Source organism: Fimbriimonadia bacterium, assembly GCA_039961735.1.
Taxonomy (GTDB): Bacteria; Armatimonadota; Fimbriimonadia; order Fimbriimonadales; family JABRVX01; genus JABRVX01.
Map to the genome: position 1 here is coordinate 1 of JABRVX010000036.1, position 46,687 is coordinate 46,687.

Below are 46,687 nucleotides of genomic sequence, written 5' to 3' on the forward strand. Positions count from 1 at the left end.
GTGCCTGGCCTCACGTCAGAGTTCGCGGCACGAGGCACGGGCGCGCCCTTCGTGAGGGAGCAATCCGGCAGGTACTGGCCGTCATGCCGGATTGGCTCGTGTGCGCGGCCGGTGCAACCAGTACGAGTTCCGGGCTAACGTCTCACCGGCGCCAATGGCACGGCGAATGTGAGGCCATGCAGCGACACGATAGCTCGGCCCTCGGCACCCACCCGGTCGCGCACGGTGAGCAGTAGCGTGCCGTCGGGCGTCGCCCAGCTCGCCGGCTTACGACAACTAGTGTCGGGTACCCCGGATTGGCGCTCCATTGCCATTCCAAACGCTGAAGCAGAGTAGTCTGACGTAGAATGGGTATAGAAATGCACGAGATGATTACTGTCTCCGGGGGGCTTCTGGCGGGGCTGGGTATCGCCGTGTTTTTCTGGGGCGGTCGGCGTGCGGAGGAGCACGCGCGACCGGCGCAGGCCGAGGCCGTCCTGGACGTCGCCATCGAGGGGATGACGTGTGCCGCCTGCGTGGCCAGGGTGGAGAAGGCGCTCAGGCGTGTTCCGGGCGTCGCATCTGCCGAGGTGAGCCTGCCCACCGAACGGGGCCGCGTATGGTTCGATCCGGCAACGGCAGTCGTAGCGGATATCCTCGCGGCGGTGCGCAAGATCGGCTATGGGGCCGAGGACGCGAGCCGCGTCAGCCGAGCCGAATCGGAACTGCGCAGGCATCGTGAGATGCTGGCGGAGCGCAACCGGTTCCTCGTCAGCCTGCTGTGTTTCCTGCCGCTGATGGGCGCCATGGTTCCCGGCATGCCCCGGGCACACTGGGGAGTGGAGGCCGGATTGGCCGCCGTCGCAACCTTCGGCGCGGGGGCTTCGTTCCTCGGAAGAGCGTGGAAGGCACTGAAGGCTCGCTCCGCCGACATGAGTGTGCTAATCAGCATCGGAGCGGTCTCGGCGTTCGCGTACAGTCTCTATCTGTGCCTAATCGGGCACTCGCGCCACACATTCTTCGAGACCGCCGCCGGACTCATCGCACTCGTGACCCTCGGGAGATACCTGGAGACGCGAGCGAGGGCGAAGGCGGGTGATGCGATGAAGGCCTTGATGGGTCTTCGCCCGAAGACCGCATCGCTGCTGACCGAGGAGGGCGAGCGCGAAGTCCTTGCCGAGGACCTAAAAGTGGGAGACCGGGTGCTGGTCCGTCCGGGAGAGAAGGTACCCGCCGACGGCGTGATTCTGGTGGGAACTTCGGAAGCCGACGAGTCGCTGCTGACCGGCGAGAGCGCACCGGTGCCGAAGAGCGCCGGCGACAAGGTGTTCGCGGGTTCACTGAACGGTCACGGCGCGATCGAGGTGCGGGTGGACACCGGGCCGGGAGACAGCACGCTGATGCGTATCCTGAGGCTGGTGGACGCAGCGCAGGCTTCGCGCCCGCCCGTGCAGCGGCTGGCGGACCAGATCAGCGGCGTCTTCGTACCTGTCATTCTTTTGATCGCCATCGGGACATTCGTGTTGTGGTACGGGTTCTTGCCCTCGTTCGGGCTGGAGCGTGCGGTGATGAACGCGGTGACGGTGCTGATCATCGCGTGCCCATGCGCGCTGGGTCTCGCCACGCCTGCCAGCATCGTCGTCGGCATCGGTCGCGGGGCTTCGATGGGGGTGCTATTCCGGGATGCCGAGGCGTTGGAGAAGCTGGGTAGCGTGCGCGCCATGTGCTTGGACAAAACGGGCACTCTGACGGAAGGCAAGCCCAAGGTAGTTGCGCTGTGCCCGGTGAACGGGGCGTCGCAGGACGAGTTGCTGGCGGTAGCGGCCGCCATCGAGGCAGGTTCGGAGCACCCGTTGGCACGCGCGGTGACGGCCGAAGCCGCGGAGCGCGGGCTCGCTTTCGAGCGACCGGACCGAACGACTGCGGTTGCCGGGCTCGGGGTGCGCGCGGAGTGGCCGGACGGCAAGATTGGCGTGGTCGGGAGGCAGGCGTTGTTGGAGCAATCGGGGACGAAGGTGGACGGCCACGAAATGGTGGACGAGGGGCACACGGTCGCGCTCGTCGGACTGGACCGGCGGTTCTTGGGCTCCGTGGCTCTGGGCGACCCGCTGCGACCCGAAGCCCCCGAAGCGCTGAGACGGCTGCGTGCTCTCGGAGTGAAGCTGCATATGCTGACCGGCGACAACGCCGCCACGGCCCAAGCGATTGCGCAGAAGCTGGGTCTTGAAGAGGTTCATGCCGAAGTAATGCCGGACGAGAAGGCTGCTTTGGTGCGTTCGATTCGGCAGGCTCGCGGGGCGACCGCGATGGTGGGCGACGGGGTGAACGATGCGCCGGCGTTAGCGGCAGCCGACGTCGGGATCGCCATGGGTTCGGGCTCGGAAGCCGCGATGGAGACTGCGGACGTGACCATCGTGAACACGGGCCTTCAGGCGCTGCCGGATGCCGTCGAGCTGTCCCGCGCCACGCTGCGGAACATCCGCCAGAACCTGCTCTTCGCCTTCTTGTACAACTCGCTGTGCATCCCGTTGGCTGCGGGCGCGCTGTATCCTCTGACCGGGCACTTTCTGCCGCCGCTTGCGGCGGCTGCGGCGATGGCACTCTCCTCCGTGTCGGTCGTGACCAACTCGCTGCGCCTTCGTCGCTGGCTCCCTAGGCGACCCACGTGATCGCCTGGGAGTGATCAATTCCCTTGCGAATCGGCGGAATCTGTGGAATCATGCACAAGCAGGTTTCCGTTATTCAATTCCTCCGGCAGAAACCCGACCTGGGGGGCAATGCGCCCACCCCGTGCCGCGGGGCGTCGCGCTCCATCTAAAGGAGGAACAAACAGCATGAGCGCCTCGAGGCTCTCGGCGCTGTTGATCGTTAGCGTATGCTTGCCGCTTGCAGCAAGCGCGCAATCCTCTTATCTTCCGCTCGTGCCCGACGTGTGCATGCCGCCCGCCGCTGCCGGTGGCTGGCCGGTCGTCGCGACACCCAACTGGTGCACCCCCACCGCCGGCGCCAATATCATCCTGTATTGGGATGCAGGAGGCTACGCAGGGGTAGCGGGCAACCCCGCCATCCCCGGCAAGGCAGTGGCCTATGAGTTGGGCTGGTTCATGGACACGAACGATTGGGCTGTTGCCGACGACGGACACGCCGGCACGTTCCTTTCCGACCCAAACGCGAGCGGCTTCGACGCGGTCAATGGCATTCGCAACTTTGCCCGCTGGGATGCCAACAACACCAAGTTCGGCGTAGGCCAGCTGGCCCCGCCAGGCCCCCGGCCCGCGGGCAAGGTGGGCTACGGCTGGGGCGTCAGCCTCATCCTCGCCAATGGATACGCCAACGCCGTCGCTGAGATCAACGCGGGCAGACCGCTTCTCACGAGTTTCCAACATTGGGGCATCGTGAATACGGGCCAGTTCGCCAACATCGGCGGCATCAACTATCCGGTTTACGACTTCGGAGCCAACCCGGGGCAAATCGGTGGGATTGACGAGTACGGCAATCCGTGGAACCAGGATTTCGGTCTGGGCCACACGGTTACCACCGTCGGTTACTTCTCCAACTTCATCCTGCAGGGCCAGAACGTCAATCTGCTCATCGTGCATGACGGCGTCCCGGCAATGGGTCAGGGTGTCGTGACCCCCGTGGACCTGGCAATCGTCTTCCGCGGCAACCTGTGGAACGGGAATATCAACATTGATCCCGTGCCGGAGCCTAACACGCTCGGAGTGATCCTGGTGGGAGGCATCGCGCTGGCTGCCGCACTGCGCAGGCGATAGTTCATCTCGGATAGGCACGCGCCGGCGGCCCAGCGGCCGCCGGCGCGGTACCATTGCGGCACCTAACAAGGAGTGTCCCTGAGATGATCCAGTTCCTGCTCCCTCTATTCGCCCTGTCCGTTACCGGGATGGCCTCTCCCTTCCAGAAGCAGGCCGAGCCGTCGTGGAAGGCTCTCCCCATCGTTCAGCCCGAAGGCCGTAAGCAGATGACAGGGTCTTACACCGTTCGAGACCGTGCTGCGGCTAAGTGGACGCGCCCGAAGTTCGTGTACAACGAGAAGGCAGCAACCGGCCGCAAGCTTGCAAAGGTGATCGTGCTCATCTACAACCCTACCATGCACAGTGCAGGCGGTAAGCGCCTTATCGAGTACTTGAATGCCAACGATCCCGTCGAGTACTCGCACATCCTCGCTAATGTCGTGCGTGAAGCGAGCTGGGGGTACATCAACTACCAGATCGTGGACTTCATCGAGGTAGATGCGTTCCCGATCAAGACCGATGGATTTCGCTACACGGACGAGACCTATCTGGAGGCTCGCAAGACGGAGAAGTGGCAGCCTACCACGAGCAGTTATCGCATGTTCTTCGTAGAGAACGGCCTTCTCGAGCGATGCAAGAAGGAGCATATCACCGAGCTGTGGGTCTGGGGCGCTTCTGGGATGCACATGGACGAGTTCGCCGGTTACATTCCCAACCGCTACGCGAGGTTCGGGCCCACCGACAATCCGTGGTTCTATCGCCCTTACGACATTCCGGAAGAGATAGGCCATACCATGTGGGTGATGGGGTTCAACTACGAGGTGGGACCGGACAACATGATCCACAGCTATGCACACCGCATCGAGAGCATGGCGGCGCTCGCCATGGCGGACGGCATCTGGGACACGCACAACAAGCGGGACCCCTGGAACGTGTTCTCGTGGCTCGAGATGGATCATGTGGGTACGCCTTCCCACGTCGGCAACTGCCATGTCCCCCCGAACGGCCAGGGCGGGTACGACTATAACAACCCGCGGCGTGTGGAGTCCTGGGCCGACAACTGGACTCGGTACCCGGACCTGCGAGGCAAGCCGCGCTTAGTGTCCAGTCAGGAGTGGGGGAACAACCACTTCGGCTACATGAAGTGGCTGCTGGAGCGGGTGCCGAAGTTCCCCGGCTACACGCAGTATGGTTATAACAACTGGTGGCTGTATATCGCGAACGTGGACGAGGACCTGCCGGATCTCCCGATTCAGGACCTGACCCGCTTCCGCCTACCCTCCGACATGCCGCCGCCTGCGCCGAAGGAGACGGAGAAGTAGGGGGCTCTGTTTGCCCCATCCCTCCATCCGAGGGGGATGGAGGGATGGTAAGTACCTTGGTTGGGCCGGATCCCGTCCACCCAACATCCTTTGCGCATGGACCTATGATCGACAGTGATGCACCTGCCCGTCATGCTGAGCTTGTCGAAGCTAACGTCATGCTGAGCCTGTCGAAGCATGCAACCGCGTGCAGCCCGGTGCCGTCATGCCGAGCCTGTCGAAGCATCTGATTGTGAGCCGCAGGAGGTAGTAGCGTCCGGCGTGAGGGTGGGAGTATGTGGCGTCATGCTTCGACAGGCTCGGCATGACGGTCGCCAGAGGTCCATCCTTCCGCTCCGATGCGTGGAGGCGAGCAAAACGGGTCGGCCGGGACACCAATGTTAGCACGATCCCTTCATCCGAGGGAGGATGGTATCGGACTACGCGGGGGTCCAGCCTCTGGTCATGTAGTCAAGGATTGCGCCGAAGAGGATGATCAGCCACAGGAATCCTGCGGCGGCCCAGAGCCACACGAGCCGGCTACTGTACCGCACGCCCATGAAGTACAGAACAACGAGCAACGCTTTTACCGACGCGATCAGTAGCGCAACCAGATTGCTGAAGATGCCGAGGTGCAAGTACGACACCCCGACCGTCGCACCTAACAGGATCACCAGGAGCACATAGACGACGACGTAGGTGCTCACCGGGACCACATGATGCTGCTCTTCACTCATACGACTACCCCTGCGGTATCAGATAGAAAAGCGGGAACAGGAAAATCCACACGATGTCCACGAAGTGCCAGTACAAGCCGATCAATTCGATCGGCATGAAGTACTGGACCGACTTATGTCGCCTAGCCACCAGTAGCACCGCGAAGCCGATGACCAGGATTCCCACGATCACGTGCAGCGCATGCAGACCGGTCATCACGAAGTAGAGACCGAAGAACATCTGCACGCTCTGCGCCTGCATCTGGCCGGAGCCTAACCGCACTGCGCCGATCATCGGACCACCGGCGTCCAATCCTCGCTGCACGCCTGGAGTATCTACCAAACCCCTATCCGGCTGGGTAGGCAACTTGCCTTCGTACCGAAAGTTGGAGCCAGGTACTAAGTTATGCTCGAACTTATGGCTGTATTCCACGGCTTTGATTCCCAGGAAGCCGAAAGCGCATAGGAGTGTCAGCGACAGCCAGAGCAGCACGCCCTTTCTGTTGCCGAGCTGCGCCGCACGAACACCGAGTGCTACGAAGAGACTACTGGTAAGCAGCACGAACGTGTTGATCGCGCCTAGCGGGACGTCCAGCTCGCGGTGCGCGTCGAGGAACGTGTGTGGATAGGTGAAACGATAGATCATGTACGCTGTGAATAGCGCTCCGAAGAACATGATCTCCGTGACGAGGAAAGCCCACATGCCGACCAGGTACGCATCGTTCTGCTGTGGCATGTCCTCGAACTGGTGGGCGAGGTGCTCGTCGTGTGTGCCGTGCGCGGTTGCTTCCAGGCTCATCGCTTCGGTGCCTCTCCCGATCCCACTGCGAGCAGCTGATCCTCGTCATCCAGGTCCGGCAGGGGATCGTCCTCTTCGTTTTCAGGGTACTCGTAGGCCTCCCACGTTACGATAGGCGTCTTCTCGAAGTTGTAAGTGATGGGAGGCGAATCGGTCATCCACTCGAGCCCGGCGGCGCGCCACGGGTTGGGACCAGCCTTCTTGCCATACCACAACGACCACAGGAAGTAGGCCAGCGGAATGATGTATCCGACTGCAAGAATGCTGGCACCCGCCGAGGACAAGACGTTGAGCGCCTGGAACTCCTCGGGGTAGTAGTGGTATCGCCGTGTCATTCCCTGCAGGCCCATGATGAACTGCGGGAAGAACGTGAGGTTATAGCCCAAGAAGGTGATGCCAGCCGCCAGCTTCGCCCAAGATTCGGGGTACATGCGTCCCGTCATCTTCGGCCACCAGAAGTGCAATCCACCCATGTAGCCCATGATCGCTCCGCCTACCATGATGTAGTGGAAGTGAGCGATCACGAAGTAGGTGTCGTGTAGGTGTACGTCGGTCGCCATCGCTGCCAGGAACAAGCCCGTTAGTCCGCCAATGGTGAACAGGCCGATGAATCCCAGGGCATACAGCATCGGCGCCGTGAACCAGATGCGGCCCTTATACATGGTAGCAGTCCAGTTGAATGTCTTGACTGCAGAAGGCACGGCCACCACGAAACTGAGCACGGAGAAGACGATGCCGAGGTAGACCGACTGGCCACTGACGAACATGTGGTGGCCCCAAACCAGAAAGCCGAACACGGCGATGGCCAAGCTGGAGAACGCGATGAAGTTGTAGCCGAACGGCTTTCGACGCGAGAAGCAGGTGATCATCTCGCTGACCACGCCCATCGAGGGCAGGATCATGATGTACACGGCCGGATGGGAATAGAACCAAAATAGGTGCTGGAACAACACAGGATCGCCGCCCTGCGCCGGATCGAAAACGCCGATGTGGAAAAGTCGCTCGACCGCAACGAGTGCAAGAGTGATTGCCACCACTGGCGTTCCGAGCACGATGATGATGCTGGTAGCATAGTGCGCCCACACGAACAGTGGGAGCCTGAACCACGTCAGACCCGGCGCCCGCATCTTGTGGATGGTAGCGATGAAGTTGATGCCCGTCGCGATGGACGAAAAGCCGACAATGAACGCACCGCAGATAACGAGCACCACATTGCTGTTCGCATACACGCTGCTGTAGGGAACGTAGAAAGTCCAGCCCGTGTCTACACCGCCGGTGATCATCGCCACCACAGCGAGGATGGAACCTGCCATATATAAGTACCAACTCAGCAGGTTCAGTCGGGGGAACGCGAGGTCTTTCGCACCGATCATCATCGGTATCAGGAAGTTCCCCAACACTGCGGGAATGGACGGGATGAGGAACAAGAAGATCATTACGATGCCGTGCATCGAGAACATCTTGTTGTAGGTCTCGTGCTCCAGCATCACCCCGGTGGGCGATGTCAGTTCGATGCGGATCATCGCCGCCGCCGCACCGCCGATGAAAAAGGCGATCGTGATCGAGATCATGTATAGGATCGCGATGCGCTTGTGATCGGTGGTGAGCAGCCACGAAGCGATGGTATGCCCGGCGTTTAGGTAGTGCGTTCTCGGCTGCTCGGTAGCGCCGGGAGTGGCGGTCTGCACGCTCATCTAGCACCACCCGCAGGCGAGTCTGCCTCCTTCTTAGGGATCGGCGCCTGCATGCCGCTCCTAAGGGACTTGATGAAGGCGATTAGCTGTAACAACTGGTCCTCGCTCAGTTGGTTTTTGTAAGACGGCATGATGGCTTGGTAGCCCTCGACGATCTTCAAGTCCGGTGCGACGATAGACTCCCTGATATAGGTTTCGTCCACGGTGACCGTGCGACCATCCACAAGCTTTGCTTTGGTTCCATAGAGGTCTATCAGAGACGGTGCCCTCGCTGGGGCGAATCCATGGCATGACCCGCACTGAAGGCGGTCGTATATCTGCTGGCCGGCCTCGTCCATCGTGAGCTGTGTCATTCGGGTCTTGTCGCCGCCGCTGGCCAGCCAGGCTTGGTACTCCGCCGGCTCCATCACGTACACGAAGCCCGTCATCTCCGAATGCTGTGTGCCGCAGTACTGGCCGCAGTAGATGCGGTACTTGCCCGTCTTGGTAGCCTCGAACCATGCGTAGGTGTACTTGCCCGGAAGCACGTCCTGATGGATGCGAAAGGCAGGCACGTAAAGGTCATGAATAACGTCCTGCGAGATCATGACCAGCTTGATAGGTCGGCCGGCTGGCACGTGCAGCTCGTTGTTCTCTCGGACTCCATTGGGATGCTGCATATGCCACATCCACTGCTTTCCGATGACGAATATCTCGACGGCATCTTCCGGCACCGTGCGCACGTAACCGAACAGTTTGGCGGACCAGAAGAAGACGACGAGTCCGAGAATCAGCGGTATCGCCGTCCAGACGATCTCGAGCTTCACGTTATGGGAGGAAGCTCCTCGGCGACTTGCCTTGCTTCCTCGCCGATAGCGCACGGCGAAGAAGATGACGAGGGTGAAGACTAGCACTATGAAGAAGAGGCTGAGCAGCACCATCACATAGAAGAGGGGGTCCATCTTCTCTGCGAAGGTCGAAGCCTGTTCGGGGAGCAACGTGAAATCCGGCATCTGATACTCCTAACGCCTCTACGCAGTGTCGGGCGCTGGCTCCTCCCCTCCGTTCGATGGAACACGAGTCCTGTATCTTTTGGAAAGATAGAAGATGCTTCCGAACAACACTGCTACCGTGATACCACCGGTAATTTGGAGTATTCGCGTGATGGCCAAGTTATACTTCCCTGTGGTCAAGTCCACGTGGTAACAGGTGAGCAGCACTTTGTCCACTGGCGTACCGATTTTGCCACCCCCAGCCGATACGAGAGCGAGTCGCAAGTCGCGTGGGCGGAACTCCACTCCATAGAAGTAATGTGATACCTTACCCTGAGGCGTGAGCACGATGAGGCCCGCAGGATGCGCATATTGGTGTGTCTTTGCATCGTACATAAAGCGGTATCCGACCGTGGATGCGAGCTTGGCAATCGACTCCTTGGTGCCTGTGAGGAAGTGCCAGCCCTCTTTGCCTTCGGGCTTGCCATAGCGCTCGATGGCATCTTCCTGCTTGGCCTTCGCCAGTTCCGGGCCTTCTTCCGAGGCGATGCTGACGCTAAGCACCTTGTAGTCCTTCCCAATCTGGAACGACTGCTCGCGGAAAGCGAGGATCATCCCCTCTTCGATAGCGATGCAGATGCCCGGGCACTTGTACCAGACGAGTGCAAGCACGATCGGCTTGTCACCGAAGTAGTCACCGATTCGCACCGCGTTACCGTTCTCGTCCACGAACGGGATGTCGGCTGGGACGACGTTTCCTAGCCTTTGATCGAGTGCAACCTCGCGCGTGATATCGTCTGCGCCTTGCGACCAGGAGATCGCGCAGGCCACACACAACAGCCAGAGCGCGGCGATTCTCGATACCACCTTCATTGGATGCCTCCCTCGGGGGCGGGAGTTGTGGACTGCCGAGTGGGCAATCCTTTCTCTGCGATCAGTTCCATCGCTCGCTCGACGGGGATGTGCGCAATTCCTCTTGCCTGATCCACCCATCCGTAGCTGTGCAGCGTGCGGTCTTCCTCGATGCGGAACTTGCGCATATCCAGCGCGGGGTTCACCTGAAGAATCGGTGCATCCGGCATCGGCTGCACAGCGTTGATCGGGCCGGTCTTCTGTCGCATTTTCTCCGGCGGCGGCATCGTCAGGCTGTAGATGCCCAGCGAGACCATCAGCGAGGCTACGATGAACACCGCTAGGGCTATTGCCCACTTGAGCAGCGGTCCCGTCGAAACGTCTCGCGGTTCATAGCCTAGTTGAGTCAGCGGATCGGGTGTGGGGTGCTGGTCAGACATGCTGCGGCACCTCCTCCGACAGGGTTTGGTGGCGGGCCACCAGCGGGTACCGACCCAGCCGATGCGCGTAAAGGAAAAGCCAGAGGCCTCCCATTGCGAGCAACGTAGAGGCCGAGCCCCAATAAGCCACTGCCGGTACCACGCCACCGTCGCTATAGAAGAACGGCGTGACGGTCCAGAATGTGTCCACGACTCGCATGAGCAGGATCCACACGGCGACCGAAACGATAAGGCTCGGGGTACGCTTCGTTCGCCCGGACAGCAACAAGACGAACGGTACGAAGAACTGGAAGACGACCAGCCCCGTTCCGACGGCCCACCAGGTGCCCTGCAGGCGCGCTGTATAATAGGTGATCTCTTCGGGCAGGTTGCCCGAGTACATGATAACATACTGCGAGAATGCTATGTACGCCCATAGCATGGTGAACGTGAGCAGCATGTTGCCGAGATCGCGGGTCAGACGCGGGGTCAGCTCGTCCGACACCGGTTTTCGCCTACCGAACAAGCCTAACATCACGGTCGCGAGCGCCAGCGCTGCGTATCCTTGGGCAACCACGAACATTACACCGTACACGGTGGAGTACCAGTGCGGGTCGAGAGACATCACCCAGTCGGTCGTGGCGAAGGTCACCGTCAGCACATACAGCACCAGGCCTGCGGCACCGAGGTTGGCGCGGCCCTGCGCAAGCGTAGCGTTGCCGCTGCTCTCCTGTGCCGCCGAGGACCGATTCAGGATCGAAGCAAGCCCGATCCACACGACGAAGTACCCGATGGCGAAAAGAACGAACCGCGTCGAGTTGAGGTACGGCGCCTTGAAACGTATCACCGCGTCGTGCGCGGCCGCGTCCGGAACAGCCCACGGATACAGGTCTGGCAGCCACAACAACACGGGGATGAACAGCACTAAGATGTAGGGCAACAGCGACGATCCTGCTTCAAAGAAACGCAGCACCGGCAGCGACCACCGCGCCTTGATCGCATGGTGCAACAAGCTGACGCCCAGGCATCCGAGCGACACGTTGCACCAGAAGACGAACCCGAACAGGTAGCTTTGCTGGAACACTTTAACGTCCTGTCCGAAGGCCAGCGCGCACCCTATCAGACCTACCACTGCGGCTAGTACGCCGACGATCTGCAGGCGGGCGAGAACGGGTCGGCTTTCTACGTTCACGGCCGCTCCCCTCCTGCTCGGACTGCTTCATTCAGCCGCTCCCGGTCCACCGCCGAAAGTTCAGATACCGGTGCGCCCTGCGCAAGCTGCAAGGCCCGGATGTAAGCCACGATCCGCCAACGGTCTTTCACTTCGATGCGGGAGGCGTACCCGTACATCACACCGTAGCCGTTCGTAATCACATCATAGAAGTGACCAATTGGCATCTGTCGCAAGCGGTCCGTGTGGTAGTTCGCCGGCTTTCGCTGCAGGTTGAACCCCCGCGCACCAATCATGCCGTTTCCATCCCCCGCGCGCCCGTGACAGGGGGAGCAGAAGGCGTCGAACTGCGCCTGGCCTCTGAGGAGGTCCTGCCGTGTGATTGCAAAGGGGAACTTGTCTACATACGTTCCGCGGAAGATGCCCGTCTGAACGGGTGAACCCGACCGGATGTCTATCGGAACGCGGGTACCACCGATGATGCCGGTGTACATCTCCCTGTCTGTGCGCAGCTCACCCTGCGGCACCGTGTACGGCACTCGCGGCCGAGAAGACTGCTTGTCCGCGAAGAAGGCACTCTTTTGGTAGGGTTTGTGCACCTTGTTCTGCACCCACATGTCGGTGTGGCAACCGGCGATGAATGCCACCGCAAAAAGGGGACCTGTCCGCATTAACAGTCGCCTCATTCCGGCACCTCTTCCACTCCAGTCGGGTCGAGCGAGCGGAGGAACTGCATTGTTTCACTCGGGTCGAACTGTGGGTCATCGGCTTCGATGCACAGGAAGAACCGATCGTCCGTCGCCAGCTCGAAGCGGCTATGGTTGAAGATTGGGTGGTGGGGGTGCGGCAGCCCGTTCAGCGCAAGCATCCCTAACACCGCCGCGAACGCCGCCAGCAGCACGGCACTTTCGAACGTGACGGGGATATAGTGCGGCCAGCTATGAGTCGGCCTTCCTCCGACATTGAGCTGGTAGTTGATGGTCGTAATGTAGTACTGCAGGCCGTACCCGATAGCGGCCCCGAGCACGCCGAAGATAAAGATGATCCAAGGCACACGATTGTCCTTGAAGCCGATGGCCTCGGCCAGACCATGGATGGGGAACGGCGTGTAAGCGTCGAGCCGAGTGTAGCCGTTCTCCCGAGCCTTATGAACCGCTACCACCAGGTCCTCGGGATTGTCGAACTCCGCCACGATGCCATGCAGGCCGTTCATTGAGTCTCTCCACCCCCAGAGCCATGGTGCGCAACGGCAGGCGCCGCATGACCGGGCTTCAACTTGTGCAGCAGGTCCTTCATCTCGAAGATGTTGATCATGGGCAGGTATCGGACGAACAGGAACATCAAGAACGTGAACAGACCTATCGTACCGAGGAACAGACCCCAGTCCCAGATGGTGGGGTTATAGAAGCCCCAAGCGGAGGGCACGAAGTCTTCGTGCAGGCTGGTAACCACGATGATGAAGCGCTCGAGCCACATCCCTACGCTGACCACCAGACTGATGGTGAACAGCATCAGCGTGTTGCGGCGGACTTTCGGCCACCACAGGAGCTGGGGTACCAATCCGTTGCAGAAGATGAGGGACCAATACAGCAACGAGTAGGTACCGGTCATGCGGTTGTTCCATATCATGTGCCACTCGAACTCGTTGGCGCTGTACCAACCGTAGAACGCCTCGGCGATGTAGCCGTAGAAGACGATCAACCCCGTCGCCAGCATGATCTTCGCCATCCAGTCTATGTGGTGCATCGTGATCATGTGCTCGAGGCCGTACCACTTGCGGATAGGTATGGTGAGCAGTAGCACCATCGCGAAGCCTGCGTAGATGGCTCCGGCGACGAAGTAGGGCGGGAAGATGGTAGCATGCCAACCCGGGATGATCGAGACGGCAAAGTCCAAACTGACCACGCTGTGCACCGAGAGAACCAGCGGGGTAGAGAGGCCGGCGAGGATCAGGTAGGCCGTCTCATACCGGAACCAGTGCTTTACCGAGCCACGCCACCCGAACGACGCCATGCCGAACACACGTTTCAGGATCAGGTTCTTGGCCTTGTCGCGCAGGGTGGCGAAGTCGGGTATGAGGCCGACGAACCAGAACAGCGCCGAAACGGTGATATAGGTGGTGACGGCAAACACGTCCCAGATCAGGGGGCTCTGGAACTGCGGCCAAGCGCCTAGGATGTTTGGGTACGGCAACATCCAATAGGCAGCCCACGGGCGTCCTGTGTGCAGGAGCGGGAAGAGGCCCGCGCACATGACGGCGAAGATGGTCATCGCTTCGGCGAAGCGGTTGATCGAGTTACGCCAATTCTGCCGTGTCAGCAACAGAATAGCCGAGATGAGCGTACCCGCGTGGCCGATACCGATCCACCACACGAAGTTGATAATTGCGAACCCCCAACCGACGGGAACGTTCACACCCCACACACCGATGCCCATATATAGCAGCCACGCGAGCGAGAGCAGCATCACGTTGAGCAGCAGGAAACCGAGCGCGAAACCGCCATACCAGGGCAGCTTATGCGAGCGCTGGTCCAGCACGATGGAGCCGATCTGGTCGCCCAGCGAGCTGTAGCTGTTCCTTCCGGTCAGGACCCGAGTGTCCACTGCGTCGCTCACGCCTGTTCCTCACTAAGCTGCGGATTGAGGTTCTTGATTCTTGCCAGGTAGGTGGTGCGCGGTCGAGTGTTGAGCTCCGTCAACAAGCCGTAGTCGTGCGGCTCCGACTTCAGCTTGGAAACTCTGCTACCGGCGTCGGCTACGTCTCCGAACACTATGGCACCGGTGGGGCACGTCTGTACGCACGCAGGCACCACTTCCCCATCCGCGATGGGCCTGCGCTCCTGCTTCGCCTTGATCCGGGCGGCGTTGATTCGCTGGACGCAGTAGGTGCACTTCTCCATCACGCCTCGCCCACGGATGGTGACATCCGGGTTTGCGAGCAATTTCAGGGTGGGGTGATCATAGTTTCCGGGGGCCATGTTCGGCTGGCCCGCCGAATACTTGTAGAAGTTGAAACGTCGTACCTTGTAGGGGCAGTTGTTGGAGCAGTAGCGTGTGCCGATGCAGCGGTTGTACACCATCTGGTTCAACCCTTCGTGGCTGTGAGTGGTTGCAGCGACGGGGCATACGGGCTCGCACGGCGCCTTCTCGCAATGCATACACGGCACAGGCTGGAAGTGCACGTCGGGGTCGTCCAGCCCTCGCTCGAAGTAACGGTCTATGCGGATCCAGTGCATCTCTCGGCCACGGCGGACCTGGTCCTTTCCCACGACGGGGATGTTGTTCTCTGCCTGACACGCAACCACACAGGCGTTGCAGCCGATGCAGGCGGAGAGGTCTATGGACATGCCCCAACGATGGCCTTCGTAATCGCGGAAGGATTTAGGGGGATCGTAAAGCGTTAGGTCCTCTGCATGCCCGTCATGACCGCCGTGACCCAGTGAAGGATCGCGAACGAACTCCTCCAGAGTGCCAACGCGCAGTAGATCGCGTCCATGCTGGGTGACACTGCCATGCAGAGTGTGATGGTTCTGGGTGGCAGCGAGTGTGTGCTTCTTGCCCGTCTTGCGGATCTCCGCACCCGATGCGTAGTCGTGCCCGGATACGGTGCGAAGACGGTATGTGTCGAAACCGACTCCGGTGCCGAGCTTGCCTGCCTGGGCTCGGCCACCACCGAGGTAGGCGGTCAAGGTGTCATCGGGGTGCCCGGGCTGAACCCATGCAGCCCCTTCGAGTTCCTGACCCGCCAAACGGATCGCTATCACGTCCTGCGTCTCCACGCCCAAGCGCTCGGCGAGGGCCGGCGACATCAGCACCGGGTTGTCCCACGTGACGGTGGTCAGAGGCTTCGGCAGCTCCTGAAGCCACCCGTTGTTCGCATCGCGGCCATCCCCCACCGTCGGATCCGGGCGGAACGTCAATTCGATCCCCTCGGTCCGTCGTGGAGCCCCGAGAGTCGAAGCGAGGTCGGGGCGCAGAGTCACTGGGGCCGGCGGCAGCGCGCTGTTAGTGATGAAGCCGTCATGCTTGACACGTTCCCACCAATCGTCGAAGTCTGGTTGCGCGTGAGCGGATCGCCAGTAGTCGGTCAGGATGTCGTACCCGCGGCGTGGCTCACCCTCTAGAAGCTGAAACACTTCCACGAGGGATCGGCTGCGGTAGAGCGGCTCGATGAGTGGTTGGGTGATAGACACGGTTCCATCGTAGGCACGAGCATCTTCCCAGCGCTCTAGGAAGTGCGACTCTGGTACATGCCAATCCGACAGCACCGCTGTTTCGTCCACATGCGAGCCCACGTGGATCTTCAGGCCAGCCTTCGCGTACGCAGCAGCGAAGTCGAGGTCGGTCGGCGCGTAGTACGCCGGGTTTCCCCCGAGGATCAACAATGTCTGCACCTTGCCTGCGTGTAGGTCGGCACCGAGTGCACGCAGCGACGCTCTCTGCGAGCCGTGCACGGGACGTGGGGGCGCCTGGACATAGGTGACTGTCTGACCCACGTTACCCAGTACGGCGTTCATGGCATGAGCCAGCGCATGAACCTCGGCAGGCTGCTCATCACCCACGATGACGACGCTGCGACCGCTGTGCTCGCGCAGGTCCTCGGCCAGGGCGTTCAGCCACGCATCAGGCACCGGCGAAGAAGCATTACCGACAGCCACCCCGAGCCGTGCAGCCAAGGAGCGCGCGGCGTGCTCCACCGCACTCGGCTTCACGGCGACCCGATGATCCGCGTTGGCCCCCGTCACGGACACCGAGGACTCGATGACATACAAACGGTTCGCCTCGGTGACCCCTTTACGCACCTTGCGCCCAAAAGCGAAGTCGTGGGCATACCGAACGCTGCCTGGCATCGAGCAGAGGAAGTCGGCATCCAGTGAGAGGATTCGGTCCGCGCGGTCGAGGTGATAGACCGGGTCCACCACGGTGCCGAAGGCCAGTCGGGCGCCCTCCCATACGTTGTCGCGGTTCACTGGCTCGTAGGCGTGCCAAACCATTTGCGGATAGCGCTGCTGCAGGCGATTGAGCAGCGCGAGCATTGAGGGCGAGGTGACCGTCTCGGTCAGCACTCGCAGCCCTGCGCCTCCATCCGCCGCATGCTGCCGACGAACGTCCCGCATCATGCTGACGAATGCGTCCCAAAGCGCGGGCTCGCCCCTGAAGAGCACGTCCGTAGAGCGGTCTGGATCGTACAGACCGAGGATGGACGCCTGCGCGATCGCATCGGCCGCCCCCAGGCTAGCGGGGTGCTTGGGGTTGCCCTCGAGCTTGGTCGGTCTGCCCTCGTGGCTCGTGGCTATCAGCCCGGTTGCATAGCCATGACGGGTCATTGCCGTCGCGAAGTACATCGGCTTGCCCGGAATTGCGTCCTCGGGCGCCTTCACGAAGGGCACGATCTTTTCCTGAGGCAGGAAGCGGCAGCCCGAAACGAGGCCCGCAAGCGCCAGCGAGGCGCCAGCGAATTTCAGGAATTGTCGTCGGTCCATCTCGACGGCCCAGCTTCGTGCCTGCTGTGGAAACTCGTCCAGCAGGAACTCGTGGAATTCCGGGGTATCCGCTAGCTCGTCCAGGCTGCGCCAGTAAGCACGGCCCGTCTTGCCCTCGAGTCGCAGGCGGATCTCCGCAAGGGTCAGCTTCCCATTCCTATTGTCGTTTCCGTTCTCGCTTCCCATGCACTCGTCGTTAGCGATGGCAGATCGAGCAGTCGGTCAACTGCTCCTTATCCACCTTGTACTCCTTCATCAACTTCTTGCCTTCGGTGATCTCGGCGGGCGTCGGGTTATAGGTAATGCCGCGCAGGATGGCCTGCTCACGCTGCGACAAGGGCTCTCCCCGCTGCGGCTTGAGATAGAGCTGGAAGATCTGCTCAGAAGGGGTCCGCTCCGGATGCGATTCGTCCTTGTACAGGTGCTTCTCGACGTTCCGGTGACAGTCGAGGCACCACACCATGGTAAAGGCCTTCGCCTTGTAGGTGAGGTCCATGGCCTGAACCGGCCCGTGGCACTCGTTGCAGTGAATGCCTCGGTCAACGTGTATAGCGTGGTTGAAGTAGACGAACTCGGGCAGCTTGTTCACGCGGTTCCACTCGATGGGCACGTCGTCTTTGAAGCTGTCGCGCACTACGGCCAGCAGCGGGCTGTTGGTCCACACTTGCGAGTGGCAGGACATGCAGGTGTGGGTCGGCGGGATGCCCGCGAAGGACGATTTTTCGACCGAAGAATGGCAGTACCGGCAGTCGATGCCGAGCTGGTTCACGTGGTGCTTGTGGCTGAAGGGTGCCGGCTGATCCAGCGCGACGTCTACGTTGGTCTGGTAGGGCGAGCGGGTGATGGCCGAGAGCGTGAAGATGAGGCCAAGGGGCGCGATTGCGAGCAAAGTCACGCTCACCTTCGCGAGAGTATTGGCATAGGGCGGAAAGATCTGTGCCATCGCTCCAACCTAGAACAGCCCGCTCACGTGCAAGCGAGCAGTACCCCCTGCAATCCTTTCCAGATTCCGACTTCGATCCGACAGCATTCGGTTGCCGAGCGAGCACCCCAACGTACCCGTTCTCCTTCCCCCGCGTCGCGACGCGCTGGCCCCGGAGGTCTGCTCCCCGGTCGCGTCGCAGCATTGGTCCTGCCTCGACGTGTCCCAGAAAAAGGAAACCCCGCCGAGGGCTTCCGCGTGGGACCATACCCGATGCCCCAATCCTTATGCAAACGAAATATCCGCAAATCGCGCCAAAACCCGCAAACTGGGTACCTAAGTATGCTGGACCGCGGAGAGCGACGATTTTGTCTAGCAATGTGCCTGCTTCCTGGGGCCCGAATTCTTGCGCTGATGGCGCGGAGAGACTATCGCGCCGAGGAACTGGACGGTCAGAGGGAGCGGTCTATTGCCAGAGTGAGGAACAGCAGGGCGAGGTAGAGCATCGAGTACTTGTACAGCGACAGGGCGTGGGGGCGGTCGGGAGTGCGCAGCAGAAGCGCAGAGCGCAAGATCAGCACGAGGTTCAGTGCGATGACCACCCCGAGATACACCAGACCGGTGTGTCGCTGCACCAGCGGCAGAAGCGAGATGATAGAAGTGAGTAAAGCGTACAACCCGATTTGCACCACCGTCAGGCGCTCGCCGAGAACCACCGGGGCCATCGGGATGCCTGCCCGCGCGTAGTCATCGCGGATAAGCAGCGAAAGGGCCCAGAAGTGCACCGGTGTCCAGGCGAATACGATAGCGAACAGCAGCCATGCGAGCGGGCTCAGGCTCCCCGTGACCGCAGCCCATCCGACCAGTGGAGGGAACGAGCCCGCAGCGCCACCGATGACGATGTTGTGCCACGTCCGCCGCTTCAGCACCAGCGTGTACACGATCACATAGAACACGAGCCCGGCAAGGGCAAGCATCGCAGCTAGGAGGTTGGCCGCCCAGGTGAGAATGATGAACGACAGGAGCGCGAGCACCAGGCCGAAGATGAGCGCGCTGGTCGGCGGGACCTCGCGCGTGACGGTGGGACGTTTGGACGTGCGGCCCATCCGAGCGTCCACGTCAACGTCAATGGCCATGTTGATCGCGTTGGCTGCGCCTGCTGCCATGTAGCCACCGACGAGCACAGCGAGGAGCAAGCCGCTCCCGGGCCAGCCCTGCGCCGCCGCGAACATCGCGGCAACCGTCGTGAACAGCAGCAGGCTGATCACACGCGGCTTGGTGAGCAGCAGGTAGCTACGCCATGTCGCCCTACTCGCTGTAGGGGTCTCGGGAGCAGGCGGCACGTCCGTGGAGTGCTCTGTGCGAGGAACGTGCTCCAGCATGGCGGATGCCGAGAACAGCAGCAGCACGATCCACATCGCGTCTGCAACGACCAGGTGCACCATCTGAAGCCAGTGCGGCGTGAACAGCGCGATGTTCGCTAGGCCGATGACGCTCTGCGCCAGCACCAGCCCTACCAGTGCACGACTCCAGGCACGCACTTCGTCGGCCGGTCGCAAGTAAGCGACGAGGCCGGCGACGAGGATCAGGTATAGCCCCACCGAGACTGCAAGGAGCGGGTGGACACCCCGGACCTGCATGAGGAAGTGGGAGGTCGCGGGGACGCTCTGCTCCATCACCTGAGCCATGGTCGCAGGCGGGAAGAGCGTGTCGGCAAGGGCGGTAAGCGCACCGCTCACTCCTAGCAGCAGAGTTGCGATGATGCCGATCCACAGTCCCCAACCGACCGCGCCTTGCCCCCGCACGACGACCTTGCGTTCTGCACCGCCGTGCCAAGCCGCCATGGCCACGAGTGCGATGAGCAGGAAGGTGTTGGCGAGGTGCAGCGAGACCGCAAAAGCACGGAAAGCCGAGGCGTTGTCTTCGACCAGATCGAACTTGACCAGGCCCGCGCCGAGCAGCACTTCGATCACCATCACGATGAGCGCAAGCCCCGCATAGCGCCTGCCGGCATGACGAGGAGCGAAGCGCCGCCGTGACCACATGGCCAGAGCCATTACCATGAAGAAGGAAAGCGCGCTGGTGAGGCGGTGGGTCAGCTCCACGAAGAAGTGGAATGCCTTGTCCGGGTCAATCCCTTCATTGCTCCAGAAGGGCCACTGGTTACCCAGGCCCGCCCCCGAGCCGCTGGAACGGACGTACGCCCCCCAAGCGATGACGCCAAGGAGAACCGCGAGCGTCAGCCACGCAAAGTGGTGGAACTGGACCCTTCTCATTGAACCCCGCATCGTCCTCGGACTGCGGACGACTGGAACAGACGGCTAAGCCCCCGCCGACCGAAGCGAACCGAGGAAGGTTACCTATCGAGTTCGGCGCCGCGCAAGCCGGACCCAGTGGTGCCACAATCCACAACGACCCGCTGGGTCGAGGAGGCAGGACATGAACCTCGCGTGTATGGCGCTCGTTGCGGCGCTAGTAGCTCAGGCTCCGCTCTCGGAAACCCGAGAGCAATTCGACAAGCGGATGGCTTGGTGGCGAGAAGCGCGCTTCGGCATGTTCATCCACTGGGGCCTGTACGCCGTGCCTGCCGGCGTGTGGAACGGTGAACAGGTTCCTGGCGCGGGTGAGTGGATCATGTACACGAAGCGCATCCCGCGCGAGGAGTACGAGCCCTTGCTGACCCAGTTCAACCCGGTCAAGTACGACCCCGACACATGGGTTCGGCTGGCCAAAGAAGCAGGCATGAAGTACATCGTCATCACCTCCAAGCACCACGACGGCTTCTGTCTTTGGGACAGCAAGCACACCGAGTACGACGTGATGTCCACGCCCTACGGCCGCGATCTGCTGAAGCCGCTGGCCGAGGCGTGTCGAAGACACGGAGTTCGCCTCTGTTTCTACCACTCCATCATGGACTGGCACCACCCGGATGCCAACAAGGATCGGTGGCAGGAGTATGTGGCCGTTATGAAAGCTCAGCTTCGCGAGCTTATCGAGAACTACGGACCGCTCGGCGTGCTGTGGTTCGATGGCGAGTGGGTTGCCGAGTGGACGCCGGAGCAGGGCGCCGAGCTCTACGCCGAGCTTCGCCGCCTGCAGCCGGACCTGATCATCAACAACCGCATCGGAAAGAGCCGGATGATGCCGGGTGCCGGTGGCGTGGGGGATTTCGACACGCCGGAGCAATACATCCCCGGCACGGGCCTTCCCTTCGACTGGGAGTCGTGCATGACGATGAACGACACCTGGGGCTTCAAGCTGCACGATCACAACTGGAAGTCCACCGAGACGCTCATCCGCATGTTGGCGGACACTGCTTCCAAGGGTGGGAACTTCCTGCTGAACGTGGGCCCCACTGCCGAAGGCCTAATCCCCGAGCCGAGCGTGGAGAGGCTGCGTGCCATGGGCGCGTGGTTGCGGCGGAACGGCGAGGCCATATACGGCACTGGCCCTAGCCCCTTCCGCTCGCTGCCTTGGGGCCGCTGCACCACGAAGCCCGGGAAACTGTATCTGCACGTTTTCGACTGGCCGTCCAGCGGCCGCCTGACGGTTCCCGGGTTGAAGACACCGGTGGCCCGGGCGAGGTTGCTCGCGAACGGCGTGCCCATACCAGTGACGGCCCACACTAGCGGGGTTGATCTCCTCCTGCCGTCCGCCGCGCCGGACCCGGTGAACAGCGTGATCGTGTTGGAACTGGCAGGGCGGGTGGTCGTAGAAGCCGTGCCGATCCTGCAGAGGCCGAGCGGAGTAGTGACTCTGCGAGCTGCGGAAGCAGAGATCCTCGGTGAAAGCGCACGATACGAGAAAGGCGATGGCAAGGACAACATCGGCTTCTGGACATCGCAGAAGGATAGGGTGCAGTGGCTGTTCGAGCTTCGGCGTCCGGGCCGCTATACGGTGGAGGTAGTGTATGCGTGCGAAGACGGCTCGGCAGGTTCCGAGTACGAGGTGCGCGTGGGCGAAGCGACGGTGCGCGGTCGAGTGGGCGGCACCGGCGGTTGGGCGGCGTTTCGGACGGTCACGCTGGGCGCAATCGATCTCCGGACGCCGGGCACGATGACGCTGGAGGTCCGCCCGCTGAGCAAGCCGGGGAACGCGGTGATGAACCTTCAGCTCGTCAGGTTGTCACCCGCAGACTGAGGGGCTAGGACCGCCGTGCGGCATGAACCCATGCGAGTCCGGTTAGGCCTCCCGACGGAACCTCGGCCAGTGCACTGAGAATCCGCTGCCGGAGTGCAGGCCTCTCGTCCTCCGGTGTGCGCTCGAAGAGCGCCCCGATGGGTCCGGCCGTGGCGCGAAGGCGCTCCCAGGTCTGTTCGGGACCGCCGTCTTCCCAACCCGGGACGAGCACCGGCTCTTGTGCATAGGTGCGCCAACCTGCCTCCCTGAGCGCAGCCCGAACGGCGTCCGGGTCGGCCATGTGGAAGGCGCTGGGGTCGTCTGGCCCGGGTGGGTTGAGACCCTGATGCTCGATGAGGATTCGCGAAGGGACCTCGGACCACTGGTTCTGGCTAGCGGGTCCCCAGACTGCGATGCATAGCGTCCCCTCGGGCTGCACGACTTCTGCGATTCGCTGCAAGGCCAGCCCGACATCGGCGCAGAACATGATGCCCAGCCTGGAGTAGACCGCGTTGAAAGGTCGGGGCGTGTCCACGGGGTCCTCCGCACCGATGGCCTCGAACGCGACGTTGTGTAGGTCCTCACAGGCTCGCTCTGCTGCGGCAACCATTTCCGGCGCTAGGTCCGTGCCGACGACGTAGGCTGCGTGTGCTGCGAGTACTCTGGTCAGGCCGCCCGTGCCACAAGCGACATCGAGAATGCGGCCGCCCTGGGGTGGCGGAGCCAGACGCAGCATGGTAGAGGTGATGGGCTTGTAATGGTGTTCTAGCCAATCGGCGAGTTCGAGGCAGCCGGAAGCGGCGAAGTCCCAACAGCGGCGCTGGCGCTCCAGCCATTTTTCACGAGTCGCTCTCACCGCTATTCTCTTCCTCGTCTTCCTGCCAGTAGTAGATGATGATCCGGCCGTCGGGCATCTGCTGCACTTCTTTGCGCATCTGGTTTCCTCTTGCCTGGCGAGCGCTACTCCGCGATGATTTCCACGTTGGCGCGTGGGACAACCACTTCCTCGCCGTTTTGATTCAGCTTGGCGTACAGCACACGAACGTGGGCTCCGGACTCGATCTCGCGCAGCTCCGGCGGGAGCTGTGTGACCGTTGCGAGAGCGCCGAAATACGGCTCGCGGATGATGCGAATCGGCTTGCCGATTTCCAAGGTTTGGTCCTCTACGACCTCAGCGGCTCCACGCGGCTCGGACAACGGCACGATAATCTCCGGTCGGATGACGCCGGCGCGAATCTGCGTAGCCCCATTGATTGCCGCATCGCGGCCTTCGAGCGACTTCAGCAACCGGAAGGTGCGATCGGCCATACGCAGCATTCCGAAGCCTTCAGTGATGATGAGCGTCAGGGGGATTTTCTCTTGACCCGTGATGGCGACACCGATGTCGAAGCCGAGGTACTCGATCAGGTCGGAGTCCTTAACGCCCCCGCACACGATGCCCAACGCGCCGACCTCGACCGCCCGCTTGATGCCATCGGCAAGCACGCCTGCGCCGCCCACCAGCACCTTTCCTCTGTGTTCCTCGGAGATGTGACGTGGCTCGAGGATCGTATCCGGTCCCTCGACTGGCACCGCTAGCAATCCGTGCCTTTCGCCCCCGACTCCGAAAATTCCCTGTACGAATGCTCCTTCAGTCTCGATAACAGCGCCTTCGCCCTCCATCACCTCCACGACACGGCCCATGATGTAGGCCGTCTTCTCGATGGGAATGGGCGGCTCGCGGAGCGCCATATGACCGGATGCCTTGAACAGCGACTCGAATGTACCGTCACACGGAGCGGTTACACTGGCTTTGAACAGACCGAAGAAGCCCTTCGTCTCCGCGAGAAGCTGCCCCTTGGTAACTTTGTCCCCTTCCTTGACCAGAAGGTAGTTGTGGACCTCCTTGGACTCGACGCCGAGCAGTTCGGCCAACTTCACCGTCTGGATGATGCCGGGCAACTCTGCACGGGCCACGATCTGGTCGGGCTGGACTTGGTCGCCGACCTTAACCAGCACCTGGCCCTTGATGGGAAGAAGACGGGTCTTGCGGATTACGGCCTGACCGCTGACGGTCAGGCCCGGGGTATATGCGGTTCCCAACGGATCCTCCTGACTTCCCTGGGGTGTCGCGGCACGATGCCTTCGCACCGCCCTGCGCAAGTGGGGCACCCGAAACGCCGCCGGGGCGAAGAGTGTAGCACGGGCGAAGACACCGAAGTCAAACCAGGGCTCTCCGGGCCGATGCCGTGTTATAATGCCATCGTCTCTTCTTTTGCCGCGTAGTCCCGTGCGAGCCCTGCATCACTTTCTCAGTCGGTCGGTGGTAACGGGCCCACTCGGTGAACTGCATGGCAGAGGATGCGACACTCTCGGAGTGGAGAAATGCGTCCGCATCGTGGATCCCAATGAGGTCTTCGAGCGGACGCATCACGTTGTGGGTCTGTAGTTGCGGGAGGTCCCGGCTAGTTGCTGGGCTCCGCTGCCTGGGACACGACGGGCTCGGGGGTGACCTTCTCCGGTTCAACCTGCACCGGCGTCGTGGGAGCCGCTTGGCGGGGGCCGACGTGCACGATCCGAGTCGAGGGGTTGTACCGGCTGCGCCCGAGAAAGTCCTTTCGCACCAGCTTGTCCCCATCGTAGACGTAGCGCCATGCCGCGCAGCGGAATCCTGCGCCGCCCTTCTCTACGACCTTCTGCTGGCCTGGAGCGAGCGACGGATCGGGGATCGTCTTGGTCGTGTAGCCAGAGGATATCTTGTCGGTCACCACCAGCTTGTAGGTAAGTCCGCTCGGTGGCTTCGAGCCCAGCACGCGCACCGTGAGCCGTCCTGGCTTGTACTCGGTTACGAGTGCGATGGGCCCGCCGGTATCGTTCTCGAACTTCAGGTCTTTGTTCCCGAAGTCGACGGTCGCATCGAGTCCGACGGGGACATAGCCGACGACCATCTGGTGGTTGTGGCGCTCTCGAATCTTCAGGCCGGCAAGCAGCGCCGCATTGTAGGCGGTTGAAGACACCTGACATACGCCCCCGCCGATCCCCGGCACATGGCGCCCGTTGGCAAAGATGGGGGCAATCCGGAAGCCTCGTGAGGCAGAGCGCTTGCCAACGACGGTGTTGTACGAGAAAACTTCTCCCGGCAGAAGCACCACGCCGTTGATCTCCTCTGCCGCCAGCTTGATGTTGTGGCTCCGGGAGGTCTGTCCTGCGCGAAAGCTCGTGGTCTTGCTTGCCAGTTCGTAGCGGATGGAAGCAAGCGCCTTGTCCCGTTCATTCGGTTCGGGCGGCGCGAACGGTGCCTCGACGATACGCGCACGCGTGTAGACAGCCTGTTCGAGCCGCCTTAGCGCTTCCTCTGGGTCGAATGCGCGGCCCGGGTCGCCGTGCACGACCGAAATGGCGCCATCCACGTACAGGATGCGCGGTTTGCCGCGCGGGCGGTCATAGCGCGACATTTTCTTGACGAAATCGGCAAACGGCTGGTCCTCGACCACCCAGCGCAAACACTCCTCGGCAGAGATGGTCTTGCCAGGCCGGTTGGCCGGTACCCGGAACATCTTCACTCGCCGGGTCGCTGCGTCCAGGGAGGCTCTTGCGTCGACTCGAAGGCCAACCTCGTATGGAGAAACGGAGATAGTCGGCGTTGTGACGTCCGGCACCGACACTCGTATGCTCTCACGAAGCCTGGACTCCCAGTGGCGAAGGAGTTCGGTCTCGGCTTGGTCGCGGGTCAGGCCACCCACCGGAACGTCCGCTATGACGGTGCTGCTGGGGAAGCGCGGAGCCACCAGGGCCAGCCCAGCAGCACCGCCCACGGCGCCACAGGCCACGCACAACAGACCCCACAGCAGATATCGCTTCACGACTGTTCCACTCTACCTAGCTTCGCCTACGACTCCAGCTTCCAGGTCGTTCCAGTAGCCGAGTCCTCCAGAACGATGCCCAGTTGCTTCAGGTCCTCACGAACCATATCGGCGAGTTCGTATTGCTTCTGCTGTCGTAGCCTTGCTCTCCATGCAATCGCTTTCTCAATCAGACCACTGATCAGCTCGTCCGAGTGCGCGTTGGCACCCGAGTCGAGAGGCAACCCGAGGATGCCGGTCATGAAGCGTATCGCCTCGAGCAGCGACACGACTGATCTAGCCGCGTCCGGGTCCTCCGATGGGCTCGGTGCTTCGGAGAGCAGTTGGTTTAGCGCGCTGACTGCCTCGAACAGCGGTGCCAGCGCCTGTGCCGTGTTGAAATCGTCGTCCATAGCGGCCGAGAAGCGATCGATATAGGAGTTCGCGGCATCTGACGGCTCCGGCTTGCTGTCTCCGAGCCACCTAACTGCGTTGCGAACCGCGTTCTGGATGCGGCGGACGCCCGCCTCGGCCTGGTCCACGCGGTCGTAGCCAAACTCGAGTTCCGAGGTGTACGAGGTGCCGAGCAGGAACAAGCGGATGGCGCCGGGCGAATACCGGTCCACCACGTCGCGGAGCGCGGTCACGTTGCCGGTGGACTTGGACATCTTTTCGCCGCCGAGGGTTACCCGCCCCCAGTGCATCCAGTAGCGTGCGAAGGGACGACCGTCCAGATAGGCTTCCGACTGCGCGATCTCGTTCTCGTGGTGCGGGAACTTCAGGTCCGCGCCGCCCGCATGGATGTCGAAGCCCGGGCCGAGATACTTGATGCTTAGGGCGGAGCACTCGATGTGCCATCCCGGTCGGCCGGGGCCCCACGGGCTGTCCCAACTGGGTTCACCCGGCTTGGCTGCCTTCCACAGAGCGAAGTCCTTCGGGTCACGTTTGCGCTCGTCCACGGCCAGGCGCGCGCCTGCGATCATGTCGTCCGTCTTGCGCCCCGACAGCTTTCCGTACTGCTCGAACTTCTCCACCGAGTAATACACGTCACCGTCGAGCTCGTATGCGTATCCCTTCTCGATAAGGCGCTGAACCATCTCGATGATGGAATCCATGTTCTCGGTGACATACACCCACTTCGCCGGGATGACGCCGAGCTGTTCGAGGTCGTGGAGGTACTTCTCGCCGTACTTGCGTGCGACGTCCGCGGCTGATATACCTTCTTCCGCCGCACGGTTGATGATTTTGTCGTCCACATCGGTGAAGTTCTGGACGAACTCAACCTCATACCCTCGGTGGATGAACCAGCGGCGAACGGCATCGAAGAAGACCGCGCCACGCATGTGTCCCAGATGCGCGGGAGCCTGTGGCGTGAGGCCGCAGGCATAGATGGTGACCTTGCCTGGATCACGCGGGACGAACTCGGTCTTGGTGCGGGTCAGCGAGTTGTAGATCTTTATTTGCGCCATAACCTCGGACGGCGGCCGTTCGTTTCGGCAACGTCCTCGAGTCTCTGCTCGAGTTGCCTGATCCGCTCCGCGAGTTCGAGAATGGTCTCGTCCTCGGGGTCCAAGCGGTTCAGGACGTTGTCCATCACCGGCTCCTCCTGCGGAACCTTTCCGCCGTCGCGGATTATGACGCGTCCCGGTACTCCGACCACGGTGCAGTTCGGCGGCACGTCCTTGTTCACGACAGCGTTCGCACCGATTCTACAATGGTCGCCAATCGTAACGGGTCCTATGATCTTCGCGCCCATGCCGATCAGGACGCTGTTCCCAATGGTGGGGTGGCGCTTGGTTTTCTCCAGCGAGGTCCCGCCCAGGGTGACGCTGTGGTAGATGAGGCAGTCGTCGCCCACTTCGGCCGTCTCGCCGATGACGATTCCCATGCCGTGATCGATGAACACCCGTCGCCCGATCTTGGCCGCGGGATGGATCTCCACGCCGGTAAGGCTGCGGGATATGTTGGAGTACATTCTTGCCAGTGTCTTCAGACCGAGGCGCCATAGCGCGTGGGCCGTTCGGTAGTGCCAGATGGCCCAAAGACCAGGATATGTGAGCACCTCGAGGAGGTTCCGCGCCGCCGGGTCCTTGCGGAATACGGTTCGGATGTCTTCGGCCGCCATGCGGAAGATGTTCATTCGCTAGCCTCTGAGAAGGCAGGAAGTATACCAATCGAAACGTGCTTGGCCCTGCTTCCGGTAGCACGCGTCCCGGGACCTGCTGCCCACCCACCGGTCCTTCTCGGCCGCCCGGAACGAACCCTCGCCCTTGCGAAGGAGGGGAGGGAATGCATAATCTCAACCCAAAGTCCACAAATCTTCAGGAATAGACTGCAACCAGATTGACTTTTCGCATGTATCGATCTATGATTGTGCAGAGGAGGGTTGAGAGATGCACAAGCAACCCAGCAAGTGCCCGGTGTGCGACGGGGCCTTTCATATTTCGGAACTGACATGTGACGTCTGCCACTCCGTGCTGCGAGGCGAGTTCGCGCCGTCTCGATTCGAGCGACTGGACAAGGACCAGGCCAACTTTTTGGAGGTGTTCCTTCGCTGCCGAGGCGTGCTGAACAGCGTCGAGCGAGAACTCGGGATTTCCTATCCCACCGTGCGCTCGCGTCTGGACGCCCTACTCGAGGCGTTGGGTCTGACGCCCGCGTCTGCACAGGAATCCGATGTGCGCCCCGCCGAGAAGGCCAAAGCTCGGCTGGAGATCCTCGACAAGTTGGAAAAGGGCGAGATCGCCCCGGACGAAGCAGCGGCCGCGCTGCGCAACCTGAAATAGGGAGAGAGAACGATGCGTGAAGAGATACAGCGTATCACGCAGATGGTCCAAGATGGCAAGCTGACCCCCGAAGAGGCGAGCGACCTCATTGAGGCCATCACCGCCGGCTCACGAACCGAGCGCGCCGAAGGAGAAGAGCGAGAGGAAGGGGCTCGCCGCGACACGTTCGACGAACTGTTCAAAGCCGTGGATCGCGTGACCCGTGACGCGATGGAGAGGGTCAACTGGCCCGAAATCGCTGAGAAGATCCGCAGCGCCACGCGTACCGGTTGGGACCGCATCAAGACGGACCTGGAGCAAGTGGGCCGCGGCGACTGGAAGAACCTCTTCGGCCGCCACACCGAGGAGAAGAAGCAGGAACTGGAACTGGACATAGAGCCCGGCGCCACCCTGCGCTTCGATCTGCCAAACGGCGACGTGAAGGTGATCGGAGGCTCCTCCGATCCGAAGGTGGTTGCGCGCGCCGAGATCCGCGGCAAAGACGAAGAGGAAACGCGCAGGCGGGCCGATGCTTGGACACTGCTGTTGGAGCAGACCGGCGACGAAGCCGTGCTGAAAATCCCCGGACAGGGTTCCGGCACCGTGCACACCGATCTCGAGGTGTATGTGCCCGCGGGCGTCAAGCTAGACGTGAAGACTGCCTCGGGCGATGTCGAAATCCGCAACACGCGTGCCGCCGTGAAGCTCACCACACACAGTGGAAATTGCTCCATCAGTGGCGCAGCTGATAGGCTGACTGTGGTCGCCACCTCGGGCGATGTGTCCGTCAAAGAGTTCGATGGCACGCAGATGACGGTGGAGACGCGCTCGGGCGATATCAGCCTGAACGAAGTGCACGCCAACATCAATGTGCGCACGGCCAGCGGCGACCTTTCGCTGAACAAGGTGACGGGCGATGCAATCTCGGCGGAGGCGATCAGCGGCGACGTGGACGTGGTGTTCGCAGAACCGTTCGACGGCGCGTGCAACCTGCGGGCCGTGAACGGGGACATTCACATCGCTGCGCCCGATGGGTCGTCCTGCCGGGTGATTCTGTCTTCTATCAGCGGCGAGGTATCCAGCGGCGTGTCGCTGCGGGACGAGATTCGGTCCGAGAAACGCCTGACCGGCACGCTGGGCGACGGCGACGGCTCACTGGACGCCAGCGCCATTAGCGGCGACGTCTCGCTGGAGATGAAGTCGTCGGCGTAGCAGTGCTGGAGTTGGTGGCCGGGGTGCAGTACATGTCGGCGTAATGTTCGCTGGAAACAGTGCCCTCGGTGCTGCAAGCCATCTAAGATCGGCCGGCGGGGGGTGAACTCCCGCCGGCCGCCACGTCTGTACCGCCCACCATCTCGAGTGGGACGCCCCGGTATAGTGGTTAGTCAACGGTGAAGACGACCTTGCCGCACTCGCCCTTCGTGATGAGCTCCATCGCTTTGTCGAACTCGGTGTAGTGCAGGTGGTGAGTGATCACCGAGCGGATATCGAGCCTGCCCGATGATAGAAGCTCGCCCATTTGGTCCCAAGTCTCCCACAGCCTGCGCCCCACGATACCTTGCAGTTCCAACCCCTTGAAGATCACCTTGTCCATGTCCACTGTCAGGTTCATGGGGAAGATGCCGAGCATGCTGATGCGGCCGCCCGCACGCGTACACTCCACCGCCTGCTCGAATGCCTGCGGGTGCCCCGACATCTCCAGTGCGACGTCCACGCCGACGCCGCCCGTGGCATCGTACACCTGCTTCACTACGTCATCTCTTGTTGGGTTCAGGAGCAGGTCAGCACCCACTGCTTCTGCCATCGCTAGCCGATAGTCACTAACTTCCGTGACGATGACCTTACCGCTGCCACAGGCTTTAGCAATCGCCACGGAGAAGAGGCCGATGGGTCCCATGCCGAGAACGAGCACGCTGCGTCCTTCGATCGGTCCAGCCAGAGTGGTATGCACCGCGTTGCCGAGAGGGTCCTGCACGGTAGCCACCTCGGGTGGCACGGTGGTATCGGTAACCCGCGCGTTGGCCTCCGGCACTACCAGCCAGGGCGCGAAGCACCCATCGATGTCCACCCCGATGATGCGCGTGTTAGCGCACACGTGCCCTTGCCCCGCCCGACACTGCACGCACTCACCACACACGATGTGCGACTCTCCCGCAACGAAGTCGCCTACGCGAACGCGCTCCACACCCTCGCCGACCTCCTCGACGATGCCACACCACTCGTGGCCGATTACGCGTGGAGGGCGGATGCGACCGGCGGCCCAGGGGTCCCACTTCCAGATGTGATAGTCGGTCCCGCAGATGCTCGTTCTCTGAACTCGGACCTTGACTGTGCCAGGGGTGACGGAGGGCTCGGGGACATCAATAAGGTCGCAGCCGGGGGCGGGCTGCGTTTTGGCAATGGCTTTCACGCGGATCGGTTCTCCTTCTGCACCCATTGTACTCGCCGTCGCTGAACCGCGGCGGCACGGGCCCGGGAAGGACACCCGAATGCTGTAAGATGTGATCTGTGGAGCGACGACGGCAGCTTCTGCCCAACCATGACTTTCGCGAGGCCCTGAACGGCTGGGAGACGATGGGTAAGGGTGCCACACTGGTGCGTTCGGGAGGCGCCCGGCTTCTCGTGCTGTTGAGTGACGAAGCGGAGCCTGCGGTCATCACGTCCAGCCCCATCGAGGTGGTACCCGGTGCGACCTACCGGCTCGGTGCTCATGCCGAGCGCCTGGAAGGAAGCGCAGCCTTGCGGGTAGCCTGGATCGGTGAACGAGCCTCTGATACCGCAGGATCGGCCATACCATTAGTCTCTTTGCATTGCGTGCAGGAAGTGGACGCTCCTCGATGGGCCAGATACGCCATCGTCGGCGTCGGCACGCTGGCTGGCTCGTTAGCCCTCCGCTCGATCAGCTTTGAAGCGGTCGGGCCGAGACTGGCGGTCTCCGAGTTCGATACCCCACAGCCGGTGGTACAGGTCGGACGGGTGGCGGGGCTCCGGTGCGTGGTGACCAACACGGGGAGCGAGGCCCTGGAGCATCCGGTCGCCGAGTTGCGCGCAGGCCGCGAGCTACTTGCCCCCGGCGTGGAACCAGAGAAAACGCTGCCAAACCTGCTTCCTGGAGAGAGTGCGGTCGCGGAGTGGGGAATCGCACCATACGAGCCGGGGCTATTCGGCGCGGTTGTTCGCGTCCGTGGGGGAGGCATCGCGGTCGAGTGCGGTACCGACGTGGTTGCTAGCAATCCGCCGATCCGGTCAGAGCCTCGACATCGAGGCGTATGGACTCGGCGCTCGATCATTTCGGTGGCTACGGCCAGCTTCCGCGTGGTTCTTCCTCGGTCCGAACTGGGGTTTGGAGCCGGGCAGTTCGAGCTGGGTGATCCGTTGCACTTCGCGGGATGGGTCAGGTCCCTGGCGACGGCGGTGGGCGAGCCAGGGGAACCGCCGCGCGCGCTCTACGGCAAGCGCTCACGGGTCGAAGGCACGTCGCTCACGATGAGCAATCACGACCAGTGGGCGGCATGGGTCATTTCAGCCACTCCCAGGCCGGAGCGCTCGCGACTGGCGCTGTTTTGCCGATACGAAGCCAAAGAGGCACACCGGCTGACCGGATTACAAGGCCCGAGCATCTGCCTGCCGGATGGTGCTGAGCCGGCCGACTACGCCGAGTCGGAGACCGGCTGCGCAATGACATTGAAGCTGGGCCGTACTCACTATGGGATTGCCGTCCACTGGCCCAAGCACGACGCCTCGGACGGTAGAGTCGTGGTGTCACGAGGGCGAAACGGGCGCCTGCACGGCATGCTGGTCCTCGCCCGCCAAACGCTGCGGCCCGGAGTGGACCTGACACTCGCTCAGGAACTATGGATGGGTCGAGCCCAGAGCGCGCAAGAGGCCCTGGAACGCTGAGTCACTAGGACGCTTACGGCCCGAGCAAACCGGTATTGTCCTTTACCGCGGGCGGTTTCGAGGTCGCCTTCTCCTCGGTGCCCGACTTCGCGGGGACCAGGATGGGTCCGCTAAAGGTACTGACCGCGCCGTTCACGTAGGTGAGGACGAGCCGGTAGTATGCTGCTTCCTTCGGCGGCTCCTTGCTGAACGAAATCGGCAGCTTCTCGAAACGGTGCCGAAGCACTTCCTTCTTGCTCTTGTCCAGAAGCACAACGTAGGCCCCACTGAGGAACTCGCTGCGCCCGTCCCACACGATGGACAGCTTGCCATCCGCTGCGACTTCGACATCCAGAGTCTCGGACATCCTGGGCACGATGTTCCGCAGGTAGGGGTCGGACAGCCAGCCGGCAGCAATCGCCCGCCGATTCGCCTCTTCCAAATCAAACGGGCCGGGCACTATGTCCACGGTATACGGGCCCCAGCGGTTGTCCTGAATGATCGTGTTGGGACCGACCGGCTCGAACGCCTGACCATGAGCCACCATGAGACCGATGAGCAGTAAGCCGACCCCTGCGATGCCTCGTCTCACTTCGCACCTCCCGGAGATTGCGGTAATGCTGTATCCATTGTAATTGGACGCGAAAGCCGATCTTCGGTTCCGCGAAGGCCGGAGATGCGTCATTGTCGGTGCCACCGAGCCTCGACGAAGAAATCGTAGGATAAGCAGGAATCTTTGGCATGACTAGATAATTATATTTTTCACATACTAGGGTGCTCGGGCAGGACCCACGAAGACCTGACTGCCGGTGAACCCCCCATTACAGGAGCAAAGGTCATGCGAAGTAAGAGACAGGCGAGCACGGGCGTTTCGCTCGCGCTGCTCGCCTTGAGCATTTGCACCGCAGCGGCGGCGCAAGATCGTGGCAGCACGGATCGTTCTGTCCCGGACTGGGTCAACCGGATCTCGATCTCAGGACGCGCGTTCCTTCGGTACAGCTACGAGCTGGACTCTTCCAAGGACGACTTCAACGAGTTCTCCGTGGACCGGGTGTACTTGACGTTCAGGTCCAAAGTCTCGGAGAAGAGCACGGTGCAATACACGCTCGAGGGCGGCGAGATCCGTGATGCTGATTATCGTCTGTCCGACGGCAACCTCGAGAAGGTCTCGACTTCGATGGACGTTCAGACGAAGTATTTCTTCTTCGAGGTCACGGATGCGCTCTATCGCACGGGCTTCGTGCGCGTTGGGCAGGCACCGCAGCCCTGGGTACCGTTCCAGGAAGACCTCTGGGGCTATCGCGTGCAGGGCACGGTGTTTTCGGACCGCTCCGGCTACTTGAGCTCCACGGACCTCGGACTTAGCTTCGGCGGGACGATCCCAGACGGCTACGGCAGTTGGCACGGGGCGTTCGTGAACGGAGAAGGCTGGAAGAGCCCAGAGCGCGGCAAGCACAAGGACTTCCACTTTCGGGCTACGGTGTACCCATTCGCGAAGAGCCCTGAGGCGGTCAAGAACCTTTTCGTGTCTGGATTTTTTTCGACCGGTGCGTACGACGACGTAAGCGCAGGGCCGCGCGATCGCGAGCGCGCAATCGGGCAGATCGGCTATCGGAAGGCGGGCTCGGTCTACCTTGGGGCGGAGTACCTGTGGGCGTCCGACCCCGCAGACAAGATGAAAGCTCGATACCCGAGCCTCGCAGCGCGATCCGGTCAGATTTCCGATGCACGGGGCTACTCGGTATATGGTGTCTTGAATGTAGGCGTGTTAGGCAGAGGGGCCGACGCGGCGAAGTGGGACATCTTAGCGCGCTTCGACAACCTAGACCCCGACAACGAGATAGCAGACAACGACGTCGAGCGCTGGATTGTCGGTGTCAGTCACCGGTTCAGCTCGAATGTGCTCGCCCTACTGGATTACGAGACCGTGGAGTATGCAAGCGGAGCGGGCAAGCCCGACGAGCGACGCATTTCGTTGCGGGCCGACATAAAGTTCTAAAGGAGACGGATGATGGATAAGCACTCTTCCACTGCGGCCCCTGAGAGCCGCGCACGAGGGGGTCCTCGTTCGCGGGACACCGTCATGACACGTCGTGAGATGAACCGCACTCTGCTGAAGATGGGAGCCGGAGCCCTTGCGGCGGCGCTCGGCGCGACCTCTGTCGTCAAGGCTGCTTCTAGCATCACCAACACTGCGTCATCCGTTCGCACGAAGCGACGCTACGGCATGGTGATAGATGTGCTTCGTTGCGTGGGGTGTCGGTCTTGTGTCGCGGCGTGCAAGATGGAAAACAGGACGCCACCTGGTGTGGCATACAACAAGGTGACGGAGACTTACTTGGGCAAGATGCGTAATGACAGGCCTGTCTTCCTGACGCAGCCGTGCTTTCACTGTGAGAAGCCGGCGTGCTTGCCGGTGTGCCCCGTAAAACCCAAGGCTGCCACGTACAAGCGGGCGGTGGACGGGATCGTGGTCGTGGACTACGATCTATGTATCGGCTGTCAGGCGTGCGTGGAAGCATGCCCGTATGGGGCGAGGTCGTTCGACGAAGGCGACAACTACATCGTTTTCGAGTCGAGCGAGGTGTTCGCACGCGTGCCTTCACCCGAGTACGATCAGTATCGGCTGCGCAAGGAAGACGAGCCACCGATCTACACTGCGCGCAAGTGCACGTTCTGCTTGCATCTTCAGGATGAGAACGGCATGTACTCCAAGAAGGAAGGGCGGTGGCCGGCTTGTGCCAAGACCTGCACCGGTCACGCCATCCACTTCGGCGATTTCAACGATCCGGACAGCGAGGTATCGAGGCTCCTCATGTCCGGCCGAAAGAGGGTGCGACTCCATGAGTCACTCGGTCTCGAGCCGAATGTCTACTACCTGCTGTAACGACAAACGCGCGACCTCATAGTGAGAGGGGAGGAAACCACGATGTACGTATATGATGAGAAGATCGGTCGCAGGATGTTTTTGAAGACCGCGACCGCTGCTGCCACACTGGGAGCCGTGGCAGGACGAACCCAAGACCCTGTTCTGCCCGAGAACCGATCGCACTCCCGCAATGCGGAGGGACGGCGACAGTGGGGGCGTGAGGCCGGGGAGTGGATCCCCACTTGCTGCAACATGTGCGGGGGACAGTCCGGCATACTGGTCCAGGTGATAGACGGGATCGTGACCAAGATCGAACCCAACCACTGGAACCCTAACAACTACTCGAACATCTCTACGGACTTCTTCGAAGGGTACACGGAGCAGTACGGGTGTTCGGAAGGTGCCTCTATCTGTGCGAAGGGGCACGCCGGCATCATGCAGCTCTACGACCCAGACCGCGTGAAAACGCCGCTGAAACGTGGCAATCCGGACAAGTTCCCGGGCGCTGACCCGAAGTGGCAGGAGATCAGCTGGGACCAGGCGCTTTCGGAGATCGCTGCGAAGATGAAAGGCTTGCGTGATGCCGGCGAAGCGCATAAGTTGTTATGGATCAGTGAAGACCACTCCTTCACCCACATCCAGCAAGACTTCTGCAAGCTATACGGTACACCGAACTACGGTATGCACTCTAACCTGTGCGACGTAGCTCGAAAGGCATCTTTCAAGTCGGTGATGGGACACGACAGACCGATCGCGGACTTCATTCAGTCGAAGTACATTCTGCTGTTCGGCTGGAACCCGACCAGCGCAATCAAGTGGGTGTATTTGCCTCGCATCCTCACCCGAGGCATCGAGCGGGGTGCGAAATTGGTCGTGGTGGACCCGTACCTGTCCGACACTGCAGCAAAGGCGCACGAGTGGGTTGCGATTCGCCCCGGCACTGACGGTGCGTTGGCACTCGCGATGTGTCATGTTATCATCGCTGAGCGGCTCTACGACGAGCAGTTTGTGAAGACCTGGACCACGGGCTTCGATCAGTTCGCTACGCACGTTCGTGACAAGTCGCCTGGCTGGGCGGCAGAGATCACAGGCATCCCGGCGGACACGATTGAGCGACTGGCACGCGAGGTTGCGACAACGAAGCCAGCATGCGTAGACGTTTGGAGCGGGCCGGGCCAGCACAGCAACGGGGTCCAAGGCGGACGAGCCATTGCGGCACTGGCCGCACTCATCGGCGGCTACGACCGGCCAGGCACAATGATCATTCCGGACAAGCAGGGCAACAAGCACGTAGAAGTCGTGCCCGACGAGGTGGCAAAGAGCACCCTGTCTCAGCCGAGGTTCGACGAGTTGAGCCAGTATCCCTTGGGCCATAGCTCCGGTGTGTACTGCAAGCTCTTCGAGAACCTAGCGGAGGACAAGGGTCCCTACAAGCCCAAGATGCTGATGTGCATCTTCCAGAACCCCATGATGGCGGTACCGGGGAGTCAGGTAGTTACCAAGGCTCTTGCTAAACTGGAGACGCTCGTTGTCGTTGACACCATGATGAGCGAGACGGCGCTATTCGCAGATTACGTGCTGCCAGGAACTACCTATTTGGAGCGATACGATCTGAACACCCACTGGGTCACCTGGCCAGTGCTGGGTCTACGACAGCCCGTTGTGAAGCCCATTTTCGGCCAACTCGCAGAGTACGAGACCGTCGTTGCACTCGGTCGAAGAATCGGGCTCCGTGACGGTGGAGGCAAGGATTTCTTCACGATTGGGCCAACGACGAAGCAACCGATCAGCGATTTAACAGCATGGTACGAGGATTACCTCTCCAACGAGCTGCTCCAGGGGGCCCCGAAGATCAGCCTTTCGCAGCTAAAGGAGCTTGCAGGTGCCGTGTGGGTCTCGCCGAAGGGCACTGCATACGAAAAGTACGGTGCGCCGTTGTCCGATGCGCAGCTCGAGAATGCCTGGTTCGACGGCGAGCGCAACAGTGAGGGAACCGCAATATACGATAAGCCCAAAGACAGCGGTGGGAAGCGGATCGGAACAGTCGTTGGTAGTCGTGCAGTGAAGGGCTTCGGAACCCCGAGTGGGAAAATCGAGTTCTTCTCCAAGAGCCTCGACGGCAAAGTAGATGCCACGGGCAAGCCGATCAACCCTCTGCCCGCGTACGAGCCAAGAGATTGGCAACCTTCCGCGGATTATCCCTACTACCTTATCAACTGGAAGGAAGCGAGCCATACGCACTCACGCACCCAAAACAACCAACTGCTACTCGAGATTAAGCCGAGCAATCCGCTGGTAGTCCATCCGAGTACCGCGGCCAAGCACGGCCTGAAGACGGGTGATGCAGTGATGGTGATTTCACCACACGGTCGCACCAAGGCAACCGTACTCGTTTCCGAACGTATCCACCCAGAGGTCGTAGGTCTACAACACGGCTTCGGACATACTGCGCTAGGAAGAAACGCCAAGGGGCGCGGAACCTCGGACTCCTACCTGCGTCCGGCGAAGGCCGACCCTTTGTCGGGACAGGCACTCCACAAGGAAGCATGCGTTAAGCTAGTGAAGATACCGTAGTACCGCGGCCCACGCGCCGGGGTGTTGCGTAAGTGCACGTGATACCCCGGGTGTCGGTCCTGGCAGTTGCGGCTGCAGATAGACGCCGACGCCTGCCCCAAGTCCGCCGCGAAGCGGTACGGAGGGGCGGGGCAAGCCGCATTCGGTGCTCCAAACCGTGCCGACGCTGCCGAGTAGACGCGCTGCACAACCACGTCTGCCCTTCGTTGCCTCGGTCGATCATTCTTCGGGTGGCCGGTGGAGGTCGCGCCTTTGCACGCGAAAGCGTGCTGCTCGGTGCGAGTCGCGAACGGACGGCTGACGCAGCAGCGGGTCGGGGGCGGCGGTGTGTCGAACCTGCCTCGCTAACCAGCATGCGGGACCAGTCACGTGGCGCACGTGGCCAGCCCGTCCACTGATTCCGGCGGCTGTCTTTGGCGCCCGGCCTAATGTTGCCACAGGGTGATTGCTGCGGGGTAGAATCGGCGGGCTTCGGGGCCTCCTCTGCCTCGCACCACACCACCTAGAAGTGGCGGCAGCGAATTGACTGCTTGGCGGGCCAGCGTGAGGTCGGACGCGGTCTTCGACCCACCCCCCGTGGGCGTGTCGGAAGGACGAGGCTCCGGGTTCCTGTTGCTGCGAATTGCCTGACGTCGAGCGGCGAGAAGTGCAGCGTTGATGGCGGCGGTAGCTCAGTGGTAGAGCACCTGACTGTGGCTCAGGGGGTCGCGGGTTCGAGACCCGTTCGCCGCCCCAAGATTCAGGTTCAAATGTGAGCTTCCAGCTGCTCTTTGGCGACCCATTCCTGCCCTCCTGACAGCCAAGTTGACAGCCAAGCCGAAAGCACTCTGTGGAATGCGCAGTACAGGGTGGACAAACCAGGGGATCAGTGGGGTGTGCGGTAGGTTCGGTAACAAGGGGCTAACCCCCTGAGCCCGCGCTATGCGCCGGTGCGGGAGACTGCCGGTCGCAGCACTCTGTCCATTGAGGCGGCCGCCTCGCGTTGCACCTCAGGCATCACGTGGCTGTAGAGGTCCATGGTCATCGAGATGTTGTTGTGGCCGAGAATCTCCATGACGACCCTTGGGTGGACGTGTTGCGCAAGCATCAGGCTAGCGCAGGCGTGCCGCAAGTCGTGGAACCGAATGCGCGGAAGTCCTGCCCGCTCCAGGAGTTCGTGGAAGGCCTTTCGGGCGTTGCGCGGCTCCAGCGGTGTTCCCTTCCTTGTCGTGAAGATGAGCCCTGTGTCCACCCAACCGTCGGCGGCCAGTAGACGCTCCTCATACTGCCGCACCTTCCGCTCGCGCAGTGCCTCGACTGCCACTTCCGGCAGGGCGATCGTGCGCCTCGAGCGCTTCGTCTTCGGCTCGACTAACACCACCTTGCCGCCGATCCGCTGTACCTGCTGCCTCACCGTGATGGTACCCTTCTCAAACTCCACGTCAGACCACGAGAGACCGAGCCCTTCACCCAATCTCAGCCCTACTGCGAGCGCGGCAGTGAACAACGCTTCAAGCCGATCGCCCTTGACCGCCTCGAGCAGCTTCTGTGCGTCGTCAGGCGATAGGGGCCGGACCTCATGGCGCTCCACTCTTGGCGCCGGCACCAGTAGCGCGACGTTTCTTGGCACCAAGCCCCAGCGCACCGCGACGTTGAGCGCAATCACTAACACGGTGCGGATGTACTCCACCGTCCTAGGGGACAACCCGCTCTGCAGCTTCCGGTTGAGTAGTGCCTGCACGCGCTGCGGCGAGAGGTCTCCGAGTTTGGTGCGACCAAAGTCGGGCACGAGGTGCTTCCTAACTACTAGCTCGTAGCTTTCGAAGGTACGAGCCCGGACGGTTGGCCTCGCCGTCTCCCACACCCAACTTGTTAGGTACTGCTCGACCGTCTGGCAACTTGGCGCTGCCGGAAGGCCCTGCTGGTAGTTCCTGAGCGCCTCGGTTAGCTTCTCTTGGACTTCCTTGCGGGTGCGACCTAGGAAGAAGTGCTTCCGCTTCCGCTTCCGTTTCCCACCTTGCCAGCCAAGGTTGATGGACGCGCACCACGGTTCGCTGGTGGATGCTGCCTTCTCCGTGACCACGTCTGCTCACCTAACCTGCCTCCTCCGTCGCGTGCCTATAAGGTGGGAACAGCAGGCGCCGCTTGGCTCTGTGGAAGTCCCTGCGGAAGTTGCTCTCCTGCCCGTACTTCCAGCCCTTCGTTGCCCCGTACTCGGCGTTCCAGGCGAGCATTCGCTCTCCCAACGGCTCATCGGACGGGCGACCAAGGACGAACGCCACCAGCGTCAGGTGTTTCGCGCTCAGCGGCCTGTAGCGCTTGCCCAGCACCTTGCTGCGCCAAGAGGCGTAAAGCGCAGCCACCTCGGAAGGGCTGAGTGTCGGGTCAAGCTCCAGCTTGATACGCGTCCTGGTGACAGTTAGTGCCACGCCTGCCAGCTCACCCATCAGCGCCGCTGTGTGCGTTTTGAGACGAGTGGTGTCGCCCGTTCCGAAGCCGAAGGTGCGAGTGACACTGGCGCTCGAGTAGTAGGGAGCGAACCCGGTCAGCACGAAGGTTGCTGCAGTGCTCTTTGCCCACCCATAGTCCTTAGAGAGCTCCTCCGAGAGCTGGCGGAGCCTGTCCAGAACGCCCCCTGCCTCGACCGCGTGACGGTAGATCTCAAAGTCCGGCGGGCAAGCTACCTCCAGAAAGGCAACGTGAGTCCTATGAGCACCATGCCCGGGGCCTAGCTCAAGCGGCGGCTCCACATACCAGCCAGCCTTCCCATGCATCACGTCGGCATCTTGAGGAACCGGAATCGAGTCGAGCCAGATTGTCGGTGGCCCTTCTTCACGGCCACGCTCACGGACCCAGTCTACGGCCTTCTCGGGCGCCAGCAGTTCGCCATTGAGGACCTCGCTACGAAAGCTCTGGACCTCAGTCTCAGCCTCCGCGATCTGAGCAAGCAGAAGGCGAAGCGCGTCTCCGCGAAGACCCCGTAGGTCGGCTGACTTTCCCTCCCTTCGCAGTTCCCCCGTGCCCTGGGCGTCGCGAGCGCGGCCAGCATAGACCTCGCGCGTCCTCCGAATCCAATTGACAAGTTCGTTCACGTTCTTCATTCCGTGCCGACACTCGAGGGCCAGGTCAGAGTCGTCTACCCATGCCCATTCCTCGTCGGGCACGCTAGAGCCCAGGAGGAGCTCGACCTGGTCTCGAAACGAATCTCGCTGCTTCATTTTATGACCTCAGTAAACGTGTCTGATACAATCCAAGCGTCAGTCGAGTGCTAAGCCATTATACACGACGGAAGACGTGTTTGATCCATTCAGTACTGGCTCAAACTCAGGAGGTGACCATGGACAAACTTCTTCTCAGGGTTTGCGAGGCCGCGGAAGTCGCGAGTGTCTGCCGCTCGAAGGCCTACGAGTTGGCCGCGTCGGGCGAGTGGCCGACGGTTCGAATTGGTCGCTCGGTGCGGGTCCACGGCCCTGAGCTTCTCGCGTGGATAGATGCGAGAGTCCGCTCGGAGGGCTTGGAGTGCGGGGCTGCCGGCGAGCGATCCGCTGGCATGGAGGCGCATCAGCGTGGGAACTCCTCAGCAAGTTGAGACCTCGACGCTCCAACGCGTCCTCGAAGCAGCGGAGGCGCACGGCAGGTCACCGCGTAGATTCGGTGAACGCTACATGGCCTTCTCTCCGCTTCGCGATGAGAAGCGCAGGTCGGTGTCGATCGGTCTGGGCGATGGCGGCAAGGTGCTCATCCACGACTTCGGTGGCGGTGACACGGAGGCGACCGTCCAGACCTGGGGTCTGACGATGAGCGATCTCTTCCCGCAGAGTAACGATGGTGCTCGCAGGAGGGTGGGGGGGCGCCTGTCCCCTCCGAAACGCGCGCAACGGTGCAACACCCCCTTGGGTTGACGCTCGAGCAGTACGCCGAGGCGAAAGGGCTGCCGCAGGAGTTCCTGTGCAAGATCGGTCTCTGCACCGCGAGGCACCAGAAGCAGCCCGCCGTCGAGATGCCCTACACGGATGAGGAGGGGACGGTCGTCGCTAAACGGTACAGGACCTCTCTCGAACGCGGAGAGGACATCGACAACCGGTTTCGGTGGCGGCGGGGAGACAAGCCGCGCCTGTATGGACTTGGCCGACTGGAGACAGCTCGACAGGCGGGCTTTATTGTCTTGGTCGAAGGCGAAAGCGACTGCCACACGCTGTGGTTCGCAGGGTTACCGGCTCTCGGTGTTCCAGGCGCAACGATGTGGCGCGACGAGTGGGCGACGTGCTTCGGCGGAATCCGAAAGGTGTATCTCGTTGTCGAGCCGGACGAGGGTGGCCACAAACTCCGTGCTGACGTATCGGCTTCGGCACTCAGAGACCGCCTGTACCTGGTTCACCTGCCAGGCTGCAAGGACCCATCAGAGCTCCATCTCGCCGACCCGCAGGGCTTCCGTGAGAGGTTCCGCGTCGTGCTTGAGCAGGCAACGCCACTCCGGCACGAGCTAGAGGCGGAAGCGAAGTCGCACTGGGAGGCTGCGTGGGAGCAGTGCCAGCTTCTGGCTGCGCACCCAGACATCCTTGAGCGCTTCGCCCAGGATCTCAAGGCATCAGGTTTCGCAGGCGACACGAACGTGGCAAAACTGCTCTTCCTCGTGCTCATCACGCGACTGCTTGACCGACCCGTCTCGGCGGCGATCAAGGGCCCTAGTTCAGCCGGCAAGAGCTTCGTCATCGAACAGGTTCTCAAGTTCTTCCCCACCAGCACTCACTACACACTCACCGCGATGTCTGAGAGAGCGCTTGCGTACTCCAAGGAGCCATTGGCGCACCGCTTCCTGGTGATCATCGAGGCGACGGGCATGTCCGGTGACATGCAGAGCTACCTAGTGCGCTCCCTACTCAGCGAAGGCCGTCTTCGCTATGAAACGGTTGAGAAGACAGGCAAAGGACTCCAGCCTCGCGTCATCGAGCGGGAGGGCCCAACCGGCTTGATCGTCACCACGACGGCCGTGAAGTTGCATCCGGAGAACGAGACACGGTTCTTCTCCTTAACCGTGACCGACACGACCGAGCAGACCCGGCTGGTGTTGCTTGCACAAGCGCAGGAACCTGGGAGCGCGATCGTGGATCACGCACCTTGGCATGCTCTTCAGGAGTGGTTGGACAGCGCCGAACGCACGGCGATCATCCCGTACGCCAGCGCAATAGCGCGTCTCCTACCAACACATGCAGTTCGCCTGCGAAGGGACTTCCCGGCTCTGCTGAGCCTTATCCGAGCACATGCGTTGTTGCACCAAGCAGGTCGAGAGAAGGACACACAGGGCGCGGTCATCGCGGCGCTCAGTGACTACGACATGGTACGAGCGCTAGTCAAGGAGGCCTTCTCAGAGGGCATAGAGGCGGCCGTTCCCAAGGCCGTGCGGGAGACGGTAGAGGCGCTAGAGGAACTGACGGACGAGGAGGGTGGTGCAGAGGGGACAGTGAGTGTGTCACGCCTAGCCCAGCATCTCGGCCTCGACAAGACCACAGTCAGCCGCCGCGTCAAGAGGGCCACCGACCTCGGTTTCGTGGTGAACGATGAGGAGCAGAAGGGGAAGCCGGCAAAGCTGCATCCTGCGGAGCCGATGCCCGCCGACCGCGATGTCCTGCCAACGGCAGGCGAGGTCGAGGAGGAGTGTTGCACTGTTGCATGGAACACCAGGCGGTTATCCCTGCCGATTGCCATGCAACAGTGCAACACCCCTCGCCGGGCCCCGACGTAGGGAAGCCGAAACCCTACATCACAGAGAATGGCGAGCTAAGGATCCCCTTCACTTCGGACCGCAGGTACTGGTGGTGGGCGGGTGGTCAGAGCGTTCGGGAGACGCTGGTGGAGCTGGGTGCCTCCCCCGAGGTCTGGCGGAACTACACCTCCGACCCCTATCCCGAATCGCTGAACGGGCACGATGCAAAGCAAGGTGGCAAGAATGGCAGAGACGACTGAAGCACCCGGATGCCGGGTCATCAACGACAAGCTGGAGATGGTAGCGGTTGCTGACCTGAAGCTTCATCCGCGCAATCCACGCCGGGGCGACGTGGGGGCCATTCAGGAGAGCATCGAGGAGAACGGCTTCTACGGCGCCGTCGTGGCGCAGCGCTCAACCGCCTACGTGCTTGCGGGCAACCACAGGCTGAAGGCAGCGATCGAGGCAGGCATGGAACACGTGCCCGTGTTCTGGGTGGATGTTGACGACGACAGGGCGCTTCGCATCCTCCTAGCCGACAACAGAACGAACGACTTAGCGGGCTACGACGACGAGACGCTGGCCAGGCTCCTCAAGGAACTGCAGGAGGGCGAGATCGGCTTTTTGGGAACCGGGTACGACACTAATGCTCTCGACGAGTTGCTCAAGGAGTTGGGCGAGCCCGATCTGCCATTGAAGGAAGACCCGGGCGCAGAGCTCGCCAAGGCGGAGGAACTTCAAATCAAGTGGAAGACGGAGCGAGGCCAGTTGTGGCTCATCGGGGAGCACCGACTGCTATGTGGCGACTCGACGAACGAGGGCGATGTCCGAAGGCTGATGGACGGAAAGCGCGCCCAGTTGTTTGCGACCGACCCACCGTATTTGGTGGACTACGACGGCACCAACCATCCCTCCAGCTGGGAAGACAAGAAGCTGGTGAAAGCCGGGAGGAAGAAGGACAAGAACAAGGACTGGTCGGACAGCTATGGCAAGACCTGGGATGATGCGACCCAGGGCGAAGGGCTCTACGACGGCTTTGTCAGGGTAGCCGTGGAGCTAGCGATCGACGACAACGCTGCCTGGTACTGCTGGCATGCTCAGCGCAACCAGGCGATGCTGGAGAGGGTCTGGCTTCGGCACGGCGCCTTCTGGCACCAGACCATTGTGTGGGTCAAGACCTGCCCCGTCCTCGGCTACTCCTATTACATGAACAAGTCTGAAAGCTGCGCATTCGGATGGGTGCGAGGGCATGAGCCTCCCCGCGTAGCAAGCGACTTCCCGCCGAACGTCTGGGAGTTCCCGAATCGCGGCGAGGGCCACGACGACGTCGAGCACCCGACCGTCAAGCCGGCGGGCGTGTTTACGATCCCGATGCTTCAGCATACCAAGCCCGGCGATCTGTGCTACGAGCCGTTCGCAGGCAGCGGGACCCAGCTTGTCGCGGCAGAGCAGCTTGGGAGGGTGTGCTGCGCGATGGAGATCGAGCCGAAGTACGTCGCCGTGGCGCTAGAGAGGCTCTCAGGTATGGGTCTAGACCCGAAGCTGGCAGGACCCTAGAGGTGCATTGAAATGCGCGAGAATGCACAGCAGAGGGGCAGGAAGGGCGACGCCGAGATGATCGCCGCCCTCGCGATCGGCAGGACCGCGCGCGATGCCGCCGCTCTTGCCAGCGTGAATGAAGCCACCGTGCATCGGCGTATGAAGGACCCGGAGTTCATGCGGCAAGTGTCGGACTTGCGCGACCAGATGTTCCGGGAGACTGCCGGCTCGCTCGCACGATCTACGGGCGCAGCAGTCGTCACCTTGGTCGGTCTCATGAAGGACGGCACTCCCAACGTGAAGCTTGGGGCGGCACGCACGATCCTCGAGTACTCCACACGCTTTGCCGAGACGCTAGAGCTCGCAGAGCGGATCGCAAGCGTCGAGGAGCGGCTTGCGGCGCGAGGTGATCGGAATGGTAAGGGCTAGCTCTGCGCTGAAGAAGAGGCTTGAGGGTCTGGAGCAGCGGCTGCCCGCACCGAGAGTCGAGAAGCCGCAGCCTATGCATCCTACGTATGCTGCGCACCTCTTCGCCGCGACGGCCTGCATGAGGCCGTGGGGTGACTTCGACGACCCGACTCCATGCAATCGCTGCAGCTATCCCGATGAGCGGGCGGCGTGCGTCGCGTTCTGGAGCGGATATCACGTCAACCCGGTGGGTGAGAGGACCGGACCCGCAACCGACCGAGCCACGGCAGAGCGCATGGCGGACCTCGCATGGGACCTGCTCCCGGAGGTAGCCGAGGCGCATCATCCCCTCAGCGAGCACCGCGAGTCGTACCTCGCAACGCACTGGGGCGATTGCCCTCGAGACGACGAGTACATCCGCCACTCGTGGCTCACCTCCTACGGCGAGCGCGGACTAGCGAATGTGCTGAGCGAGGCGATCACCTGCAGGCTCGAGAAGAGGCCTGTAGCGGATCCCAGGCTCGATGAGCTCACCCATCTGGTGATGATGGTGATGGGGCCGATCAGCCTCGGCGGCTACAAGGGCCTCGCTGAGCGATGGGGACTTGCTAACCCAGAGCCAACCGATATACACAGACCGAGGCCCTCGGAGGAGCATGCGACGGAGTGACCTGCGCTTGGTCACGATAATGGACGTTCCCGTGACCAAAGGGGTTGTGCCAAGGAGGCAGCAATGGTCCGTTTGAGCAAGGAACTGGTTCGGCGCGTTCAAGCGATCGAGTCCAAGATGCCCACGCCTATGACCGTCGTCCTGACACCCACTCAGAGGCAGAACATAGAGGCGACTATTGGGCTGGCAGTGTGGGACAACCTCTCTCGCGGCTTGCTCCAGGTTGCCGTTCTCGACGGCGAGAGAGGTTGTCCCACACTGCCAGCCCAATAGTCGCCTCTATGTTCTGCCTCTGAGTGGG

The 46,687-nt window shown here is 61.8% G+C and carries 39 protein-coding genes, 1 tRNA gene and 1 pseudogene; 19 read left to right on the plus strand and 22 right to left on the minus strand.

Translation table 11 applies throughout. The features are described from left to right. The first annotated feature begins 347 nt into the window (after nt 1-347). From HRF45_09205 to HRF45_09215, 3 genes are all read left to right on the plus strand, one after another. Nucleotides 348-2,648 carry a copper-translocating P-type ATPase gene (locus HRF45_09205; GenBank protein MEP0766701.1) on the plus strand — a complete coding sequence of 767 codons (2,301 nt, stop codon included), beginning with the start codon at nt 348-350 and terminating at the stop codon, nt 2,646-2,648. A 945-nt stretch (nt 2,649-3,593) separates the two neighbouring features. Further along, nucleotides 3,594-3,752 (plus strand): PEP-CTERM sorting domain-containing protein, encoded by a 159-nt coding sequence (locus HRF45_09210; GenBank protein MEP0766702.1) that lies wholly within the window; start codon nt 3,594-3,596, stop codon nt 3,750-3,752. 83 nt (nt 3,753-3,835) lie between these two features. Further along, nucleotides 3,836-5,053 carry a hypothetical protein gene (locus tag HRF45_09215; protein MEP0766703.1) on the plus strand — a complete coding sequence of 406 codons (1,218 nt, stop codon included), beginning with the start codon at nt 3,836-3,838 and terminating at the stop codon, nt 5,051-5,053. 419 nt (nt 5,054-5,472) lie between these two features. Here HRF45_09215 and HRF45_09220 read toward each other — a convergent pair whose 3' ends face one another. From HRF45_09220 to HRF45_09280, 13 genes are all read right to left on the minus strand, one after another. Then, nucleotides 5,473-5,769, minus strand: coding sequence for a cytochrome C oxidase subunit IV family protein (locus HRF45_09220; GenBank protein MEP0766704.1), 297 nt, complete (start codon nt 5,767-5,769; stop codon nt 5,473-5,475). A 4-nt stretch (nt 5,770-5,773) separates the two neighbouring features. Continuing rightward, nucleotides 5,774-6,547, minus strand: a complete 774-nt coding sequence (locus HRF45_09225) for a cytochrome c oxidase subunit 3 (protein MEP0766705.1) — start codon at nt 6,545-6,547, stop codon at nt 5,774-5,776. After that, nucleotides 6,544-8,241: a cytochrome c oxidase subunit I gene (gene ctaD / locus HRF45_09230; GenBank protein ID MEP0766706.1), complete on the minus strand. Its 1,698-nt coding sequence runs from the start codon at nt 8,239-8,241 to the stop codon at nt 6,544-6,546. Before ctaD ends, HRF45_09225 begins: the two co-directional genes overlap by 4 nt. Next, nucleotides 8,238-9,233: a cytochrome c oxidase subunit II gene (gene coxB / locus HRF45_09235; protein MEP0766707.1), complete on the minus strand. Its 996-nt coding sequence runs from the start codon at nt 9,231-9,233 to the stop codon at nt 8,238-8,240. The genes ctaD and coxB overlap by 4 nt, the downstream gene beginning before the upstream one ends. Before the next feature lie 18 nt (nt 9,234-9,251). Then, the gene (locus tag HRF45_09240; protein ID MEP0766708.1) at nt 9,252-10,085 is read right to left on the minus strand and encodes an SCO family protein; all 834 of its coding nucleotides are present in this window, start codon (nt 10,083-10,085) and stop codon (nt 9,252-9,254) included. After that, on the minus strand, nt 10,082-10,504 hold the full coding sequence (locus HRF45_09245) for a hypothetical protein (protein ID MEP0766709.1): 423 nt from the start codon (nt 10,502-10,504) through the stop codon (nt 10,082-10,084). The genes HRF45_09240 and HRF45_09245 overlap by 4 nt, the downstream gene beginning before the upstream one ends. Then, the gene (locus tag HRF45_09250) at nt 10,497-11,675 is read right to left on the minus strand and encodes a hypothetical protein (GenBank protein ID MEP0766710.1); all 1,179 of its coding nucleotides are present in this window, start codon (nt 11,673-11,675) and stop codon (nt 10,497-10,499) included. Before HRF45_09250 ends, HRF45_09245 begins: the two co-directional genes overlap by 8 nt. Next, the gene (locus HRF45_09255; GenBank protein MEP0766711.1) at nt 11,672-12,340 is read right to left on the minus strand and encodes a cytochrome c; all 669 of its coding nucleotides are present in this window, start codon (nt 12,338-12,340) and stop codon (nt 11,672-11,674) included. Before HRF45_09255 ends, HRF45_09250 begins: the two co-directional genes overlap by 4 nt. Next, nucleotides 12,337-12,867 carry a DUF3341 domain-containing protein gene (locus HRF45_09260; GenBank protein MEP0766712.1) on the minus strand — a complete coding sequence of 177 codons (531 nt, stop codon included), beginning with the start codon at nt 12,865-12,867 and terminating at the stop codon, nt 12,337-12,339. The genes HRF45_09255 and HRF45_09260 overlap by 4 nt, the downstream gene beginning before the upstream one ends. Further along, nucleotides 12,864-14,270, minus strand: coding sequence for a polysulfide reductase NrfD (gene nrfD / locus HRF45_09265; protein ID MEP0766713.1), 1,407 nt, complete (start codon nt 14,268-14,270; stop codon nt 12,864-12,866). Before nrfD ends, HRF45_09260 begins: the two co-directional genes overlap by 4 nt. Then, on the minus strand, nt 14,267-17,323 hold the full coding sequence (locus HRF45_09270; protein ID MEP0766714.1) for a TAT-variant-translocated molybdopterin oxidoreductase: 3,057 nt from the start codon (nt 17,321-17,323) through the stop codon (nt 14,267-14,269). Before HRF45_09270 ends, nrfD begins: the two co-directional genes overlap by 4 nt. A gap of 10 nt (nt 17,324-17,333) precedes the next feature. Then, nucleotides 17,334-18,080 carry a cytochrome c3 family protein gene (locus HRF45_09275; GenBank protein MEP0766715.1) on the minus strand — a complete coding sequence of 249 codons (747 nt, stop codon included), beginning with the start codon at nt 18,078-18,080 and terminating at the stop codon, nt 17,334-17,336. Nucleotides 18,081-18,511: 431 nt separating this feature from the next. Next, nucleotides 18,512-20,335, minus strand: coding sequence for a protoheme IX farnesyltransferase (locus HRF45_09280; protein MEP0766716.1), 1,824 nt, complete (start codon nt 20,333-20,335; stop codon nt 18,512-18,514). Between the two features lie 163 nt (nt 20,336-20,498). Between HRF45_09280 and HRF45_09285 the strand changes: the two genes are divergently transcribed. Beyond that, entirely contained in the window at nt 20,499-22,199 is a 1,701-nt protein-coding gene (locus HRF45_09285) for an alpha-L-fucosidase (GenBank protein MEP0766717.1), read from the plus strand. 4 nt (nt 22,200-22,203) lie between these two features. On the opposite strand, the gene HRF45_09290 is transcribed toward HRF45_09285, so the two are convergent. The 5 genes from HRF45_09290 to cysE all read right to left on the minus strand — a co-directional run bounded on the left by HRF45_09290 (nt 22,204) and on the right by cysE (nt 28,139). Then, entirely contained in the window at nt 22,204-23,034 is an 831-nt protein-coding gene (locus HRF45_09290; GenBank protein ID MEP0766718.1) for a class I SAM-dependent methyltransferase, read from the minus strand. Between the two features lie 104 nt (nt 23,035-23,138). Further along, nucleotides 23,139-24,260: a hypothetical protein gene (locus tag HRF45_09295; protein ID MEP0766719.1), complete on the minus strand. Its 1,122-nt coding sequence runs from the start codon at nt 24,258-24,260 to the stop codon at nt 23,139-23,141. Between the two features lie 362 nt (nt 24,261-24,622). Further along, complete coding sequence (locus tag HRF45_09300) at nt 24,623-26,020, minus strand: VanW family protein (GenBank protein ID MEP0766720.1); 1,398 nt, start codon at nt 26,018-26,020, stop codon at nt 24,623-24,625. A gap of 26 nt (nt 26,021-26,046) precedes the next feature. Next, entirely contained in the window at nt 26,047-27,459 is a 1,413-nt protein-coding gene (locus HRF45_09305) for a cysteine--tRNA ligase (protein MEP0766721.1), read from the minus strand. Further along, nucleotides 27,456-28,139, minus strand: coding sequence for a serine O-acetyltransferase (gene cysE, locus HRF45_09310; GenBank protein MEP0766722.1), 684 nt, complete (start codon nt 28,137-28,139; stop codon nt 27,456-27,458). The genes HRF45_09305 and cysE overlap by 4 nt, the downstream gene beginning before the upstream one ends. A 253-nt stretch (nt 28,140-28,392) precedes the next feature. Between cysE and HRF45_09315 the strand changes: the two genes are divergently transcribed. Next, the gene (locus HRF45_09315; GenBank protein ID MEP0766723.1) at nt 28,393-28,785 is read left to right on the plus strand and encodes a DUF2089 domain-containing protein; all 393 of its coding nucleotides are present in this window, start codon (nt 28,393-28,395) and stop codon (nt 28,783-28,785) included. Between the two features lie 12 nt (nt 28,786-28,797). Beyond that, nucleotides 28,798-29,976 carry a DUF4097 family beta strand repeat protein gene (locus HRF45_09320; protein ID MEP0766724.1) on the plus strand — a complete coding sequence of 393 codons (1,179 nt, stop codon included), beginning with the start codon at nt 28,798-28,800 and terminating at the stop codon, nt 29,974-29,976. Between the two features lie 169 nt (nt 29,977-30,145). Here the strand turns inward: HRF45_09320 and tdh are convergent, their stop codons facing one another. After that, nucleotides 30,146-31,201, minus strand: coding sequence for an L-threonine 3-dehydrogenase (tdh, locus tag HRF45_09325; GenBank protein MEP0766725.1), 1,056 nt, complete (start codon nt 31,199-31,201; stop codon nt 30,146-30,148). 71 nt (nt 31,202-31,272) lie between these two features. On the opposite strand from tdh, the gene HRF45_09330 reads away from it, so the two are divergent. Continuing rightward, a complete protein-coding gene (locus HRF45_09330) occupies nt 31,273-32,664 on the plus strand; it encodes a hypothetical protein (protein ID MEP0766726.1) in 1,392 nt (463 codons plus the stop codon). Nucleotides 32,665-32,677: 13 nt separating this feature from the next. Here the strand turns inward: HRF45_09330 and HRF45_09335 are convergent, their stop codons facing one another. Then, on the minus strand, nt 32,678-33,235 hold the full coding sequence (locus HRF45_09335; GenBank protein MEP0766727.1) for a hypothetical protein: 558 nt from the start codon (nt 33,233-33,235) through the stop codon (nt 32,678-32,680). A 246-nt stretch (nt 33,236-33,481) separates the two neighbouring features. Between HRF45_09335 and HRF45_09340 the strand changes: the two genes are divergently transcribed. The 4 genes from HRF45_09340 to HRF45_09355 all read left to right on the plus strand — a co-directional run bounded on the left by HRF45_09340 (nt 33,482) and on the right by HRF45_09355 (nt 38,821). Continuing rightward, entirely contained in the window at nt 33,482-34,642 is a 1,161-nt protein-coding gene (locus HRF45_09340; GenBank protein MEP0766728.1) for a hypothetical protein, read from the plus strand. 120 nt (nt 34,643-34,762) lie between these two features. Next, nucleotides 34,763-35,530, plus strand: coding sequence for a 4Fe-4S dicluster domain-containing protein (locus HRF45_09345; protein ID MEP0766729.1), 768 nt, complete (start codon nt 34,763-34,765; stop codon nt 35,528-35,530). A 42-nt stretch (nt 35,531-35,572) separates the two neighbouring features. Beyond that, entirely contained in the window at nt 35,573-38,086 is a 2,514-nt protein-coding gene (locus HRF45_09350; GenBank protein MEP0766730.1) for a molybdopterin-dependent oxidoreductase, read from the plus strand. A gap of 660 nt (nt 38,087-38,746) precedes the next feature. Then, nucleotides 38,747-38,821, plus strand: a tRNA-His gene (locus HRF45_09355). A gap of 184 nt (nt 38,822-39,005) precedes the next feature. On the opposite strand, the pseudogene HRF45_09360 reads toward HRF45_09355, so the two are convergent. Next, a pseudogene (locus HRF45_09360) lies at nt 39,006-40,158 on the minus strand (site-specific integrase). Then, nucleotides 40,159-41,283: a hypothetical protein gene (locus tag HRF45_09365; GenBank protein MEP0766731.1), complete on the minus strand. Its 1,125-nt coding sequence runs from the start codon at nt 41,281-41,283 to the stop codon at nt 40,159-40,161. Nucleotides 41,284-41,402: 119 nt separating this feature from the next. On the opposite strand from HRF45_09365, the gene HRF45_09370 reads away from it, so the two are divergent. From HRF45_09370 to HRF45_09405, 8 genes are all read left to right on the plus strand, one after another. After that, nucleotides 41,403-41,654: a helix-turn-helix domain-containing protein gene (locus HRF45_09370; GenBank protein ID MEP0766732.1), complete on the plus strand. Its 252-nt coding sequence runs from the start codon at nt 41,403-41,405 to the stop codon at nt 41,652-41,654. 115 nt (nt 41,655-41,769) lie between these two features. Then, nucleotides 41,770-41,967, plus strand: a complete 198-nt coding sequence (locus HRF45_09375; GenBank protein ID MEP0766733.1) for a hypothetical protein — start codon at nt 41,770-41,772, stop codon at nt 41,965-41,967. Then, nucleotides 41,946-43,808 (plus strand): MarR family transcriptional regulator, encoded by a 1,863-nt coding sequence (locus HRF45_09380; protein ID MEP0766734.1) that lies wholly within the window; start codon nt 41,946-41,948, stop codon nt 43,806-43,808. Before HRF45_09375 ends, HRF45_09380 begins: the two co-directional genes overlap by 22 nt. Beyond that, nucleotides 43,778-44,029 (plus strand): hypothetical protein, encoded by a 252-nt coding sequence (locus HRF45_09385; protein ID MEP0766735.1) that lies wholly within the window; start codon nt 43,778-43,780, stop codon nt 44,027-44,029. Before HRF45_09380 ends, HRF45_09385 begins: the two co-directional genes overlap by 31 nt. Then, complete coding sequence (locus HRF45_09390; protein MEP0766736.1) at nt 44,013-45,326, plus strand: ParB N-terminal domain-containing protein; 1,314 nt, start codon at nt 44,013-44,015, stop codon at nt 45,324-45,326. The genes HRF45_09385 and HRF45_09390 overlap by 17 nt, the downstream gene beginning before the upstream one ends. 12 nt (nt 45,327-45,338) lie before the next feature. Further along, on the plus strand, nt 45,339-45,737 hold the full coding sequence (locus HRF45_09395; GenBank protein ID MEP0766737.1) for a hypothetical protein: 399 nt from the start codon (nt 45,339-45,341) through the stop codon (nt 45,735-45,737). Continuing rightward, nucleotides 45,724-46,386 (plus strand): hypothetical protein, encoded by a 663-nt coding sequence (locus tag HRF45_09400; GenBank protein MEP0766738.1) that lies wholly within the window; start codon nt 45,724-45,726, stop codon nt 46,384-46,386. The genes HRF45_09395 and HRF45_09400 overlap by 14 nt, the downstream gene beginning before the upstream one ends. 63 nt (nt 46,387-46,449) lie before the next feature. Next, nucleotides 46,450-46,659 (plus strand): hypothetical protein, encoded by a 210-nt coding sequence (locus HRF45_09405; GenBank protein MEP0766739.1) that lies wholly within the window; start codon nt 46,450-46,452, stop codon nt 46,657-46,659. The last annotated feature ends 28 nt before the right edge of the window (nt 46,660-46,687 follow it).

Coding starts and splice junctions, on each gene's coding strand:
- HRF45_09340 (MEP0766728.1), top strand. CDS start 33,482: ATGCGAAGTAAGAGACAGGCGAGCACGGGCGTTTCGCTCGCGCTGCTC.
- HRF45_09245 (MEP0766709.1), bottom strand. CDS start 10,504: ATGTCTGACCAGCACCCCACACCCGATCCGCTGACTCAACTAGGCTAT.
- cysE (MEP0766722.1), bottom strand. CDS start 28,139: ATGAACATCTTCCGCATGGCGGCCGAAGACATCCGAACCGTATTCCGC.
- HRF45_09315 (MEP0766723.1), top strand. CDS start 28,393: ATGCACAAGCAACCCAGCAAGTGCCCGGTGTGCGACGGGGCCTTTCAT.
- HRF45_09225 (MEP0766705.1), bottom strand. CDS start 6,547: ATGAGCCTGGAAGCAACCGCGCACGGCACACACGACGAGCACCTCGCC.
- HRF45_09270 (MEP0766714.1), bottom strand. CDS start 17,323: ATGGGAAGCGAGAACGGAAACGACAATAGGAATGGGAAGCTGACCCTT.
- HRF45_09240 (MEP0766708.1), bottom strand. CDS start 10,085: ATGAAGGTGGTATCGAGAATCGCCGCGCTCTGGCTGTTGTGTGTGGCC.
- HRF45_09405 (MEP0766739.1), top strand. CDS start 46,450: ATGGTCCGTTTGAGCAAGGAACTGGTTCGGCGCGTTCAAGCGATCGAG.
- HRF45_09285 (MEP0766717.1), top strand. CDS start 20,499: ATGAACCTCGCGTGTATGGCGCTCGTTGCGGCGCTAGTAGCTCAGGCT.
- HRF45_09280 (MEP0766716.1), bottom strand. CDS start 20,335: ATGAGAAGGGTCCAGTTCCACCACTTTGCGTGGCTGACGCTCGCGGTT.
- HRF45_09320 (MEP0766724.1), top strand. CDS start 28,798: ATGCGTGAAGAGATACAGCGTATCACGCAGATGGTCCAAGATGGCAAG.
- HRF45_09215 (MEP0766703.1), top strand. CDS start 3,836: ATGATCCAGTTCCTGCTCCCTCTATTCGCCCTGTCCGTTACCGGGATG.
- HRF45_09260 (MEP0766712.1), bottom strand. CDS start 12,867: ATGAACGGCCTGCATGGCATCGTGGCGGAGTTCGACAATCCCGAGGAC.
- coxB (MEP0766707.1), bottom strand. CDS start 9,233: ATGCCGGATTTCACGTTGCTCCCCGAACAGGCTTCGACCTTCGCAGAG.
- HRF45_09365 (MEP0766731.1), bottom strand. CDS start 41,283: ATGAAGCAGCGAGATTCGTTTCGAGACCAGGTCGAGCTCCTCCTGGGC.
- HRF45_09220 (MEP0766704.1), bottom strand. CDS start 5,769: ATGAGTGAAGAGCAGCATCATGTGGTCCCGGTGAGCACCTACGTCGTC.
- HRF45_09345 (MEP0766729.1), top strand. CDS start 34,763: ATGGGAGCCGGAGCCCTTGCGGCGGCGCTCGGCGCGACCTCTGTCGTC.
- HRF45_09390 (MEP0766736.1), top strand. CDS start 44,013: ATGGCAGAGACGACTGAAGCACCCGGATGCCGGGTCATCAACGACAAG.
- HRF45_09395 (MEP0766737.1), top strand. CDS start 45,339: ATGCGCGAGAATGCACAGCAGAGGGGCAGGAAGGGCGACGCCGAGATG.
- HRF45_09350 (MEP0766730.1), top strand. CDS start 35,573: ATGTACGTATATGATGAGAAGATCGGTCGCAGGATGTTTTTGAAGACC.
- HRF45_09255 (MEP0766711.1), bottom strand. CDS start 12,340: ATGAGGCGACTGTTAATGCGGACAGGTCCCCTTTTTGCGGTGGCATTC.
- HRF45_09205 (MEP0766701.1), top strand. CDS start 348: ATGGGTATAGAAATGCACGAGATGATTACTGTCTCCGGGGGGCTTCTG.
- HRF45_09400 (MEP0766738.1), top strand. CDS start 45,724: ATGGTAAGGGCTAGCTCTGCGCTGAAGAAGAGGCTTGAGGGTCTGGAG.
- HRF45_09210 (MEP0766702.1), top strand. CDS start 3,594: ATGGGTCAGGGTGTCGTGACCCCCGTGGACCTGGCAATCGTCTTCCGC.
- tdh (MEP0766725.1), bottom strand. CDS start 31,201: ATGGGTGCAGAAGGAGAACCGATCCGCGTGAAAGCCATTGCCAAAACG.
- HRF45_09370 (MEP0766732.1), top strand. CDS start 41,403: ATGGACAAACTTCTTCTCAGGGTTTGCGAGGCCGCGGAAGTCGCGAGT.
- HRF45_09275 (MEP0766715.1), bottom strand. CDS start 18,080: ATGGCACAGATCTTTCCGCCCTATGCCAATACTCTCGCGAAGGTGAGC.
- ctaD (MEP0766706.1), bottom strand. CDS start 8,241: ATGAGCGTGCAGACCGCCACTCCCGGCGCTACCGAGCAGCCGAGAACG.